The sequence below is a fragment of the Pontibaca methylaminivorans genome, from assembly GCF_900156525.1.
GTDB classification, from domain to species: Bacteria; Pseudomonadota; Alphaproteobacteria; order Rhodobacterales; family Rhodobacteraceae; genus Pontibaca; species Pontibaca methylaminivorans.
Window position 1 is genome coordinate 1782122 of sequence record NZ_FTPS01000001.1, and the last position, 55411, is coordinate 1837532.

General features: G+C 66.2%; 56 protein-coding genes, 1 tRNA gene and 1 pseudogene (2 of these 58 cut by a window edge). 23 read left to right on the forward strand and 35 right to left on the reverse strand.

Going from position 1 to position 55411, the window contains the following annotated elements:
* From B0B01_RS08700 to B0B01_RS13425, 7 genes are all read right to left on the reverse strand, one after another.
* Positions 1–555 carry the 5' portion of an urease accessory protein UreD gene (locus tag B0B01_RS08700; RefSeq protein ID WP_076649504.1) on the reverse strand. 312 nt of this gene lie to the left of the window's left edge, so only the first 555 of its 867 coding nucleotides appear in the window; its start codon is at positions 553–555; its stop codon lies off the left edge, out of view.
* Positions 555–1169: an urease accessory protein UreG gene (gene ureG, locus B0B01_RS08705; protein WP_076650134.1), complete on the reverse strand. Its 615-nt coding sequence runs from the start codon at positions 1167–1169 to the stop codon at positions 555–557. Before ureG ends, B0B01_RS08700 begins: the two co-directional genes overlap by 1 nt.
* Positions 1170–1186: 17 nt before the next feature.
* Positions 1187–1906 carry an urease accessory protein UreF gene (locus B0B01_RS08710; RefSeq protein ID WP_076649505.1) on the reverse strand — a complete coding sequence of 240 codons (720 nt, stop codon included), beginning with the start codon at positions 1904–1906 and terminating at the stop codon, positions 1187–1189.
* The gene (locus B0B01_RS08715) at positions 1903–2484 is read right to left on the reverse strand and encodes an urease accessory protein UreE (RefSeq protein WP_076649506.1); all 582 of its coding nucleotides are present in this window, start codon (positions 2482–2484) and stop codon (positions 1903–1905) included. The genes B0B01_RS08710 and B0B01_RS08715 overlap by 4 nt, the downstream gene beginning before the upstream one ends.
* 4 nt (positions 2485–2488) lie before the next feature.
* Positions 2489–4201: an urease subunit alpha gene (gene ureC / locus B0B01_RS08720; RefSeq protein WP_076649507.1), complete on the reverse strand. Its 1713-nt coding sequence runs from the start codon at positions 4199–4201 to the stop codon at positions 2489–2491.
* A gap of 51 nt (positions 4202–4252) precedes the next feature.
* A complete protein-coding gene (gene ureB, locus B0B01_RS13420; protein WP_076649508.1) occupies positions 4253–4675 on the reverse strand; it encodes an urease subunit beta in 423 nt (140 codons plus the stop codon).
* A 105-nt stretch (positions 4676–4780) separates the two neighbouring features.
* Positions 4781–5092, reverse strand: a complete 312-nt coding sequence (locus tag B0B01_RS13425) for an urease subunit gamma (RefSeq protein ID WP_076649509.1) — start codon at positions 5090–5092, stop codon at positions 4781–4783.
* 364 nt (positions 5093–5456) lie between these two features.
* Between B0B01_RS13425 and B0B01_RS08735 the strand changes: the two genes are divergently transcribed.
* From B0B01_RS08735 to B0B01_RS08755, 5 genes are read left to right on the forward strand one after another with little or no spacing between them, the layout of a single operon-like run.
* A complete protein-coding gene (locus tag B0B01_RS08735; RefSeq protein ID WP_076649510.1) occupies positions 5457–6725 on the forward strand; it encodes an urea ABC transporter substrate-binding protein in 1269 nt (422 codons plus the stop codon).
* Between the two features lie 52 nt (positions 6726–6777).
* Positions 6778–7668 carry an ABC transporter permease subunit gene (locus B0B01_RS08740; protein WP_076649511.1) on the forward strand — a complete coding sequence of 297 codons (891 nt, stop codon included), beginning with the start codon at positions 6778–6780 and terminating at the stop codon, positions 7666–7668.
* A gap of 4 nt (positions 7669–7672) precedes the next feature.
* Positions 7673–8788 (forward strand): branched-chain amino acid ABC transporter permease, encoded by a 1116-nt coding sequence (locus B0B01_RS08745; protein WP_076649512.1) that lies wholly within the window; start codon positions 7673–7675, stop codon positions 8786–8788.
* A complete protein-coding gene (locus B0B01_RS08750; RefSeq protein WP_200805440.1) occupies positions 8785–9513 on the forward strand; it encodes an ABC transporter ATP-binding protein in 729 nt (242 codons plus the stop codon). Before B0B01_RS08745 ends, B0B01_RS08750 begins: the two co-directional genes overlap by 4 nt.
* Complete coding sequence (locus tag B0B01_RS08755; protein ID WP_076649513.1) at positions 9513–10223, forward strand: ABC transporter ATP-binding protein; 711 nt, start codon at positions 9513–9515, stop codon at positions 10221–10223. The genes B0B01_RS08750 and B0B01_RS08755 overlap by 1 nt, the downstream gene beginning before the upstream one ends.
* On the opposite strand, the gene B0B01_RS08760 is transcribed toward B0B01_RS08755, so the two are convergent.
* The 5 genes from B0B01_RS08760 to B0B01_RS08780 are packed head-to-tail and all read right to left on the reverse strand — an operon-like array spanning position 10220 to position 15038.
* The gene (locus B0B01_RS08760) at positions 10220–10882 is read right to left on the reverse strand and encodes an ABC transporter ATP-binding protein (protein WP_076649514.1); all 663 of its coding nucleotides are present in this window, start codon (positions 10880–10882) and stop codon (positions 10220–10222) included. The two genes, B0B01_RS08755 and B0B01_RS08760, sit on opposite strands and share 4 nt — an antisense overlap.
* A complete protein-coding gene (locus B0B01_RS08765) occupies positions 10875–11660 on the reverse strand; it encodes an ATP-binding cassette domain-containing protein (protein ID WP_083946123.1) in 786 nt (261 codons plus the stop codon). Before B0B01_RS08765 ends, B0B01_RS08760 begins: the two co-directional genes overlap by 8 nt.
* The gene (locus tag B0B01_RS08770) at positions 11657–12484 is read right to left on the reverse strand and encodes an ABC transporter permease (protein WP_076649515.1); all 828 of its coding nucleotides are present in this window, start codon (positions 12482–12484) and stop codon (positions 11657–11659) included. The genes B0B01_RS08765 and B0B01_RS08770 overlap by 4 nt, the downstream gene beginning before the upstream one ends.
* The gene (locus tag B0B01_RS08775) at positions 12481–13494 is read right to left on the reverse strand and encodes an ABC transporter permease (protein ID WP_076649516.1); all 1014 of its coding nucleotides are present in this window, start codon (positions 13492–13494) and stop codon (positions 12481–12483) included. Before B0B01_RS08775 ends, B0B01_RS08770 begins: the two co-directional genes overlap by 4 nt.
* The gene (locus B0B01_RS08780) at positions 13485–15038 is read right to left on the reverse strand and encodes an ABC transporter substrate-binding protein (RefSeq protein WP_076650137.1); all 1554 of its coding nucleotides are present in this window, start codon (positions 15036–15038) and stop codon (positions 13485–13487) included. The genes B0B01_RS08775 and B0B01_RS08780 overlap by 10 nt, the downstream gene beginning before the upstream one ends.
* 162 nt (positions 15039–15200) lie before the next feature.
* Between B0B01_RS08780 and nikR the strand changes: the two genes are divergently transcribed.
* Positions 15201–15623 carry a nickel-responsive transcriptional regulator NikR gene (gene nikR, locus B0B01_RS08785; protein WP_076649517.1) on the forward strand — a complete coding sequence of 141 codons (423 nt, stop codon included), beginning with the start codon at positions 15201–15203 and terminating at the stop codon, positions 15621–15623.
* Positions 15624–15713: 90 nt separating this feature from the next.
* Here the strand turns inward: nikR and B0B01_RS08790 are convergent.
* Positions 15714–15789: transfer RNA gene (locus tag B0B01_RS08790), tRNA-Val, on the reverse strand.
* A 172-nt stretch (positions 15790–15961) separates the two neighbouring features.
* On the opposite strand from B0B01_RS08790, the gene B0B01_RS08795 reads away from it, so the two are divergent.
* The 3 genes from B0B01_RS08795 (at position 15962) to B0B01_RS08805 (ending at position 19739) form a co-directional block, all read left to right on the forward strand.
* Complete coding sequence (locus tag B0B01_RS08795; protein WP_076649518.1) at positions 15962–18106, forward strand: acetate--CoA ligase family protein; 2145 nt, start codon at positions 15962–15964, stop codon at positions 18104–18106.
* Positions 18099–18926: an enoyl-CoA hydratase/isomerase family protein gene (locus tag B0B01_RS08800; protein WP_076649519.1), complete on the forward strand. Its 828-nt coding sequence runs from the start codon at positions 18099–18101 to the stop codon at positions 18924–18926. The genes B0B01_RS08795 and B0B01_RS08800 overlap by 8 nt, the downstream gene beginning before the upstream one ends.
* Positions 18927–19013: 87 nt before the next feature.
* Positions 19014–19739, forward strand: a complete 726-nt coding sequence (locus B0B01_RS08805; protein WP_076649520.1) for a BUD32 family EKC/KEOPS complex subunit — start codon at positions 19014–19016, stop codon at positions 19737–19739.
* Positions 19740–19966: 227 nt separating this feature from the next.
* Here B0B01_RS08805 and B0B01_RS08810 read toward each other — a convergent pair whose 3' ends face one another.
* Both B0B01_RS08810 and B0B01_RS08815 read right to left on the reverse strand, forming a co-directional pair.
* Entirely contained in the window at positions 19967–20335 is a 369-nt protein-coding gene (locus tag B0B01_RS08810) for an H-NS histone family protein (RefSeq protein WP_327082986.1), read from the reverse strand.
* Positions 20336–20402: 67 nt separating this feature from the next.
* A complete protein-coding gene (locus B0B01_RS08815) occupies positions 20403–22364 on the reverse strand; it encodes a protein meaA (RefSeq protein ID WP_076649522.1) in 1962 nt (653 codons plus the stop codon).
* Between the two features lie 418 nt (positions 22365–22782).
* Here B0B01_RS08815 and ccrA point away from each other — a divergent pair, with 418 nt between their 5' ends.
* From ccrA to B0B01_RS08840, 4 genes are all read left to right on the forward strand, one after another.
* Positions 22783–24069, forward strand: a complete 1287-nt coding sequence (gene ccrA, locus B0B01_RS08820) for a crotonyl-CoA carboxylase/reductase (protein WP_076649523.1) — start codon at positions 22783–22785, stop codon at positions 24067–24069.
* A 345-nt stretch (positions 24070–24414) separates the two neighbouring features.
* On the forward strand, positions 24415–25143 hold the full coding sequence (locus B0B01_RS08830; protein ID WP_234967735.1) for a helix-turn-helix transcriptional regulator: 729 nt from the start codon (positions 24415–24417) through the stop codon (positions 25141–25143).
* Positions 25144–25270: 127 nt separating this feature from the next.
* Entirely contained in the window at positions 25271–25909 is a 639-nt protein-coding gene (locus B0B01_RS08835) for an acyl-homoserine-lactone synthase (RefSeq protein ID WP_076649526.1), read from the forward strand.
* A gap of 54 nt (positions 25910–25963) precedes the next feature.
* On the forward strand, positions 25964–27499 hold the full coding sequence (locus B0B01_RS08840; protein WP_076649527.1) for an AAA family ATPase: 1536 nt from the start codon (positions 25964–25966) through the stop codon (positions 27497–27499).
* Between the two features lie 2 nt (positions 27500–27501).
* Here the strand turns inward: B0B01_RS08840 and B0B01_RS08845 are convergent, their stop codons facing one another.
* The 8 genes from B0B01_RS08845 to trpS all read right to left on the reverse strand — a co-directional run bounded on the left by B0B01_RS08845 (position 27502) and on the right by trpS (position 33657).
* Positions 27502–28266 (reverse strand): TIGR02186 family protein, encoded by a 765-nt coding sequence (locus tag B0B01_RS08845; protein WP_076650138.1) that lies wholly within the window; start codon positions 28264–28266, stop codon positions 27502–27504.
* Positions 28267–28270: 4 nt separating this feature from the next.
* Positions 28271–29194, reverse strand: a complete 924-nt coding sequence (locus tag B0B01_RS08850; protein WP_076649528.1) for a sulfite exporter TauE/SafE family protein — start codon at positions 29192–29194, stop codon at positions 28271–28273.
* A gap of 88 nt (positions 29195–29282) precedes the next feature.
* On the reverse strand, positions 29283–29708 hold the full coding sequence (locus B0B01_RS08855) for a GNAT family N-acetyltransferase (protein ID WP_076649529.1): 426 nt from the start codon (positions 29706–29708) through the stop codon (positions 29283–29285).
* Positions 29705–30283 (reverse strand): tRNA (adenosine(37)-N6)-threonylcarbamoyltransferase complex dimerization subunit type 1 TsaB, encoded by a 579-nt coding sequence (gene tsaB / locus B0B01_RS08860; protein ID WP_076650139.1) that lies wholly within the window; start codon positions 30281–30283, stop codon positions 29705–29707. The genes B0B01_RS08855 and tsaB overlap by 4 nt, the downstream gene beginning before the upstream one ends.
* 43 nt (positions 30284–30326) lie before the next feature.
* On the reverse strand, positions 30327–30890 hold the full coding sequence (locus B0B01_RS08865) for a NifU family protein (protein ID WP_076650140.1): 564 nt from the start codon (positions 30888–30890) through the stop codon (positions 30327–30329).
* A gap of 107 nt (positions 30891–30997) precedes the next feature.
* Positions 30998–31453: a universal stress protein gene (locus tag B0B01_RS08870; RefSeq protein ID WP_076649530.1), complete on the reverse strand. Its 456-nt coding sequence runs from the start codon at positions 31451–31453 to the stop codon at positions 30998–31000.
* A 103-nt stretch (positions 31454–31556) separates the two neighbouring features.
* Complete coding sequence (locus tag B0B01_RS08875) at positions 31557–32510, reverse strand: calcium/sodium antiporter (protein WP_076649531.1); 954 nt, start codon at positions 32508–32510, stop codon at positions 31557–31559.
* A 127-nt stretch (positions 32511–32637) separates the two neighbouring features.
* Positions 32638–33657: a tryptophan--tRNA ligase gene (gene trpS, locus B0B01_RS08880; RefSeq protein ID WP_076649532.1), complete on the reverse strand. Its 1020-nt coding sequence runs from the start codon at positions 33655–33657 to the stop codon at positions 32638–32640.
* 103 nt (positions 33658–33760) lie between these two features.
* Between trpS and B0B01_RS08885 the strand changes: the two genes are divergently transcribed.
* Entirely contained in the window at positions 33761–34453 is a 693-nt protein-coding gene (locus B0B01_RS08885) for a rhomboid family intramembrane serine protease (protein ID WP_076649533.1), read from the forward strand.
* A gap of 5 nt (positions 34454–34458) precedes the next feature.
* On the opposite strand, the gene murJ is transcribed toward B0B01_RS08885, so the two are convergent.
* Both murJ and B0B01_RS08895 read right to left on the reverse strand, forming a co-directional pair.
* Positions 34459–36009, reverse strand: coding sequence for a murein biosynthesis integral membrane protein MurJ (murJ, locus tag B0B01_RS08890; protein WP_076649534.1), 1551 nt, complete (start codon positions 36007–36009; stop codon positions 34459–34461).
* Between the two features lie 319 nt (positions 36010–36328).
* Positions 36329–37504 (reverse strand): penicillin-binding protein activator, encoded by a 1176-nt coding sequence (locus B0B01_RS08895; RefSeq protein ID WP_076649535.1) that lies wholly within the window; start codon positions 37502–37504, stop codon positions 36329–36331.
* Between the two features lie 96 nt (positions 37505–37600).
* Between B0B01_RS08895 and rsmI the strand changes: the two genes are divergently transcribed.
* The 4 genes from rsmI (at position 37601) to B0B01_RS08915 (ending at position 40828) form a co-directional block, all read left to right on the forward strand.
* Positions 37601–38473 carry a 16S rRNA (cytidine(1402)-2'-O)-methyltransferase gene (rsmI, locus tag B0B01_RS08900; RefSeq protein WP_076649536.1) on the forward strand — a complete coding sequence of 291 codons (873 nt, stop codon included), beginning with the start codon at positions 37601–37603 and terminating at the stop codon, positions 38471–38473.
* A gap of 19 nt (positions 38474–38492) precedes the next feature.
* The gene (locus B0B01_RS08905) at positions 38493–38849 is read left to right on the forward strand and encodes a YraN family protein (RefSeq protein ID WP_076650141.1); all 357 of its coding nucleotides are present in this window, start codon (positions 38493–38495) and stop codon (positions 38847–38849) included.
* Between the two features lie 129 nt (positions 38850–38978).
* The gene (gene gshB / locus B0B01_RS08910) at positions 38979–39920 is read left to right on the forward strand and encodes a glutathione synthase (RefSeq protein ID WP_076649537.1); all 942 of its coding nucleotides are present in this window, start codon (positions 38979–38981) and stop codon (positions 39918–39920) included.
* Positions 39917–40828, forward strand: coding sequence for an alpha/beta hydrolase (locus B0B01_RS08915; RefSeq protein ID WP_076649538.1), 912 nt, complete (start codon positions 39917–39919; stop codon positions 40826–40828). Before gshB ends, B0B01_RS08915 begins: the two co-directional genes overlap by 4 nt.
* Here B0B01_RS08915 and B0B01_RS08920 read toward each other — a convergent pair.
* From B0B01_RS08920 to cobU, 3 genes and pseudogenes are all read right to left on the reverse strand, one after another.
* Positions 40794–42308: pseudogene (locus B0B01_RS08920) on the reverse strand (YifB family Mg chelatase-like AAA ATPase). The gene B0B01_RS08915 and the pseudogene B0B01_RS08920 overlap by 35 nt on opposite strands.
* A 72-nt stretch (positions 42309–42380) precedes the next feature.
* Positions 42381–42959: a histidine phosphatase family protein gene (locus tag B0B01_RS08925; protein WP_076649539.1), complete on the reverse strand. Its 579-nt coding sequence runs from the start codon at positions 42957–42959 to the stop codon at positions 42381–42383.
* A complete protein-coding gene (gene cobU, locus B0B01_RS08930) occupies positions 42956–43474 on the reverse strand; it encodes a bifunctional adenosylcobinamide kinase/adenosylcobinamide-phosphate guanylyltransferase (RefSeq protein WP_327082987.1) in 519 nt (172 codons plus the stop codon). The genes B0B01_RS08925 and cobU overlap by 4 nt, the downstream gene beginning before the upstream one ends.
* Before the next feature lie 107 nt (positions 43475–43581).
* Between cobU and B0B01_RS08935 the strand changes: the two genes are divergently transcribed.
* The 5 genes from B0B01_RS08935 (at position 43582) to B0B01_RS08955 (ending at position 48170) form a co-directional block, all read left to right on the forward strand.
* Positions 43582–44460, forward strand: a complete 879-nt coding sequence (locus B0B01_RS08935; RefSeq protein ID WP_076649541.1) for an RNA polymerase factor sigma-32 — start codon at positions 43582–43584, stop codon at positions 44458–44460.
* Complete coding sequence (locus B0B01_RS08940) at positions 44457–45338, forward strand: ChaN family lipoprotein (protein WP_076649542.1); 882 nt, start codon at positions 44457–44459, stop codon at positions 45336–45338. Before B0B01_RS08935 ends, B0B01_RS08940 begins: the two co-directional genes overlap by 4 nt.
* Before the next feature lie 63 nt (positions 45339–45401).
* Positions 45402–46595 (forward strand): bifunctional phosphopantothenoylcysteine decarboxylase/phosphopantothenate--cysteine ligase CoaBC, encoded by a 1194-nt coding sequence (gene coaBC, locus B0B01_RS08945; protein ID WP_076649543.1) that lies wholly within the window; start codon positions 45402–45404, stop codon positions 46593–46595.
* A 70-nt stretch (positions 46596–46665) separates the two neighbouring features.
* Positions 46666–47103: a dUTP diphosphatase gene (gene dut, locus B0B01_RS08950; protein ID WP_143733030.1), complete on the forward strand. Its 438-nt coding sequence runs from the start codon at positions 46666–46668 to the stop codon at positions 47101–47103.
* Positions 47103–48170 (forward strand): HesA/MoeB/ThiF family protein, encoded by a 1068-nt coding sequence (locus B0B01_RS08955; RefSeq protein ID WP_076649545.1) that lies wholly within the window; start codon positions 47103–47105, stop codon positions 48168–48170. The genes dut and B0B01_RS08955 overlap by 1 nt, the downstream gene beginning before the upstream one ends.
* Before the next feature lie 15 nt (positions 48171–48185).
* On the opposite strand, the gene B0B01_RS08960 is transcribed toward B0B01_RS08955, so the two are convergent.
* The 7 genes from B0B01_RS08960 to B0B01_RS08990 form a co-directional block, all read right to left on the reverse strand.
* The gene (locus tag B0B01_RS08960) at positions 48186–49124 is read right to left on the reverse strand and encodes a 2-hydroxyacid dehydrogenase (protein ID WP_076649546.1); all 939 of its coding nucleotides are present in this window, start codon (positions 49122–49124) and stop codon (positions 48186–48188) included.
* Positions 49124–50275 carry a rod shape-determining protein RodA gene (gene rodA, locus B0B01_RS08965; RefSeq protein WP_076649547.1) on the reverse strand — a complete coding sequence of 384 codons (1152 nt, stop codon included), beginning with the start codon at positions 50273–50275 and terminating at the stop codon, positions 49124–49126. Before rodA ends, B0B01_RS08960 begins: the two co-directional genes overlap by 1 nt.
* The gene (gene mrdA / locus B0B01_RS08970; protein WP_076649548.1) at positions 50272–52215 is read right to left on the reverse strand and encodes a penicillin-binding protein 2; all 1944 of its coding nucleotides are present in this window, start codon (positions 52213–52215) and stop codon (positions 50272–50274) included. Before mrdA ends, rodA begins: the two co-directional genes overlap by 4 nt.
* Positions 52212–52742 (reverse strand): hypothetical protein, encoded by a 531-nt coding sequence (locus tag B0B01_RS08975; RefSeq protein WP_076649549.1) that lies wholly within the window; start codon positions 52740–52742, stop codon positions 52212–52214. The genes mrdA and B0B01_RS08975 overlap by 4 nt, the downstream gene beginning before the upstream one ends.
* Entirely contained in the window at positions 52735–53697 is a 963-nt protein-coding gene (mreC, locus tag B0B01_RS08980) for a rod shape-determining protein MreC (protein WP_076649550.1), read from the reverse strand. The genes B0B01_RS08975 and mreC overlap by 8 nt, the downstream gene beginning before the upstream one ends.
* A gap of 58 nt (positions 53698–53755) precedes the next feature.
* The gene (locus tag B0B01_RS08985; protein WP_076649551.1) at positions 53756–54802 is read right to left on the reverse strand and encodes a rod shape-determining protein; all 1047 of its coding nucleotides are present in this window, start codon (positions 54800–54802) and stop codon (positions 53756–53758) included.
* A 225-nt stretch (positions 54803–55027) separates the two neighbouring features.
* Positions 55028–55411, reverse strand: partial view of a 2-isopropylmalate synthase gene (locus B0B01_RS08990; protein WP_143733031.1) — the 3' end only. It continues 1236 nt past the right edge of the window; 384 of the gene's 1620 nt are visible here — the last part of the coding sequence; its start codon lies off the right edge, out of view — the gene reads right to left on this strand; it ends in the stop codon at positions 55028–55030.

Genomic DNA, 55411 nt, shown 5'->3' on the forward strand with positions numbered 1-55411 from the left:
GACCGTTTCGCCGTCCACATCAACGCGGAATTCGGAGGCAAGCCTGTCAAATTCAAAAGCCTCTCCTTCGGAGCCATAATGAATGCGGCCGGCCGAGATCATGTCGCTGCCGAAAAACCTTGAATCATGGGACAGGCTGATCAGCGTGTTCCGCTCGACATTCGATGAGGCAAATGGAATTGCCTCGTCGGGCATGTATTCAAGAAGCGCACCGCTCCCGACCCGGATATTCACATTTTCACGGGAGGGAAGTCCTTTCAGGCATTTGTAGTATTTGCTTGCGGCCGTTGTCGTGATCAGTGCCCGCGTTTCGGGATCGAGCGTGGCGTGGAAATTGGCGCTGTCTCCTTCGACGAATCCGCCGCCGGAGTTGATCAACAGAAGGAACGGCTGGTCGTCATTGTCCTGATAATGCGCCCCTTGCCACTGATAGGGAATGCGCCAGGACAGTGGCTGCATCCTGGAGCATCCGTCGTCCAGGCTGACATGAAGGTTCATCAGGGCGTGTTTGCCGATTTCCCATTTCGGATCGGGCAGGATACGGTCAAAGGCCATTATGCGGTTTCCTCCATCATGACATCCCTTTTGATCCAGGATACTATGTCATCCACACCCGCGCCGCTTTTCATGTTGCCAAGCACAATCGGGAGCGTGCCGCGGAGCTTTTTTGCGTCGCGCTGCATCACTTCGATATCGGCATCGACGTATCGGGCTATATCGACCTTGTTGATCAGAAGCAGCGGAGACCGAGAAATGCCCGGACCGCCCTTTCTGGGAATCTTTTCTCCCTGACCAACATCTATGACGAAAATGAAGCTATCGGCAAGTTCGGGGCTGAAGGTAACAGTCAGGTTATCGCCACCGCTTTCTATGAGGATGATATCGAGATCCGGAAAGCGCCGGGTCAGCTCATCGACAGCAACCAGATTCATCGAAACGTCATCGCGGATGGCGGTATGGGGGCAGCCACCGGTTTCGACAGCAGTAATCCGGTCGGCGTCGATCACACCGCTGCGGGTGATGAATTCCGCATCTTCTTTCGTGTAGATATCATTGGTGATGACGGCAATGGAGTGGGTTTTTCCCAAGTGACGGATAAGCTGGACCAAAAGGTGCGATTTTCCGGAACCGACCGGGCCGCAAATTCCAATTCTGACAGGTTTCCGCATTTTGGCCTCGTTGAAAGTCAGGATATGCAAAGACGGGTCGTCTGCACCTCGTGGCGCATGGCCGCGGCGTCGAGAGCGGAATAACTTGCGCTCATCCGCTCCGGCGGCGTGGTGCGTGCGATTTCGGTGCACTCGCGCACCTGCGGGAGGGCGTCGGCGATCATGCGCTGCAATTCCACCTGGCCGATCGGCAGCAAACGGGCGATGACCGCCGCGAGGTTGGAAAACGATGTCCAGAGATAGGTTTCCACCGCCTGGTCTTCGGAAAAGCCGAGCGCCGCGCAGCCGGTGCCGTAGACCACCGCCTGATGGGGAAGTTGACCATCGGCCGAAAGACTTTCGCGCAGCCGGATGACCGGGGCGAGATCAAAGATGTTCTGAAAGGCCGCCAGCCAGGCCTGCCCGGATTTTTCCGAAGCCTCCCGGCCCTCGCGGGTGAATTTTACCGCGCCGACCAGGCGGTTCAGCGCCACCAGATGCTGTTCCTCGCCATAAAGCGTGTGGCGGAAGGCCTGGGTGACGGCAACCGCATCACCCTTTGCCAGGTTATGGCGCAACCAGAGGCGGAGACGCTCCGCGGCCTCGGTCGCCGTGCGGATCCGGTGTTCGTCCAGCCAGTTTTCGAATCCGTAAGACTGCGTGAAGGATCCGGTCGGGAAGGCCGCATTCGTCACCTGCATCAGGAGGAGCATCGGATCCTGCCCGTTTGCCGGCGGGGGCAGAGCTTTCCCGATCATGTCGCGTCCTCCCCGTGGTCATGGGGGTGATGCTCATGATGTCCGGCATGGGCATGGGTGTGGTCATGGCTGTGACCGGGGGCATGAACGTGATCATGGCCATGACCGTGACCGTGACGATACCCCTGATCGCCCGTCACCCGGTAGCCTGCAAAGGGGCAGACCACCGGTTCATAGGGCTGGCCAATCGAATCCAGAAAGCCGGCCACCATCGGATCGCGCGGCGTCAGAAGGCCGTCATCGGTGAAACGCACCGGGCGGTGCAGATTGCCAAGCTGCCAGCAGGCCGCGGCCCAGCACAGGGCATCTTTTCCCGGGGCATCCTTTCCCGGGCGTAGCCGGAACAGCTCTTCTTCCGCCGCAAGGACCACGATTGCCACACCTTCGGCACGGGCAAGGACGTCGCCGTCCTGTAACTCGGTGCCGCGGGGCAGCGAGATGCGCACGCGCCGCCCGCCTTCGCTCACGGCCACCAGATGACCGCTGGCCCGCTGGTCCGCGGTCAGGTGCAGCGGATCAATGGCTGCTCCTACCTCCAGATCCGTGCGATGGCCGATGGTTGCGGTGACGATATCCATCGGATCAGCGGAAATAGAAGAGTTGCGTCAGGGGCAGTGTCCGCGCCGGCTTGACCGTCGCCCGGCGGCCATCGACGTAGACGTTATATGTCTCCGGGTCGATCTCGACATCCGGCATCGAATTGTTGAGATACATGTCGCGCTTCGAGATGGTCCGGGTGTTCTTGACCGGCATCAGCGTCTGGTGGCTGCGCAGACGGTTGTGCAGTCCGGCATCCAGCGCCGCCTGGGTGACGAAGGAATAGCTGAGGCGGCCCGGGTTCGCGCCAAGCGCGCCATATTGCGGGCGGTATTTCAACGGCTGCCCGGTCATCAGCGAACCGGCCGGGTCGCCCATGGCGCCATGGGTGATGAAGCCGCCCTTCACGGTCAGCTCGGGCTTGGCGATGAAGAACTTGGGCAGCCAGAACACGAGATCGGCCAGCTTCCCGGGCGTGATGGAGCCGACATAGCTGTCGACGCCGAAGGTGATCGCCGGATTGATCGTCACTTTCGAAAGATAGCGGCGGACGCGGAAATTGTCGTTGCCCGGGGCATCCTCGGGCAGTTTGCCGAACCGCTGCTTGCTGACGGCCGCCAGTTGGAACGCGCGTTGTGCCGATTCCGCGGCCCGCCCCACGCCCTGGCTGTCGGAGCCGATCATCGAGATCGCACCCAGATCATGCAGCACGTCCTCGGCGCGCATCGTCTCGGCCCGGGCGCGGCCCTGGATAAACGCCATGTCGGTCGGCACCGCCTTGTTCAGGTTGTGACATGTGATCAGCATGTCGATTTCTTCGTCATAGGTGTTGATCGAGAACGGGTTGGTCGGATTGGTCGAGGACGGCAGGCAGTTGGGCTCCATCACGCAGCGCATGATATCCGGGGCATTGCCGCCCCCCGCGCCTTCAGCATGATAGATGTGCATGACGCGGCCATTGATCGCGGCCATCGTATCTTCGTAATAGCCGGTCTCGTTCAGGGTATCGGCATGGATCTGCACCTGGAAATCGTATTCGTCGGCCAGTTCCATGCAGGCCTCGATCGCGGCGGGCGACGAGGACCAGTCTTCGTGGATCTTGAGCCCGGTCGCACCGCCGAGCACGATCTGTTCCTCGATCGCCCCCTTGGTCGAGGCATTGCCCTTCCCGAAATTTCCGAAGTTCAGCGGAATGTCCGCCATCGCCTCGAGCATACGATGCAGGTTGAAGGCGCCGGGACATTCGATGCCCACCGTCTTGGGCCCCGAACCGCCGCCGATCACCGTCGTGAAACCCGCGTTCTGGTATTCGTAAAGCTGCTGAACGCTGTCGAAATGAGGGTGGATATCGAGGAAACCGGGGGTGACGATCATGCCTTCGACCGAAAGGATGTCGGTTGCCGGCGCCACGATCAGCCCCGGCGTGATGTCCATGGTGTCGGGGTTGCCCGCCTTGCCGACGCCGACGATCTTGCCGTCCTTGATGCCGATGTCGCCCTTCACGACGCCGAGGACCGGGTCGATGATCACGGCATTGGTCACCACCAGGTCCAGCGCTCCGTCGCGGGATTTCCATTTCGATGCCTGGCCCATGCCGTCGCGAATGGTCTTGCCGCCGCCAAAGACCATTTCATCGCCATAGGTGGTGAAATCATGTTCGATCTCGACGACAAGGCCGGTATCCGCAAGGTGGATCTTGTCGCCCTTGGTCGGCCCGTATTGCACCGCATATTCCGGGCGCGAGAGTTTCATGCTCATGGCACTGTTCCACTGTAAGAAGAGAAGGAAAAGAGGCCGCCTGCCGGGCCGTCACGTCTTGCTTTCGGCCTTTTTGCCGAAGGCCTCGTCGGGCCGCTGGCGCGTCTTGTAACGCTCGCCCTCGAAACAATAGCCGTTCTCGCGCAGGCGCCGCACTGCTGCTTCGCGGATCTGTTCCGAACGCACCGACCCGTTGGTCATGTTGTTCATGCCATAGGCAACCTGACGTCCGACATAGGTGGTAAGCTGCACCTTGCGGGACTGGCCGGGTTCGAAACGCACCGCAGATCCAGATGGAATATCCAGCCGGTAGCCGACTGCCGCCGCGCGATCAAAAGCCATGGCGCGGTTGCATTCGGCGATATGGTAATGCGCCCCGATCTGCACCGGGCGGTCCCCGGTATTGATCATCACCAGCTCCAGCGTGGGGCGGCCGGCGTTGATCTCTATCTCGCCATCGGCGAACTCGATCATTCCGCATGTTTTCGGGAAACCGACGTCAAAGGCCTCGTCGGGAGTAATTGATTCCGGCAGCGGGGGCGGAGCCCATTTCCTGGACATTATGGATACCTTTCACGCTCAGTTGCGAATGGGGTTCATGATGGTCACGAGCTTGGTGCCGTCGGGAAACAGCGCCTCGACCTGCAGAATGGTCATCATCTCGGCCACGCCTTCCATGACGTGCTCGCGCTGCAGGATGGTGGCGCCATACTCCATCATATCGGTCAGCATGGGGATCGAGCCCTCGCGCGCCCGCTCCAGGATTTCGTCGGAGATGAGGGCGATCGCCTCGGGATAATTCAGCTTCAACCCCTTTTCGAGCCGGCGCCGAGACATCTCTGCCGCAACCCAGATCTGCATTCGCTCTTCTTCGCGCAACGTCAGATGCATAAGACCAACCTTTCGTCCTGTATGATCTTTCACCGGCGCGAATCTTTGCGGCCCCTAACGCCCGGGCCGCTGAATCCGTCCCTGTCGCCGATGATTTCGGTTCATCAAAACATTCCGGCGGATTCACGGCATCTACCATTCCGGGTAGGTCGATGCCGGTTGACGCTTCCAGGCGCAAATGTATGCATAATATGGAAAAAATGCTTACGATGCCGTATCCCGTGGAAAGTCAGGCACTTATGCGGATCAATACGGAACCATACCCGAAAAGGTAGTTTCAGCGACGCAATCCGGCTGCGTAGCATTCCGGTATGAGCGAGCCCTTCAAGAGGCGCGCCACTCAGAACAGACAGCAGGGAAAATCATGAAACGCACGATGCTTTGCGGAGCGGCGGCTTTACTTATTGCGGGCGGCTCCCTTTCACTGACCGTCACCGGGGCAAAGGCCGCCGGTGACGAGATCGTCCTTTGTACGATTGATGATCTTTCGGGCGACTTCTCGATCATGTCGACGCCGAAGGTCTATGGCTATCAGCTTGCCGTGAAAGAGATCAACGATGCCGGCGGCATCATGGTGGACGGCGAACAGAAGCTGATCCGCCATGTCTCGTATGACGGGCAGTCCGATGTGGCGCGCTACCAGCAACTCGCACAGCGGTGCATCTTCGATAACGAGGCGGATGTGGTCATGGCCGGCTATACCGGCGCCGAGCGCGAGGCGGCACGCCAGGAGGTGATCCGCAACAAGGTCATCTACTGGCACAACAACCAGGGTGAGGGCGGCATCGCCGATCACTATTCCTTCTTCTCCGGGCCCACGCCCGAGCAGCAGGTGATGCCGGCCATCAGATACATGATCGAGAACGTCGGTCCGCGCATGACCTTCATCGGCGCGGATTACAACTTCTGCCGCGCGGTCGGAGACTGGGTGCGGGCGGCGGCCAATCTCAACGGCGGCCAGATCGAGATGGAGGAATATTTCCCCTTCGGGGTCTCGCAATGGCAGGCGACGATCGACAGGATCAAGGGCATAGCGCCCGATTTCCAGGTGCACTGCCTTGTCGGCGCCGAACATGCCCAGTTCTATCCTCAGGCCTCGGCGGCCGGCCTGAAAACCCCGGTCTGGTCGAACGTGACCATCGCCGACGGTTATGAACACCTGCGCTTCTCGCCGCCGTCGCTGGCGAACATGTATGTGTCGCCGGGGTATATCGAGGATATTCCAAGCGAGGAAAGCCGGGCCTTCGCCGAAAAGATCCGCGCCGCGCGCCCGAATATCGCATATGTCAATGAACACGCCGCTTTCGGCTATGTCGCGACCAAAGCCATGGCGATCGCCTGGGAACGTGCGGGCACGACCGAAACCGAGGCGGTGATCGCCGCACTGGAACAGGGAGTCTCGATTCCCGACGCGCCCGGCGGCCCGTGGGAGCTTGACGGCAAGCAACACCATGCGGCCATGCACAGTTGGCTGTTCCGGGTCGCCGATGATCATTCGCTCGAATTCGTGTCCGATCTCGGGCTCACGGCGCCCTCTTTCCTCAGCGATCTTGGCATTGACCTCACGGCCGACAACCCTTCGCGCGCCTATCTGCCGCGGGATTTTGCCGACTGGGCCGATTTCTACAAGTAAACTCCCCCTCCCGGCCGTATTGGCCGGGAGGCCCTTTTTGCGGAGGACGCGCATGGATATCCTGGGCCAGATCACGAGCTACGGTTATCAGTATTTCGACAACGCCGCTTTCCTGGCACTGGCAACGCTGGGTCTCGTGCTGATCTACGGCATGATGGGCGTCATCAACATGGCGCATGGCGAACTGATGATGATCGGCGCCTATGTGGCGACCTATTCCTTTCACGCCGGGGTGCCGGTGCCGATTGCGGTGCTGATGGCCGGAATTGTCGCGGGCGGGGCCGGCGCACTGATCGAGATCCTGATCGTCCGGCATTTCTACAACCAGTTGCTGTCGTCGCTCGTGGTGACATGGGGGCTCAGCCTGATGGCCAGTCAGGGGATGCTGCTGCTGATGGGCCCGTCCACGCTCAACATGCCGACCCCGCTCGGTTCCTTCACCATCGGCGGTTTCACCTTCGGCACCTACCGCATGGTGATGGTGGCGGTCGCCATCGCCCTGATCCTGGGGATCTGGCTTCTGTTCCGCTATACGGGGTTCGGCAAGCGCGCCCAGGCCACGATGGAGAACGATCGCATGGCGGCGGCGCTCGGCATCAACACGAGGCGCATCTACACATCGACCTTCGCGTTCGGTTCGGCGCTCGGCGGCATCGCGGGGGGCATGTTCGCCATGACCGCGGCCGTCTCTCCCTTCTTCGGGCAGGGCTATACCGCGGTTGCCTTCATCACCGTGGTCCTGGGCGGCAGCGCCAACGCGCTCGGCGGACTTCTGGCCAGTGTCGGCTACCTGTCGACGGCCCAGACGCTGCTGTCCAACATGTTCAACCAGTATATCGGCTATGTCGCCCTGTTCGGCGCCGCATTCATCGCCCTTCTCCTGATGCCTGCCGGCTTCTCCGCCGCCATCGAGCGGCGTCGCCAGCGCAAGATGCAAAGGTAACCCAATGGCGTCCATCCGGTCTCTTCTTCGCCGCCTGAACGGCCCGCAGACGCTGGGAAACAGCGCCTGGTTCTGGGGGTTCACCCTGGTACTGATCATCATCGCGGTAATGTTGCCGAATTTCGTCTCCCGGTATCAGGTCATCACCGCCAGCAGCTTCTTCATATCGGCGATTCTCGCGCTCAGCCTGTGCCTGATCTGGGGCTATTGCGGGATCCTCAGCCTGGGCCAGGCGTCGTTCTACTGCATCGGCGGTTACGCGTTCGGCATCATCGGGATCAATACCATTGACGCCCACGGCAATACCTGGCTGGCGATCCTCGGCGGAATCGCGGTGCCGGCCGGGGCCGCAATGATCCTTGGCCTGATGATGTTCTACCGCCGGCTGCACGGGGTCTATGTGGCGATCCTGACGCTGGTCGTCTCGCTGCTGCTTGGCCTGTTCATGCGGCAGACCGCCGATCCGGCCTGGCATATCGGCAAGGCCGCGCTCGGCGGAATGAACGGGCTGAAACCGCTCGCGCCGGGTGATCCGCAGATTCCGACCATCACGCTGGGCGCCGGGTCCCTCGTCGCTGAATTCGACGGCCGCCAGACCTCGTTCTACTGGCTGTGCCTGGCGGTGCTGGTGCTGGTTTTCCTCGGCCTGCGCCTTCTGGTGAATTCCAGCTTCGGCTACGTGATGCAGGCCTGCCGCGAGGATCTCGAACGGGCCGAGACCTTCGGCTACGACGTGCGCCGCGTGCAACTCGTGGTGTTCTGTCTCTCGGGCGGAATCGCGGGCCTCGCAGGCACGCTCTATACCGCCTGGGGCACTTATATCCACCCCGACGGTTTCAGCGTGGCCCCGAACATCCTCGTGGTGATCTGGGTCGCGGTCGGCGGGCGCAAGGATATGATGTCGGTCATCATCTCGACCATCGCGCTTTGCTGGCTGTCGCTGCAACTGGCCAGCTACGGCGAGATTTCCCTGTTCGTCCTCGGCCTCATCCTCGTGGTCGCCATGCTGGTGGCGCGCGAAGGCGTGGTCATGACCATTGGCGGGTGGCTCGGCCGCTGGCTGGCCGTGCCGCGCCGGCGGGGCATCACCACGGATATCAGGAAGGTAACCGGCGAATGAACATGCCAAGCTCTCCCCCCCTCCTTGAAGTGCGCGACGTGGTCAAGGCCTATGGCGGTGTCCGGGCCCTGAATGGCCTTAACCTTTCGGTCCGGCAGGGCGAGATTCACTGCATTCTCGGCCCGAACGGCGCCGGCAAGAGCACCTTTTTCAAGACCATCATGGGAACGGAACGCCCCACCACCGGCAGGGTGTTCTACAAGGGGCAGGACGTGACCCGCCTGCCGGCCTATGCCCGGGCGCGGCGCGGGCTGTCGGTCAAGTTCCAGAACCTGCGGACATTCGGCGACCTGTCCGTCCTGCAGAATCTCTATCCGGCCCTGCGCCGCCGCTTCAGCCCGCCCGAAATACCCGGCAAGGCCGAGGAACTGCTGGCCCGGGTCCGGCTGGACGTGTCGCCGGACCGCCTTGTGAAGCATATCTCGCACGGGCAGCAGCAATGGCTGGCCATCGCCACCGCCATGGCCTCGGAGCCGGACCTCCTGCTGCTTGACGAGCCGACCGCGGGGCTCGGGCCCGAGGAAACCCACCTGACAGCAGAAATCATCCGCGACCTGAATGCCGCGAAGGTCACCGTGGTGGTGATCGAGCACGACATGGGCTTCATCCGCTCGCTGTGCGGCCGCACCAGCGTCCTGCATTATGGCGCGCTCTTCGCTCAGGGCACCTTCGAGGAGATGGCGGCGGATCCGCGCGTGCAGAAGATCTATCTGGGGACCGAGTGATGACTGACGAAGCTCTCTTGCGCCTGACCAATCTTCATTCCGGCTATGGCAAGGTGAAGATCGTCGAGGACATCAGCTTTGCCGTGAAGCGGGGCGAGATACTGGCGATCATCGGGCGCAACGGCGTCGGAAAGACCACGCTGATGCGCAGCCTGATCGGGCAGATCCCGGTGCATTCGGGCACGATAGAACTGGCGGGACGACCCATCACCAACCTGTCCGTGCCCCGTCGGGCGGCCCTTGGAATGGGCTATGTGCCGCAGGGGCGCGAAATCTTCGGCAAGCTGTCCGTCGCGGCGAACCTGGAGCTGGGTCAGGGGGTCGGGGCCGCGAAAGAGCTGAACCTCAAGGCCGCGTTCGATTATTTCCCGATCCTGGAAAAACGGCTCCAGCAGCCGGCCGGCTCGATGAGCGGGGGCGAACAGCAGCAACTCGCCATCGCGCGGATCATCGTCGGACAGCCGCAGATCATGCTGCTGGACGAGCCGTCCGAGGGGGTTCAGCCCTCGATCGTCCAGGACATCGGCCGCGCCATCATGCGCCTGAGTGCGGAACGCGGGCTGACCATCGTGATCGTGGAGCAGAATCTCAGTCTCATACAGATGGTGGCAGACCGTTGCCTTGTCATGGACAAGGGACAGATCATCGCCGAAATCCCGCCCGCCGCGCTCGCCGACCCCGAGACGGCCAGAACCTATCTGGCGATCTAGGCCGAGGAGCGGTGAGCCGGACATCCCATATGGGACTCGATGAAACCCCACCCCGGTTCCCGCTCCAGCGTCGCAAGATTCAGGATGTCACCGGCGATCCGGCCAAGCAGCGCCCGGTCATGCGAGATTGCCAGGATGCCGATGCCGAATTCCTCGGCAAGGCTGCACAGCAGACGCCAGATTCTGGCCTGTGACAGGGGATCCATGGCGGAACTGATTTCATCGGCAACCAGATAACGGGGCGCCGCGCCAAGACTGCGCAGGATGGCGACCCGCTGCAACTGACCGCCCGAAAGCTCGTGCGGGAACCGGTCATGAAGCTCTTCGGTCACGCCGACGCGGCGGGCGAGCTCGGGCGAGGGCGGGGCTGCCTCGGCGATCACCCGGGCGACGCGCCAGCGCGGGTTCATCGCCATCAGCGGCGCCTGGTGCAGATATTGCACCGGCCGATTGCCCGGCGCTGCAACCGGGCGGCCATCCACCCGGACCGCGCCGCGGAACGGACGGTGCAACCCCGCCAGCACCCGGCCAAGCGTGGTCTTGCCACAGCCCGAAGGCCCGGCCAGTCCCAGAACCTGCCCCGGTGCGATCGTGAGGTCCAGATCCCGGAACAGGACCAGCCCGCCATGACCGGCGCTGACCGCCCGTGCCTCAAGCATGGCCGGCAAATCCGTTCTGCGGCAGCGCCCGCCAGAGCGCCGAGGCGTAATCCGATAACGCCCGTGCCCCCGCGGTCGAGAAACGGGCCGCAGGTTCCTCGCCGCGCATGACCCCGTCCTCCAGAAGCAGCACGCGGTCGGCGAACGGCAGAACCGAGACAAGGTCGTGGCTGATCAGCAGCACCGCGCTCCCGCGGTCGGCCCGGGCGCGCAATCGGGACAGGACGATATCGCGGTTCGCCGGGTCAAGGCCGGCGGTCGGTTCATCCGCGACCAGGATGGAGGCGCTGCCAAGCTCGGCCGCGCAGATCATCACTCGCCGCGCCATCCCGCCGGAAAGCTGATGCGGATACAGGCGCGCGGCCGATTCCTGCAGCCCGACCGCGACAAGCCGTTCCGAAATCCGCGGCACGACCGAGGCCCGGGCTGCAGCCCGGCCGATCTGGGCACCGGTGCGCGCCAGCGGATCGAGATGGCTGACCTGCTGCGGCACCAATCCGATTTCGCGCACGCGCAGACGCGCAAGCCCCGCCGCATCCATGTCGCGGCCACGGAACCGGATTGTCCCGGTCTGCCCCGCATTCGGGGGCAGAAGTCCGAGAAGCGCCAGCGCAAGCAGGCTTTTGCCCGCGCCGGAACTGCCGATCACGGCCATCACCTCTCCGGGTTCCAGCGTAAAGGACAACCCGTCCAGCCGGGTGATCTCGTCCCGTTTGAAAAAAGCGCGATAGCGATAGAAGGCGACCGACAGATCGCGCACCTCGAGCAGTTTCGTCACAGTCTTGCCTCCCTCGGATCGGTCAGGCGGCGCAAGCCGCCGCCCAGCATTTCGAAACAGAGAACCAGCGCCAGCAGCGCGGCGCCGGGAAAGAGCGCAAGCCACCAGCGCCCGGCCACCAGATGCCGCATCGAATCCGACAGCATCACGCCGATCGCCGGGCGCGAGGGCTCCAGCCCGAACCCGAGGAAGGTCAGGCCCGCTTCGTGCAGGATCGCGTGCGGGAACATCAGCAGGAACCCGACCATGACCTGCGGCATCAGATGCGGCAGGACATGGTGCCGCAGGATGAACAGGCGTGAGCGGCCAAGACCCGCCGAGACCTCGATCCAGGGGGCGGCCATGATCTGCATGAGTTCGGCCCGCAGGATCCGCGCAAGCCGCGGCCAATGCGACAGCGCCACCGCGATGATGACCGCCTGGGTTCCGCCGCCAAGCGCGAAACAGATCATGAGCAGCAGGAGCAGATGCGGCATGGCCAGCATCACATCCGTCAGCCCGCCGATCAGCGCATCGCACCAGCGCCCCCATCCGGCAATCACCGCGGCCAGGAGCGCGATCAGCGTCGAGATCGTGGCGGCCAGGAACCCGATCTGCAGGCTGAGGGTCAGGCCATGGAGCGTGCGCGCCAGGTTGTCGCGCCCCATGTGATCGGTGCCGAAGGGATGCGCAGCCTGCGGCGGCAGCAGCCGTGCCGGGAAATCGGCGCGCATCCCGGCGTCTCCGATCAGCCATGCCGCTGTCACGACCCCGAGGACCGCAAGTGCCGCCAGCCCGCCCGCCCCCGCGGTTCTGATCCGGCCGTTGGCGAGGGCGGCCGTCATGGCGCGCTCCGCATCCGGGGATCGACAAAACGGCTCATGAGATCGGCCAGGATATTCGCCGAGGTGACGACCAGCGCGGTCAGGAGCGATATCGCCAGCAACAGCGGCACGTCACCCTGCCGGGCGGCCTCGATGCTGGCGCGCCCCAAGCCGGGCCAGGCAAAGACCTGTTCGGCAAGGATCGAGCCGCCGAAGATTTCCCCGGTCGTGGCGCAAAGCAGGGTCAGCGCCGGCAGCGCCGCGTTGCGGGCGGCGTGGCGCAGGGCGATATCGGCGCGGCCCGCTCCCTGCGCGCGGGCAAAGATGACATGGTCGGATCCGAGCACCTCGATCACCTTGACCCGCGTATGCAGCGCGATCTGGGCCACGCCGAACAGGGTCAGCGCCAGCAGCGGCAACAGCAGATGATGCAGTCTCTGTCCGAGGCCGATGTCTTGCGGGTCGACTCCGACCGGTCCGGCGCAGCAGATCGGGGTCCATCCCAGGTGGACCGAGAACAGCATCAGCATCAGCATCGCCAGCCAGAAGGTCGGTGTCGAAGCCAGCAGGTAACACCAGAGGCGGATGATCCGGTCGGTCCATCCCCCCTGCAGGATCGCCGCGACCAGGCCAAGCGCGAAGCCGAGAACTCCCGACAGCAGCCAGGCAAGACCGCTCAGTGCGAACGATGCGCCGATCCGGTCGGCGAGAACCGTCCCGACCGGCGCATTGTATGTGGTGCTCCAGCCCAGTTCCCCGCGCAGCAGATGGCCGGCCCAGAGCAGGAACTGCTCGGCCAGGGGGCGGTTCAGTCCCCAGGCTTCTGCAATCCGCTCCTTGTGTTCGGGGCCGAGCCGGGCCATCGCCGGGCCGAGATAGGCATCAACCGGGTCGATGGGCGACAGCTTCATCAGCAGGAACACCGCGACCGCGACGCAGAACAGCACCAGACACAACCGCAACACCCCGGAGACGAGCGCAGCACCGGCCGGCACGGACTCGTTCCCGGGGGTCCGCTTCGTCAGGGGCATGTCCATGTCCAGTTGGCCAGCGTCGCGGTGATCGGCCAGCCGTGCCCGTGCGGCTCGATCCGGGCCGGGCCGAGGTCGAGACAGTCGTTCACCAGATAGACGTGGTCGAGGTTCACCAGCCAGAGCCAGGCATTGTCCCCGGCAATGCCGTAATGCTCTGCCGCCGCGGACCAGAAGGGTATCGAGGCATCATAGCTTTCCGCGGACTGGGCCTGTTCGAACAGGGCCTCGACCCGGGGGTTGGCGTAATATGTCGGGTTCATATAGTCGACGCCGCCCAGCCGCTCGGCGTAGATGCTGTAAAGCTGCCACGGTGAATGACTGCCGAACCCGAAGACGACCGGTTCGGAATTCATCACCCGCCGGATCGCATCCCAGCTGCTGCCGCGGGGCGTGGCCTGAATGCCAAGCGGGCGCAGGAGCTCCGCCGTGGTTTCCGCCAGCGCCTGGCGGGTGGCGTCACCGGCCGGGTAGTGGATCGGAAATTCCGCCCTGATCCCGTCCCTTGCCCGCACGCCGTCCGCCCCTTCGTGCCAGCCGGCCTCTTCCAGCAGGGCGATTGCGGCCTCGGGGTCATGGATCCCCTGGTCATGCTCACCGGCCCAGGCCAGGCCATCGGCCGGGCCGAAGGCCGGCGTTCCATGGCCGAGCAGGGCGACCTCGACCACGGCATCGCGGTCGATCCCGAGATTGACCGCCCGCCGGATCGCCGGATCCGATGTGACCGCATGGCCGATTCTCCGCCCGTCCTCTTCGCGCGGTTCGGGGAACGGCAGGCTCAGCCCCCGGTTGTCGACGGTCGGCACCGCCAGGGCGTGAAAGCCCTCCGGCACGGTGTCGGCAAGCGGCGCCGGGACGGCGACCATGTCCACCTTGCCGGAGAACGCCGCCGCCAGTCCCGCATCCGCACCGGTGAACAGGAAGGTGATGCGCCGGAACGCAGCCTGCGGACCGTGATAATATTCGTTCCGTTCGACGATCAACTGTTCGCCCTCGGTCCAGGACAGAAAGCGGTAAGGGCCCGACCCAAGCGGTGCGCGCGCGTAATCCGGCCCGTAGCTGTCTCTGGGGACAATGCCGAGGGTCACGAAGTTCTCGGTAAAGGTGATCCACGGCCGCGACAGGGTGATACGAACGGTCCGGTCATCCAGCGCCTCGGCCCGTTGCATCACGTCGAGGTCCACTTCGCCGGCGGCCTCTTTCGCGGTGTTGAACGTAAAAGCCACGTCATGGGCGGTCAGCGGGGTGCCGTCGGAGAACCGGACATCCTCGCGCAACGTGATGGTCCAGGTTCGGCGGTCTTCGGAAAGCTGCCAGTCGGTGGCCAGGTCGGGCTGGATCTCCAGTTCGCTGTCGCGCTGCAGCAGCGTGGACTGGAACAGCGGATTGCCGTAGCTGCCCCATCCCATGACCGGATCGAAGCCGGTGTCAGGTTCGCCGCCGATGGCAAGCACCAGCGTATCGCGCTCTGCGGCCTCCACGGGCGAGTGAAACGCCGCGAGGGCTAAGGCACCCGCAAGCACAAGCCCCCGGATGCGGCGCACCGACTCCCCTGGATGGTCCACAGCAGTCCCCCCCCTCTCTGTATGCAACCTTCACGGGTTTTGCATATCGCGGCGGGAGAGACGCCGGAATTACCAGAACGGGTAGTTCCCGCCCGGCAGCAGGATGGCCAGAATGGCAAACAGGGAAGGAGGGCATGCGTCATGCAGCGCGTGACCGTGACACTGGACGACGAGCTGATGACGGTCCTCGACGCGGTGATGCGCGAGCGGGGATACCGCACCCGCTCCGAGGCGCTTCGCGATCTGACGCGGATGGGCCTTGCACGGACCCGCGCCGCCGATGCCCCGGATGCGGATTGCGTTGCGGTGGTGATCTACACCTATAACCATCATGCGCGCGAGTTGACGCAGAAAGTCACCTCGGCGCATCACTCGCATCATGCGCTCCAGGTTTCGAGCCTGCATGTGCATCTTGACCCGGCAATGTGCATGGAGGTCTCGATCCTGCGCGGCCCGGTCGGCGAGGTGCGGCATTTCTCCGACCATCTGCTTTCCGAGCGGCATATCCGCAACGGGGACGTCGTGATCGTCCCGCTGCCCGATATCGCGGCGGCAGACGATTAGGTTCTGAACCTGACCGCTGCAGCCCGCGACCGGGCGCAAGCCTGCATCCATGATGCGCGCCGGGTGTTTTCGTTGCTACGGGGGATGGAATGGTGGGTGATGAGAGACTCGAACTCCCGACATCTTCGGTGTAAACGAAGCGCTCTACCAACTGAGCTAATCACCCCATATCGGGCCTGATCTAGCCTGCGGCAGCGCCTGCCGCAAGGGTTCTGCGCCATGGCGCGGCGCAGATTGTCGCTGACAGGACATTGCGGGGCGGATTCGTGTCGTTTCCGGACGGCTTGGCGGTGAGTTGGCGATGTTATGACTGGCATGTCTTTGGTGGAGGGCGTGCCATGCTGGATCGGGAAGCGGGGATTTCCGGCGCGGAGGCGCAGCGCGGGCGGCTTGACGCATTGCTGCGGCCCCGGTCGATCGCGCTGGTCGGCGCCTCGAAGAAGCGCAACAGCGTCGGCAGCAGCATGGTCCGCAACGTCCTGCAGGGCGGTTTTGACGGGGAGATCCATGCGGTCAACCCCTCCTATCGGACGCTTTACGGCTATCCGTGCCATCCCGACCTGGCAAGCCTGCCCGGCCCCGTCGATCTGGCGGTGCTTTCGGTCCCGAACCGGGTTCTGGAACAGGTGGTCGAAGAGGCCATTGCCCATGGGGTGAAGGCGCTCGTGATCTTTGCCAGTGCCGAGGTCGAGGGCGACGAGGGGCTGCGGCAGCGGATCGCGGATCGCGCGCGGGCGGCGGGGGTCGTCATATGCGGTGCGAACTGCATGGGTTTTTTCAATCTCGACCATGGGTTGCACGCGTTTTCGGCCCTTCAGCCCGAGACCATGGAAAAGGGCGGGCTGACCTGCATCGCGCAGTCCGGTTCGCTGCTGCAGGCGCTGGTGTTCAATGACGAGCGCCTGCGCTTCAACCTTGCCGTATCGACGGGACAGGAACTCGGCGCGACCGCGGCCGATTTCATGCATCACGCGCTGGATCAGCCCTCGACCCGCGCGATCGCGCTGGTGCTGGAGGCGATCCGCGACCCGGACCGCTTCGTGAACGCGCTGGAGCGGGCGCGGGAGCGCGACATTCCGGTCATCGTGCTCAAGCTCGGGAAGTCGGCGGCGGGGGCGGCCTTTGCGCTCAGCCACACCGGCGCCATTGCCGGGGATACGGCGGTTTACGAGGCGCTGTTCCGCCGCCACGGGGTGATTTCGGTGCGCGACCTCGATGAACTTGCCGCGACGGCGATGCTTTTGACCGCGGGGCGCCGGGCGGCGCCCGGGGGGCTGTCGGCGATCCTCGACTCGGGGGGCGAGCGCCAGTTGATCGTTGACCGCGCCGAGGACCTTGGCGTTCCGCTGGCCGAGATCGGGGCGCAGACACGCGACACCCTCGCCGCAACGCTCGATTACGGGCTGACGCCGGTCAATCCGGTCGATGCCTGGGGCACCGGGCGCGATTTCGAGGCCGTGTTCGAAACCTGCCTGTCAGCGCTCATGCGCGACCCGGCGACCGGGATCGGCATGTTCGTGGCCGATCTTTGCGACAATCTCGACCTGCATGATGCCTATGCGGGGGTCTGTCTTTCGGTTGCGCGCGACAGCGACAAGCCGCTGGTCCTGATGACCAATTTCGGCGCATGGAGCCATCGCAAGCTGGCCCTGCGGCTGGCACGGGCGGGGGTCGCGGTGTTGGACGGCACGACGCCGTCGCTGCGGGCGGTGCGGCACGCGATGGATTATCGCGACTTCCGCGCCCGCGCCGCCGGGAGCGGACAGCCCCGGCCGGAAAACCCCCGTGCCAGCCACTGGCGGGAGTTGCTGGCCGGGCGCGATGCGCCGCTGACCGAGGACGAAGGCTATGCGCTGCTTGCCGATTACGGGATCGGAACGCCCGCGCATCGCGTCGCCGTGACGCGCGAGGAGGCGATTGCCGCCGCCCGCGACCTCGGCTTTCCGCTCGTGATGAAGACGGCGCAGCCCGGCATCCTGCACAAGAGCGACGTCGGCGGCGTCGTGCTCGGACTGGATTCGGAGGATGCGGTGGCGCGGGCCCATGACGCGCTGGCCGCGCGCCTTGGTCCGCGGGTGCTGCTGAGCGCCATGGTCGACGGGCAGGCCGAGATGGCTTTCGGGCTGCTGCGCGACGCGCAGTTCGGCAGTTTCGTCATGGTGGCCTTCGGCGGCATCTGGATCGAACTGTTGCGCGACAGCCAGCTGGCCATGGCGCCGCTCGGGATCGACGAGGCCCGGGACATGATCGGCCGGCTGCAGCTTGCGCCGGTGCTTGACGGGATCCGCGGCGCCCCGCCCTGTGACAAGGCGGCGGTTGCCGATGCGCTGGTGCGGCTTGGCGACCTGGCAAGCGACCTTGGCGACGTGATTGCCGAACTCGATATCAATCCGGTTCTGGCGGGGGAGGGGGGCATCACCGCGCTCGACTGTCTTGTCGTTCCGGTGGCGGCGGGCGGCGACGGAGGGACGGGCCATGACTGATCTCGTGATCCTGACGCGTTCGGGACCGGTGGCCGAGATCGTGCTGAACCGCGCCGACAAGCTGAACGCGATCACCGCGCCCATGGTGGGCGCGATCGAATCCGCCATGGATGCGGCCGAGCGCGACCCCGCGGTGCGGGTCATCCTGCTGCGGGGCGAGGGACGGGCGTTTTCCGCCGGTTTCGACCTTGGCGAGCTTGACCCCGAGGCGGACCCCCGGGCGATGAAAGCCATGCTCGAGGCCGATTTCCACATGATCATGCGGTTCTGGAACAGCCCGAAACCGACGATTTCCGCGGTGCAGGGATATGTTCTGGGCGGCGGTTTCGAGCTTGCCATGGCCTGCGACGTGACCCTGGCGAGCGAGGACGCCCTGTTCGGCGAGCCGGAGCCGAAGTTCGGCTCGGGCATCGTTGCGCTGCTGCTGCCCTGGCTTGGCGGATCGAAACTCGCGCGCGAGATGCTGCTGTTCGGCAACGACCGGGTGGAGGCCCGGCGGGCCGAGGCGCTTGGGCTCGTGAACGGGGTGGTGGCCCCCGAGCGGCTGCGCGAGGCGGCGCTCGACATGGCGCGGCGCGCGGCATTGCTCGACGGCAACGCGGTGCGGCTGACCAAACAGGCGATCAACCGCAGCTATTCCGCCATGGGCTTCGAGGCGGCGTTGCGACAGGCGCTGGACCTCGATGTGGAGATCGAGACCACCGAGACCGATGAATCGCGCGTTTTCAAGGAAATCCTGAACCGCGATGGTGTTAAGGCGGCGATCGCCTGGCGCGAGGCGCGCTTTCTGACATCGACCGCGGAGGATCACCCCGGCTGAAACCGGGGGGCGAAATCCGCCGGAATGCTTGCACTTTCGCCCGTTCCCGTGCCTATGCGGGGGCGGATTGCGGAATGGACTGGCGCCATGGCGGAGAACGATCTGAAACAGGCGGTAGAGGCGGCGCTGGCGAAGCCGCCGCAGCGGATCATGGCGATTACGCTGGATGACGGCCGCCGGGCCTGGCTCAAGCGCATCGAGCGGCTTTCGCTGCGGCTGCGGATCCAGAAAGGCGACCCCGCGCGCGCTTTCGAGCGTGAGCGCGCGGGGCTTGCGGCCTTTGCCGCAAGCGGGCTGCCGGTGCCGGAAATCCTGCTGGAGGGTGCGGATTTCCTTGTGCTTGCGGATGCCGGGCCGTCGCTCATGGGCCTTTTGCGGGACCGGGGCGGGCCGGATGGCGAGGTGCTGCGCGCTTTCGCTGCCGCAGGCGCCGGGCTCGGGCAGGTGCATCGGGCCGGGTTCTCGCACGGGCGCCCGACGCCGCGCGATGTCTGCTGGGACGGCCGCGTTGCACGGTTCATTGATCTTGAGCGGTTTTCACCGGCGCGCCACAGCCCCTACTGGCAGGCATGGGATGTGGTGATCTTTGTCCAGAGCTGCTTCAGCCACTGGCCCAATGACAGCCGCTGTGCCGACGCCATGCTGGCGGCCTATGCGCAGGCCGCACCGGAAGGCGCCCGCACCCGGATTGCCGCACTTTCCCGCAGGCTCGGCTGGTTGGGCCGGCTGTCCCGGTTATTGTCGCGCCTGCGCCCGAAAAGCCGCGAGTTGCGTGCGGTCAGCCTGACGATTTCCCGGCTCACGCAGTTGTGATGATTTGCGTTATCGGCATATATGCCGAATGGCGTTTCCATTACATGAAAACGTAAACGGGCCCGTTCCGAACAAGCGTGAACAGGCCCTGTCATTTGTCCGGCACAAAGCGGCCGATGGAAGGAAGCCGGGTGTCATCTGGCGGAAACGCCGCAAAACGCAATGCGGGATCATGACGCAATCGCGGCACCCGGCCCGCCCTTTCCCTAAGGGAAATGTCCGATCCGTCAGATCTTGAATTCAGAGAGCGGCCGCCCCTGCTGCTGGGCTTCCACAAGCCAGCGGGGCCGGCGTCCGCGCCCGGACCAGGTCTGATCGGGGTTGCCGGGGTTGCGATACTTGGGCGGGAGTTTTCCACCCGCGACACCTGCCGGGGCGGCGCCGAGCAATTCATCGAGCGGATAACCGAATTCGGCGGCGGCCTGCTCGGCGGCGCGAAGGGCCTCGCGACGGTCGCGCTTCTCGGCCTTCTTCAGGGCCTTTTCGACTTCGGCCTGCAAATGCTGCAGATCGCTGCGCGACATTTCATCAAGTTTGAATTCCATGATTGCCTCATTCCCTTGGAGATCGGAATATTGAATCTCTACTTGCGCCACTCTTGGCCCGAGTCAAGAGCGGTCCGGCAGGGAAGTGGAAACCAAATGGAAAATGGCTTTATTCTGCTTATTGCGCCGCGACCGGCTTCTGATCGACCAGCGCAACCATATCCATCATGATGACGTTCAGTTCGAAATCCTTGGGCGTATAAATCTTTGCCACGCCCATTTCCGTCAAACGCCTTGCATCGTCCCGGGGAATGATCCCGCCTACAATAACCGGGACATGTCCCATTCCGGCCTCGCGAAGGCGCTCCATGACCTCGCGCACAAGGGGGATATGGCTGCCCGAAAGGACCGAAATGCCCAGCACATGGGCCTGTTCGTCGATCGCGGCATTGACGATTTCCTCGGGTGTCATGCGGATGCCGTCATAGACGATGTCCATGCCCACGTCGCGGGCGCGCACGGCGATCTGCTCGGCCCCGTTCGAATGCCCGTCGAGGCCCGGCTTGCCCATCAGCAGCTTCATCCGCCGGCCCAGGCGGCGGCTCACCGCATCCACGGCCTCGCGCAGATCGTCCAGCCCCTCGGTGCGATTCGAGACCGACCCGGAAACGCCGGTCGGGCCGCGATAGGTGCCGTGAACCGCGCGCATCTGGTCGGCCCATTCGCCCGTGGTCGCCCCGGCCTTGGCGGCGGCGATCGACGGTTCCATGATGTTGCGCCCCTCGCTCGCGGCGGCGCGCAGCTCCGACAGGGCGGCCTGCACCTTCGCCTCGTCACGATCGCGGCGCCAGGCGTTCAGCCGGTCGATCTGGGCCTGTTCCGCGGCCGGATCGACCACCATGATGCCGCCGTCCTCGCCGACCAGCGGCGAGGGTTCGCTGGTGGTGAACTTGTTGACGCCGACCACCACGGTTTCGCCCGATTCGACGCGCGCCATGCGTTCGGAATTCGACTCCACCAGCCGCGATTTCATGTAGTCGATGGCCGAGATCGCCCCGCCCATGCTTTCGAGGTTGGCCAGTTCGGCGCGCGCGCCTTCCTTGAGCGCCTCGACCTTCGCATCCACCGCCGGGTTGCCGTCAAATAGATCGTCATATTCCAGAAGGTCGGTCTCATAGGCCAGGATCTGCTGCATCCGCATGGACCATTGCTGATCCCAGGGGCGCGGCAGGCCGAGCGCCTCGTTCCACGCCGGAAGCTGCACCGCGCGCGCGCGTGCCTTCTTCGACAGCGTGACCGCGAGCATCTCGAGCAGGATGCGATAGACGTTGTTTTCCGGCTGCGGCTCCGTCAGGCCGAGGCTGTTCACCTGCACGCCATAGCGGAAGCGGCGGTATTTCGCGTCCTCGACGCCATAGCGTTCCCGGCAGATCTCGTCCCAGAGATCGACGAAGGCGCGCATCTTGCACATTTCGGTGACGAAACGGATTCCGGCATTCACAAAGAAGGAAATCCGCCCGACCAGCGCCGGGAAATCCTCGGCGGCGACGCGGGGGCGCAGCTCGTCCAGGACCGCGATCGCGGTGGCCAGCGCAAAGGCAAGCTCCTGCTCGGGCGTCGCCCCGGCCTCCTGCAGGTGGTAGGAGCACACATTCATCGGGTTCCACTTGGGAACGTGGCGATAGCAGTATTCGGCCACATCCGCGATCATCCGCAGCGACGGTTTCGGCGGGCAGACATAGGTGCCGCGCGACAGGTATTCCTTGATCAGGTCGTTCTGAACGGTGCCCTGCAGCTTGCCGATGTCGGCGCCCTGTTCTTCGGCCACGGCAATATAGAGCGACAGCAGCCAGGGCGCGGTGGCGTTGATCGTCATCGACGTGTTCATCTGTTCGAGCGGGATCTGATCGAACAGCATGCGCATGTCGCCAAGGTGGCAGACCGGCACCCCGACCTTTCCCACCTCGCCCCGTGCGAGCACGTGATCGCTGTCATAACCCGTCTGCGTCGGCAGATCGAACGCCACCGAAAGGCCGGTCTGGCCCTTGGACAGGTTGCTGCGATAAAGGGCGTTGCTTTCCTTGGCCGTGGAATGTCCCGCATAGGTGCGGATGAGCCAGGGGCGGTCTTTCTGGGCCATGGTGCGGTCTCGAAACAATATTACGGTCGGGTCAGAACTAGCGTAACAATGCTGCACCGTCAATTCGCCGCAATGCAGAATTGCCGCGAATGGCGCCGGGCGGCCCGGAAAAACCGCGACTGAGAGGGCCGGTGCGATGCAAGGCCCGGACTGCAAAGCCGCCGGCCGGTTTCCGTGACCGGGCGCGGGCGCCCGGGAGGCTCTCGTTCTTGGCGCGGGCCCGCTCCACCGGTATGATGCCCGAAGATGCGCCGCCTGAACGCGAATCCGTGGCCACGCAATTGCGGATCGAGGGTCCGCTACGAGACCTCGTGGTCATATTGTTTCAAATGTCCCAGTTCATCGGTTGCATTGTTTCGCGCCGAAACGTAAAGGTGCTGCATCTGCCAGTTCTGCGCCGCAGCAAAGGAGTTTCATCATGGGTCTTGATGCCCGCGACACCATCGCGCCCTATGAGGCGCCCGAAAAGGATCTGTATGACGTCGGCGAGATTCCTCCGCTCGGATACGTGCCGAAGAAGATGCACGCCTGGGCCATTCGCAAGGAACGTCACGGAGAGCCCAACACCGCCATGCTGGAAGAGGTCGTGGATATTCCCGAACTCGGCAGCCACGACGTGCTGGTCCTGGTGATGGCCGCCGGCGTCAATTACAACGGCATCTGGGCCGCGCTGGGCAAGCCGGTGAGCCCGTTTGACGGGCACAAGCAGCCGTTCCACATCGCCGGGTCGGATGCGTCGGGCATTGTCTGGGCGGTCGGCGACAGCGTGACCCGCTGGAAGGTCGGCGACGAGGTCGTGATCCACTGCAACCAGGACGACGGCGACGACGAGGAATGCAACGGCGGCGATCCGCTTTATTCCCCGACGCAGCGGATCTGGGGTTACGAGACCCCCGACGGCTCCTTTGCACAGTTCACGCGCGTGCAGGCGCAGCAGCTGATGCCGCGGCCCAGGCACCTGACCTGGGAAGAATCGGCCTGCTACACGCTGACGCTCGCCACCGCCTACCGGATGCTGTTCGGTCACCCCCCGCATGAGCTCAAGCCCGGCTATAACGTGCTGGTCTGGGGCGCCTCGGGCGGGCTCGGTTCCTTCGCGATCCAGCTGGTCACCGCCGCGGGTGCCAATGCGATCGGCGTGATCTCGGACGAGAGCAAGCGCGACTTCGTGATGGGGCTCGGGGCCAAGGGCGTGATCAACCGCCGCGATTTCGACTGCTGGGGGCAGCTGCCCACGGTGAACACGCCGGAATACAACGAATGGCTCAAGGAATCGCGCAAGTTCGGCAAGGCGATCTGGGACATCACCGGCAAGGGCGTGAACGTCGATATCGTCTTTGAACATCCGGGCGAGTCTACCTTCCCGGTCTCGACGCTGGTGGTCAAGCGCGGCGGCATGGTGGTGATCTGCGCCGGCACCACCGGGTTCAACCTGACCTTCGACGTGCGTTACATGTGGATGCACCAGAAGCGCCTTCAGGGCAGCCATTTCGCCCATCTCAAGCAGGCGAGCGCCGCGAACCGGCTGATGCTGGAAAAGCGGCTCGATCCCTGCCTGTCGGAAACCTTTGCCTGGGATGAACTGCCGACCGCGCACATGAAAATGCTGCACAACGAGCACAAGCCGGGGAACATGGCGGTGCTGATCCAGTCGCCGAAGACCGGACTGCGCACCATGGAAGAGGTGCTCGCCGCGCGCGGCTGATTCGCCCGGCCGGTTCACATTGGTGCCCGTGATGCCCGTTCGCATCGCGGGCATTTTCTTTTTCCGGCCCGGTTCCATACGAATCAATTACTTCGCAGGGTCATGCCTCACCATTTTTGATGGAGCGAAAGCCGTGAATATCGGCGGAGTTCCGCTGGCACTAGATTTTTAACCTGACGTTAAGACATGGGGAGGAAACTGAGATGCGGCACGATTGGATACTGGACGTCCTTCAGGATCTTTGCACATATACCTCTGCGAACGGGATGGCGGACTTGGCAGAACATCTGGCCGATGCCAAACTGATCGCGGCGATGGAAATCGCGACCACGAAGCATGAGGTGGATGTCACCGTCCATGGACAAGGTGGATCTGGATCAGATACTGCGGGATTTGGACGCCACCAGCACGCTTGACGGCCTGCAGGACATCATCGCCGCGCTGCGCGATGGCTTTGGTGTCGATCACATGGTCTATCACTGGGTCGACAGTGCCGGCGATCAATACGGGTGCGGCACCTATAGCGACGAATGGGTAAACCTGTACCTGGAGCGCAATTACCTCAGGATCGACCCTGTCATTCTCGGATGCTACCAGCGTTTCCATCCCGTGGACTGGAAGCGGCTGGACTGGACCAGCAAGTCATCGCGCGAATTCTTTTCCCAGGCGGTGAAATACGGCATCGGCAATCAGGGGTTTTCGATCCCGATCCGGGGGCCGAACGGCCAGTTCGCGCTGTTCACGACAAGCCACAATTGCGACGACGATACCTGGGCGGATTTCATCGAGAACCACAGCCGCGATCTGATCCTGATCGGTCATTACTTTCACCGCAAGGCGCTCGAATTCGAGCCGGAGCGCCAGTCGGACCAGCCCCGCGCCCTGTCGCCGCGCGAAGTCGATGCCATGACCCTGATCGCGCTCGGCTACAGCCGGGCGCAGGTGGCCGAAACGCTGGCGATTTCCGAGAACACGCTGCGGGTCTATATCGAAAGCGCCCGTTTCAAGCTGGGCGCGCTCAACACCACCCATGCCGTGGCCCGGGCGCTGAGCCGGGGGCTCATCGTCGTCTGATCCGGCGCAATCGGCTGCTTTCTGCCCATGTTTCCCCGTTGCCGGCGCGCTCTTGTGCCGCTGACAAAGTGTTAACTTTTTGGACCGTAGCATTGCGGTTGCGAATACCGCTTGGGGAGACACTGCTATGCTGCACTATCTATATGGTCACGACCTTCACCAACATCCCGAACTCGCGGCGGCCATGTTCCGCGATCGGACCGACCAGTTTCACACCCGGCTCGGCTGGGATGTGACCATCGACGAACAGGGGTTCGAGCGCGATCAGTATGACGATCTCGATCCGCTCTATGTCATCTGGGAAAACGCGGACGGAAGCCATGGGGGCTCCATGCGCTTTCTGCCGACCACCGGGCCGGTCATGGTCAACGACGTGTTCGGCCATCTGCTGGGCGGCGGGCCCGTGGTCAGCCCCCTGATCTGGGAATGCACGCGATTCTGCCTTGCCCGAAACGCGCCCTCGTCCGTTGCCGCCGCCCTCATGCTCGGCGGCGGGGAAATCATGACGAACTTCGGCATACGCCACTTTGTCGGCGTTTTTGACGCCCGCATGGTGCGCATCTACCGCGCCATCGGCTCCTCGCCCGAGGTTCTGGGCGGCGAGGGAGAGGGGCGCGAGCGCATCAGCGTCGGCCTGTGGGAATTCTCGCCCGAGGCGCGCGCGCGTGTGGCGGCCCGGGCCGGCATCCCGGCCGAACTTTCGCGCCTGTGGTTCGACCGCTCATTCGGCACGCCGCCACCACGGGAAATGGCGCTGACCGCCTGATTCTGGCGTCGCCGGCTCTGGTCGGGGCGCGGGCCGGGCTGTAGGGTCGCGCGCATGAGCAGCGACCCGAACCTCGCCTTTTCACCCGACCAGGCCGCGGCCCTGAGCGCCGTGGGCGACGGGTTGCACGCGGCCGGAATCGACCTTGCCAGCGGCACGCTGATCCCGCCCGAGGGGGACGCGCCAGATGTGCTTGCGATGATCGGCAAGGCGGGATCGGGCAAGACCCTGCTCTTGGTCGAGCTGTTCAAGGCGCTGCGCGAGGCCGGCGTTTCGGTGATCTCGGCGGATTACGAAAGCCGCCGGCTGACCGGCGAACGCACGCTTGCCATTCTCGCGCCGACCAACAAGGCGGCAAGCGTGCTGCGCCTGCGGGGCGTGCCGGCGACGACGATCCACAGGATCATCTATACGCCGGTCTATGACCCGGAATACGAGCGCATCGCCGAATGGCTGGAGGGCAAGGGCGAGCGCCCCGCGATCGAGGGGCTGACCGATGCGGCGCTCGACCGGGCGGCGGCCTTTTATGGTCAGCACGCGTCGATTCCCGGTGCCCTTGCCGCGGCGGGGCTGCGCGGATCGGATTTCATCACGGGCTGGAAACGGCGGGACGAGCCGCTCGATATCGGTTTCGTCGACGAGGCGTCGATGCTCGATGACCGGCAATTCGAGGATCTCAAGCAGATCTTCTCGCATCTGGTGCTGTTCGGCGATCCGGCGCAGCTCGCGCCGGTTCAGCAATCGGGCAGCATGGTCTTCGACGCGCTGCCCGACACCCGCAAGCTCCTGCTTCACCGCGTGCATCGGCAGCAGGCCGACAGCCCGATTCTCGACCTCGCCCATGCGCTCGCCGATCCCGACCTCGATTTCGCCGGGTTCGAGCAGATGATTCGCGAGCGCGCGGCGCATGATCCGCGCGTGGTCTGGGCGGAACGGGTCGATGTCGATCTCATGGCCCGCAGCCCGGTGCTGGTCTGGCGCAACAACACGCGAATCCGGCTGATAAACGCATTTCGCGCCGTCCACGAGGCGCCCGAGGATGCGCTTCTTGCCGGAGAGCCGCTGATCTGCGACGGAATCGAACTGCCGCTCAAGCACCGCCGCAAGCGGCTCGACCTCGAGGCGCGGGGCCTCATCCGCGGCGCGCAGGTGATCTATCTCGGCGCCGGCCGCAAGCCCGGATTCTCGCGCCTGCATGTGGTCGGCGCCGAGGATCCGCAACTGAGCGCGGCCAGCATCATCCGCATCGAGAAGCCGGACGAGGAAGAGCCCTTCATTCCCTATGCGGCGCGGATGGGGGCGACCTTTCTGCATGGTGCGGCGGTCACGATCCACAAGGCGCAGGGGTCGCAATGGGAAAACGTTCAGGTGTTTGCCCCCGATCTTTTCGTCGCCGCCCGCATGGGCCGGGTCGAGGCCGGTCAGCCGCTGTGGAAGCGCCTGGCCTATGTCGCGATCACCCGCGCCCAGGAGCGGCTGATCTGGGTCGTGCGCAACCGCCTGTCGCGCCCGACCCATCCGCTGCGTCTTGACGATCTGCGCGCACAGCCGGCCCCGGCGCTTTCGCTCAATGAGGGCGCGGCGGACTGACGTTACCAGTTGCGCAGCTTGCGGAATGCCTCGGATGCGCCCCAGCCGGCAAGGATCGCCACCGCGAGCGACATCAGCCCGTAGAAAAAGGGCCGTGCATGGGCCAGCGCGAACAGCCAGCGTTCCAGCCCGACCTTGCGCACGTCGATGCTGGAGTCATGTTCCGATATGACCTCGCCCTTGCGGGTCAGAAAGATGCGCACGTCATAGACGCCCTCGACCAGTTCCGAGGGCATGGAAATGGCGGTGCTGAACAGCGTTTCCTGCCGCAGGTCGACCCGGCCTTCACGCTGCTGATAAAGGTTTGCCCGTTCGCGGATGCGGATGATCGCCTCGGTGAACCGCTCCGCGTCCCGGATCGTGTCGGGCGCGCCGACCGCGCGGATCGCCCGGTTGATCGAGATCTTGCGCCGCAGGTCTTCGGTGCTGGTCAGGATATCCTCGAGCGGCCCGGTGGTCGCGACGGCATAGAAGCTCGGCGCGGAATCGACCACCACCGCATCGGTGTTGATCCAGATGCCGAATTGCCGGGTCTTGCGCCGGACGGTCAGCCGCTGGTCGGGCCCCTCGACGGTGATGATGACGCCGAGCGGCGCGTCCTCGGGCGGCGCCTCGCGCTTCACGGCGCCGTAGATCAGGATTTGCGAGCCGGTAAAGCTCGTGTTGATCGAGATGCGGTCTTCCGACAGGCCAAGCACCACTTCCTCGCGGGCCGCCCCCTGTCCCGGCAGGAGCAGCAGAAGCGCGAGGACCAGCAGCCGCGCCACCACCTCAGCGCCCCGACCGCAGGGAGATGGAATAGGGCTCGGCCGGCGCGACCAGCAGGTCGAACGCCAGTTTGCTGCAGACCGCGATCACCAGCGCCGCCAGAAGCAGCCGCAGCAGCTCGGGCTTGATCTTGACCGCAAGCTGGGTGCCGAACTGCGCCCCGATCACCCCGCCCAGAAGCAGGAGCACCGCCAGCACCACATCGACGGTGTAATTGGTCACCGCGTGCAGAAGCGTCGTCAGCGCCGCGACAAAGATGATCTGGAACAGCGAGGTTCCGACCACCACCTTGGTCGGCATGCCGAGGATATAGATCATGGCCGGCACCATGATGAACCCGCCGCCCACACCCATGATCGCCGCCAGCACCCCGACCGCGGCACCGATCATGATCGGCGGAATGACCGAGATATAAAGCCCCGAGGTGCGGAACCGCATCTTGATCGGCCAGATATGCACCCAGTTGCGCTGCCGCCTGCGCCTCGGAAGCTCGGCACCGATGCGGCGGCTCCTGCGGAAGGCCCTGACGCTTTCGACGAACATCAGCAGGCCGATGATGCCAAGGAACACGACGTAAAGCAGCTGCACCAGCAGATCGACCTGACCAAGGCGGCGAAGATAGTTGAATATCACCATCCCCACCACGACCCCGACGAGCCCGCCGGCCAGCAGCATCCCGCCCATGCGCAGATCGACGGTGCGCTTGCGAAAATGGGTCAGCGCCCCGGAAAATGACGAAGCAACGATCTGGTTGGCGCCGGTCGCCACCGCCACGGCCGGCGGGATGCCGATGAAGAACAGCAGCGGCGTCATCAGGAATCCGCCGCCGACGCCGAACATGCCGGACAGCAGCCCGACGATTCCCCCGAGCCCGAGCGCGAGGAAGATGTTGACCGACACCTCGGCGATGGGCAGGTAGATCTGCATCAGATCCGTGTCCTGTATCCGCGTTCCCGTTCTGCACACTCCGTAACCGGAACCGGGCTCCGGGTCGAGTGGATGATGCGGGGCCGCCTCAGGGCAGGGTGCGCGTCATCAGGATCGCATCGACCGGCGTGCGGCCCTTGCGGCTGTAATACTCCCGGCGCCGCCCGGTGGCGGCATAGCCGCAGCCGGCATAGAGCGCGACGGCCGCGGAATTGTCAGCCGCAACCTCGAGGAACGCACGCTGTGCGCCCATGCGGGCGGCCTCGGTCTGCCATTGCTTCATCAGCGCGCGGGCCAGTCCCTTGCGGCGCTGTGCGGGATGGGTCGCGACGGTCAGCAGTTCGGCCTCGTCAAGGATCACGCGAAACAGGGCGAAGGCGCGGTCATCGCCCATCGCGCGGGTGCCTGCCCCGGCCAGGAGATCCGCGAACTCGGCGGCGCTCCAGCCGCGGTCGTCATGATTGGCGGCGCGGTGCAGGGCGGCAAGGTCTTCCAGGGTTGGGGCCTGCCTCATTCGTCCAGCAGAACGGGCGGCGCCTCGCGCATGGGGGCGGCGTCGGCCGGGCGCACATAAAGCGGGGCAGGGCGGGGCGGGTTCGCCTGCCAGCGGGTTGCGGCCACCTGGCAGATGGCGGCTGCGAGCCGGTCGGGCGCGAACCCGGTCGCCACATCGCCGGCCGCCTCGCGCGTCACCAGATGCGGGATCTCGGCGGGATCCGCCGGGTTGCAAAGATAAATCCGCTCGCGCGGCGCCTCGATCCCGGTTTTCTGCCCCGGCGCAAGACAGGCCCGCGCCTCGCAGCCGCTGACGCCGACCGCCGGAATGCCGAGCCCGAGCACGAGCCCCCGCGCCGCCGCGACGGCGATGCGGATGCCGGTGAAATTCCCGGGCCCGATGCCGATCCCGATCGCGGCAAGGTCGTGCCAGCCCGCACCCGCGTCCGCCAGGATTTCCTCCAGAAAGGGAACAAGCCGTTCCGCCTGGCCGCGCGCCATGGGCTCCGCCCGCTGCAAAAGCAGCTTGTCACCCCGCAGAAGCGCACCGGCGCAGGCGGGGCCCGAGGTGTCGAAACCAAGGATCAGGGGCATGCGGTCCATCCGCGCTCCGCTGCCGGGGCCGCGGCCCTCTGCATCAGGGCGCCACGGGGCGCACTTCGCTCACTTCGGGGATATAATGACGCAGCAGGTTCTCGATGCCCATCTTCAGGGTCAGCATGGACGAGGGGCAGCCCGCGCAGGCGCCCTGCATGTGCAGATACACGATGCCGTCGTCATAGCTTTGGAAGGTGATGTCGCCGCCGTCCTGCGCCACCGCCGGGCGCACCCGCGTGTCGAGAAGATCCTTGATCTGTTCGACGACGTCGCTGTCGGGGCCGCTGTGTTCGGCATGGGCCGGCCCCATGGTGTGATCGGGCATCACCACCGGATCGCCCGACTGGAAATGATCCATGATCGCGCCAAGGATGGCCGGGCGGATATGATCCCATTCGGCCTCTTCGGCCTTGGTCACGGTGATGAAGTCCTGTCCGAAGAAAACCCCCGCAACGCCGTCGAGCGAAAAAATCCGCGTGGCGAGGGGGGATTGTGCGGCGGCTTCCTCGGCCGGGAAGTCCATCGTCCCCGTTTCGAGCACCTGTTGACCGGGCAGGAACTTCAGCGTCGCCGGATTGGGAGTCGATTCGGTCTGGATGAACATATGCACCTCCATTGAATGCCGTTCCGATATGCGCCCGGCGGGCCGGCAAGTCAAGGTTTGGAACGGTTCTAAGATTTATGCAGGCGGATGCCGGCACCGTCCGGCTGTCAGGCGATCTCGGCAAGCTTTTCCTTGCTGAGATGTCCCGGCACGATCGTGAGCGGGATCGGAAGGGAGCCGAGGTTGCGGGTGACCTGGCCCAGCAGCGGCCCCGGGTTCTTGCTGTCCTCGCTTGCGCCCATCACCAGCATGCCGATGTCCGGGTCTTCCTCGATCAGCGCCAGAAGCTCCGGCAGGGGATCGCCCTCGCGGATGACAAGCTCGGGGTCGAGGTTCTGGCGGTCGCGCATCCATTTGGCGAACACCTCGAAATGGGCCTCGATCCGCTCGCGCAGCTCGTCGCGCATGACTTCGGCGACGCCGATCCAGTGATTGTATTCGTCGCGCGGAATGATCGACAGGATGGTGACGCCGCCGCCGCTGTTGGTCGCGCGCATGGCGGCAAAGCGCATGGCGTTCAGGCATTCGCGGCTGTCATCCAGCACCACCAGGAATTTGCGCATCGCTCCCCCTTTTGCGCGTTGCGCCATCGTTCACATGTCTTGCACGGCGGCGATGATGCCCCATGGCAGAGAGGCAGGCAACCGTTCCGCCTGGACCGCGACATCAGATCACGGCGCGCAGCAGCCATCCGATATAGGCCGCGTAACCGGCCATCAGCGCCGCCCCTTCGCGGCGTTCGATCCGCCAGCCGGTGCGCGCGAACAGAAGCAGCGCCGCGGTCGCGGCAATCATCACCCAGATGTCGAGCGAGATGATCTCGTCGGGAACGCGCAGCGGCTTGACCAGCGCCGTTACCCCGAGGATGCCCAGCATGTTGAAGATGTTGGAGCCGATGATATTGCCAAGCGCCACGGCGCTGTGCCCCTTGCGGGCGGCGATCACCGAGGTGACCAGTTCGGGCATCGAGGTGCCGAGCGCAACGATGGTCAGGCCGATCAGGGTTTCCGACATGCCGGCGGCGGCGGCGATCGAGATGGCGGCCGCGACCATGTATTTCGCGCCGAGAATCGTCAGCACGAGCCCCGCGACAAGCGCCAGCGCGGCATTCACCCACCCGCCCTGCACCGGAGAGGGCAAGTCGTCCGTCAAGCCCTCGCCCGCGCCGGCGGGGCGATGCAGTTCGCGCCAGAGCATGATCCCGAGATAGGTCGCCAGCACCGCAAGCAGCACGCCCCCCGACCAGCGCTCCAGGACCCCGACCAGCACGACGACAAGGCAAAGAACAGTGGCCAGCGACAGCGTCACCCCGTCGCGCAGGAACCCGGCGCGCGGCACCGCAAGCGGCGAGATCAGCGCGGCAAGGCCGAGAATCAGCAGGATATTGACGATGTTGCTGCCGACGACGTTGCCGACGGCGATCCCGGGCGAACCGGCGAGCGCGGCCTCGATGCTGGTCACGAGTTCGGGCAGCGAGGTGCCGAAGCCGACCAGGGTCAACCCGATGATGAGCGGGGGAACATTGAAGCGCTGCGCAAGCGCGACCGCCCCCCGCACGAGCAACTCGCCGCCGAAGATCAGGGCGGCGAAACCGCCGAGCAGAATGAGGATATCCGTCATGTTCCCTGTCTGCTTCCCTGTCTGCCGTTCGGCTGCGGGCCGGCGGCGCTGGTTCTGCCGCTCAAGATGTGTGTCCCCCGGTCGTCCGCAAGGGGGAAGGCGCGCTTTTCCGGCGGCTTCGTCTGCATCAGGAGCGGATCATGCCGATGATCTCGTAGGCGCGCCCGAGGATCGGCCCGGTGATGTCCCGCGCGCGGCGCGCGCCCGCCGCGAGGATCCGGTCGATCTCGGCCGGATCGGCGAGCAGGCGGCGCATCTCGTCCGAAATCGGTGCAAGCTGCGCCACGGCGAGCTCGGCAAGCTTTGGCTTGAACTCGGAAAACTGGAGCCCGCCGACCTCGCCGAGGGTCTCGTCCAGGGTCCGGTCGGACAGGGCGGCGTAGATATTCACCAGGTTGCGCGCCTCTGCCCGCCCCTCGAGCCCCGCGGCTTCGGAGGGCAGGGCATCGAAATCGGTGCGGGCCTTGCGGATTTTCTGGGCGATCGTGTCGGCATCGTCCATCAGGTTGATGCGGCTTGCGTCCGAAGGGTCGGATTTGCTCATCTTCTTGCTGCCGTCGCGCAGCGACATGACCCGCGTCGCCGTGCCCTCGATCACCGGGTCGGGCAGGGGGAAGAAATCGACGCCGTAGTCATGGTTGAACTTGGCCGCGATGTCCCGGGTCAGTTCGACGTGCTGTTTCTGGTCCTCGCCCACGGGCACGTGGGTTGCGTGATAGACCAGAATATCGGCCGCCATCAGCGCCGGATAGACGAACAGCCCGAGCGAGGCTTTCTCGGCGTTCTTGCCGGCCTTGTCCTTGAACTGCGTCATGCGCTTCATCCAGCCCATGCGGGCGACGCAGCTCATGACCCAGGCGAGCTCGGCGTGTTCGGGCACCTGGCTCTGGTTGATCAGGATGGATTTTTCCGGGTCGACCCCGGCGGCGATGTAGCCCGCGCAGAGCGTGCGCGTGCTTTGCGCCAGATCCGCCGGATCCTGCCAGACGGTGATCGCATGCAGATCCACCATGCAATAGATGGTTTCCATGCCCTTGTCCTGCATCGCGGCAAAGCGGCGGATGGCACCGAGGTAGTTGCCGAGATGGAGCGCGCCCGAGGGCTGAATGCCGGAAAAGACGCGCGGCGTGAATTTCGCCTCGGTCATCTGCAAACTCCTGTCTGGAAAATCGCCTGCGCCTCGCTTACCCATGGGCCGAGGCATCGTCAACCGACGCCGGGGCGGCGCGGGCAGGAAGGATAGCGGGCGAATGGATAACGACAGGTCTGCGGTCAACCCGCTGCCGCCGGTGGTCGCGGCGCTGTTTCTGGTCATCATCGGGATCGAGATCGTGCTCCAGCTTGGCGAGCGCGGGATCATCGGCGGTGCCGGTGCGGTCGGCTGGCGGCTCGCCGCGATCCAGTCGCATGCCTTTTCCGGCGCCGTGCTCGACTGGATGGTGGCGAACAACCACTGGCCGCCGGCGCAACTGGCGCGCTTCGTCACCTATCCCTTCGTGCATGCCTCGTTCACCCATGCGCTGTTCGCGGGCGTTATCCTGCTTGCCATGGGCAAGATGGTGGGAGAGGCTTTCGGCCAGATCGCGACGCTGGCGATCTTTGTCGTCTCGGGGATCGGCGGTGCGCTGGCCTATGCGCTGATCCTGGACGATCCGCAGCCGCTGATCGGTGGATTTCCCCCGGTTTACGGGCTGATCGGCGCCTTTACCTGGCTGCTTGCGCGGTCGCTCGCGCGGATCGGGGCGAACCAGTCCCGCGCTTTCACGCTGATCGCGGTGCTGATGGGCATCCAGCTCCTGTTCGGCGTGTTCTTCGAGACGCAGAACGACTGGGTGGCGGATCTCGGGGGCTTTGCCGCGGGATTCGGGCTTTGTTTCGTGGTCTCGCCGGCCGGCTGGGCCCGGCTGCGCGGGCGGGGCCGGGGTCGGGGCCGGGGCGAATAGCGGGCTCAGCCGCGCCGGCGCCGGCCCAGCATGAGGCCGAATTCGGAAAGACGGAACGCGCCGATCAACCGGCCGGTCACGAAATAGACCGCCATGCCAAGGGCGATCAGCCCCGCGAGCGCAACATAGCGCAGCCCCGCCGTTTCCAGCGGCACGCGCAGCAGATGCGCCGCCCCGAGCAGCGCCGCACCCATCACCAGCGCGGCCGCGCAGATCCGCCAGATCCGCCCGGCAAAGCGTGCGTCGAACCGCGCGACCTCGCCCATGGAGCGGCGCCCGCGCATCAGCAGCACCACCATCGCCCAGCCGGCCAGGGTGGTCGCGATGGCCGGGGCATACCAGCCGAGCAGCGGGGCAAGGCCGATCGCGACGGCGGCATTCAGGATCATGGCGACCAGCGCAAAATAGAACGGTGTGCGGGTGTTCTCGCGTGCGAAATAGAGCGGCTGGAGGATCTTCTGCAGCACGAAGGCCGGCAGGCCCAGCCCGTAAAGTGCGACCGCGAGCGCGATCGCCCGGCTGTCGGCGGCGGTGGTGGCGCCGCGCTCGAACATCACTGAAACCAGCGGCAGCGGGATCACCACCAGCGCCACCGCCGAGGGGATGGTGAGCATGAGCGCTGCCTCGCCCGCGCGACTGAAGGCATGGCGCCCGCCGGCGTGATCCTGTGCCGCAAGGCGGCGCGACAGATCCGGCAGCAGCACCACGCCGATGGCGATTCCGACCACGCCGAGCGGCAGCTGGTAAAGCCGGTCGGCCGCATAGAGCCAGCCCACCGCCTTGTCGAAATAGCTGGCGACCTGCTGGCCGACCAGCAGGTTCACCTGCACCACACCACCGGCGAGCGCGGCCGGGATGGCGATGCGCACGAGGCGGCGCATCTCGGGATCAAGGCGCGGCAGGCGTGGGCGCAACCGGAAGCCGGCGCGCTCGGCGGCGATCCAGACCAGCGCCAGTTGCCCGACCCCGGCGACCGGAATACCCCAGATCAGCGCCCGCGCGACGTCGCCCCCGAACCACACCGCTCCGCCCATGGCCGCGATCAGCATCACATTGAGCAGCACCGGCGCCGCCGCCGCGGCGGCAAAGCGCCCCATGGCGTTCAGCACCCCCGAAAGCAGCGCCGCAAGCGAGATGAACAGCACATAGGGAAAGGCGATGCGCCCGAATTCGACCGACAGCGTGAACCGCTCTTCGCCGGCAAAGCCGCTGGCCAGCGCGAAGATCAGCCAGGGCATCAGCACCTGCGCGGCGAGCGTGAGCAGGATCAGGATGCTGGCCAGCCCGGCAAAGGCGGTTTCGGCGAAATCCCGCGCGTCGGTGCCGGTCTCGAGCTTTTTCGAGAACATCGGCACGAAGGCCATGTTGAAGGCACCCTCGGCAAAGAAGCGCCGGAACATGTTGGGCAGGCGGAAGGCGACGACATAGGCCTCGTACAGCGGCCCGGTGCCCAGCAGCGCCAGGATCAGCGCATCGCGCAGAAAGCCGAGCACCCGCGACAGGAGCGTCCAGCCGCCAACGGTAAGAAAGCTCGAAAGCAGGCGGATCGGCTTCACGGCATGGCCCTTTGTCCCGGATGCTGCCGCGCAGACCTATCCGCCCGGCCCTGCCGCCGCAACGGGAATTGCCGGACAAGGGTGGCTGTGGCCGGCGGCAGCGCGAAGCCGGGCGCGCCCGCGGCAAGAGAACCTGGCCGTGCCCCAAGGCCGAATCGCGAGGGCGGGTGCGTCTGCCGGCGCCGCGCATCGCGCGCATCCGGTCCGGGGCTCACGAGGCCGCGCGCAAGTCAGGCCCTGCGCGCGGGTGCTTTCGACCAAGAAGCGGGCGACCGGGAAGCGGGGGGCGTTGGTCAGTCGTGCCCGCCTGCGTGGCGGATCAGGACCCCGCGCCGGAGAAGCTGCGCGGGGCGGGATCGACCACCACCACCTTCTGGTCGCGCACCGTGGCGATGGCCAGCGCACGTTCGTTGGAGCCGTCGCGCCGCAGGCGGATCGCGCCGCTCACGCCCTGGAAACCGGCCCCCTGCGTCAGCGCCGCGGTGCCGAGATCGGTGCGCCCGTTGCGCAGCAGCGCGCCGACGATGGCGATCCCGTCATAGGCAAGCCCGCCGATCGCATGGGGCTGGCCGCCATAGGCCGCTGCATAGCGCCCGTTGAAGGCGGCGGTGCGCACCGGGTCGGGCAGGGCGAACCAGCCGCCCTGCACCCCGGGAATCGCCAGCGTCTGCGGCGGGATGTCCCAACGGGTCAGGCCGATGAACTGGACGTCCTGCGGCGACACGCCGGCTTCGGGCAGCATCTGCGCAAAGAGCGGCAGCGCCCCGGCGGTGTTCGCCGTCAGAAAGACCGCATCGGCATCGGCGTTCTTCACCGCTTCGCTGACGCGCGGCACGGCGGCGACCACGCTCTGCTGCGAAATGTCGTAGGAGACGGCGCCGGACAGCCGGGCCGAACCGGCGGAGGCGGCCCTGCGGATCGCCGAATACCCCATCTCCCCCGCGAGGTCGTTGCCATAGACGGCGACGATGCTGCGCTTGCCCCGGGACGAGGCAAAGCGCATCAGCCGCTCGGCCGAGTTGTCGAAGGTCTGGCCGAGCACGAAGACATTGCCGCCCGCGATGCTCGGGTTGTTGGAGAACGAAAGCACGCTCACGCCGCTGTCGCGCACGGCGATGCCGGCGGCATTGGCGGATTCGGCATAGAGCGGGCCGAGAATGATGCTGGCGCCCTCGTCCACGGCCTTGCGCGCCTGCGCGGCGGCGGTGGTGGCATTGCCGGCCGTGTCATAGACCCGGAGGTTGATCTGCGGGCGGCCGTTCAGGTCGGCGATCGCGAGGCGCGCGGCGTTTTCAAGGCTTTTGGACAGAACCCCGTCCCCCGGCTGCCCCGAGCCCTGCGGCACGAGGAGCGCGACGGTGACCGGCTGCCCGCTTTCCACCGACGGGCCCGCGCCGGGCGCCGCGACCTCGTCACAGGCCGCAAGGGCCAGCATCGTGAGCAGCGCGAAGGCATACAGCGCGAGCTTGCGGGCGGAGTGGAAAGTGGCGACCATGGATGCGGCTCCGTTTCGGCAGGGGTAATTTTCGGCAGGGGTGATCGTTTCCGTGCCGGCTTTGGATAATAGACGTCAGGGAAGGCGGGTCCAGCATTGAATCTCAACACGCTCAGCCTGGAGCCGGGGCTCTACCTGGTCGGAACGCCGATCGGCTCGGCGCGGGACATCACGCTGCGGGCGCTCGACGTGCTCGCCTCGGCCGAGGTGATCGCGGCCGAGGATACCCGCAGCCTGCGCCACCTGCTGACGATCCACGGCATCGCCCTGAACGGGCGCCGGATCCTGTCCTATCACGACCACAGCGGCGCAAGGAGCCGCGATCAGCTGCTGGAGGCGCTGGCGGAGGGGCGCTCGGTCGCCTATGCCTCGGAAGCCGGGATGCCGCTGATCGCCGACCCGGGATATGATCTCGTGCGGGCGGTGATCGCCGCCGGCCACCCGGTCACCGCCGCGCCAGGCCCCACCGCCGCCGTGACCGCGCTGGCCCTGGCCGGGCTGCCGACCGATGCGTTCTTTTTCGCAGGCTTCCTCCCCCCGGCCCGGGCGGCCCGCCGCAGCCGGTTGAAACGGCTTGCCGAGGTGCCGGGGACGCTCGTCTTCTATGAATCTCCGCGCCGTCTGCGCGCCAGCATCGCCGATATGGCCGAGGTCCTCGGGGCCGGGCGGGACGCGGCGGTCTGCCGGGAGTTGACCAAGAAGTTCGAAGAAGTCCTGCGGGCGCGGCTGGCGGATCTGCCCGATCTGGTGGCCGGGACCACGCTGCGCGGCGAGATCGTGATCCTCGTCGATCGCGGACAGGAGGCCGAAATGGATACAATTGTCCTGAAACGGGAGTTGACGGAGGCGCGCCAAACGCTTTCCCTGAAAGATGCGGTGGATCTGGTGGCGGGGCGGCACGCGATTTCACGCCGCGATGTCTATCAACTGGCGCTCGCGCTGGAAAAAGGGTCCGAACATGGGGAATGAGATGCAGCAGACCAGGGCATTGCGGGGCGCCCGCGCCTATCATTCGGGGCTTGCCGCCGAGGACAGCGTCGCGCGCCTTTACGAGCGGCGCGGCTATCGGATGGTCGCGCGCCGCTGGCGCAGCCGGGCCGGCGAAATCGACCTGGTCGCCGACGATTCGGACGAGCTGGTCTTCGTCGAGGTCAAGAAGGCGCGCAGCTTCGCCGCCGCCGCCGAACGGATCGGCCGGCGCCAGATGCGGCGGATCGGCCTCGCGGCGCAGGACTACCTGGAAAACAGCGGCCGCGGCATCCTGACGAACATGCGCTTCGACGTCGCCCTCGTGGATGCCGGCGGCGGCGTGCAGCTTATCGAGAACGCCTTCGAAGCAGCCTGAACGGGCAAACCCGTTCCGCGCCCTTCCCTCCGCCTGCGCTGCGCGGATGCGCCCGAAGCTTCCGGGATCGCCGTTGCACCCCTGCGCGGACTGCGTCATCTATTGGCAACAGCGATGGAGTGTCCCGCCATGAAAGTTGCCTTTCAGATGGATTCGATCTGGTCCGTCAATATCAATGCTGACAGCACCTTCCGCCTTGCCGAGGAAGCGCAGGCGCGCGGGCATGACCTGTTCTATTACGAGCCCGACCACCTGGCCTATGAAGAGGGACGGATCACGGCACGGGCGCATCCGCTTCAGGTGCGCCGCGATGCGGAACGGCCGGCCAGTCTCGGCCCGGCGCAGCGGCTCGACCTGGCCGGGATGGATGTGATCTGGCTGCGCCAGGATCCGCCCTTCGACATGCATTACATCACCACCACCCATATCCTCGACCGGCTCGCCGGGAAGGTTCTGGTGGTGAACGATCCGTTCTGGGTGCGCAACTGCCCCGAAAAGCTCCTGGTGCTGGACTTTCCCGACCTGACGCCCCCGACCACCGTGGCGCGCGATCTGGAGACCATCCGCGCCTTCAAGGAACGCCACGGCGACATCATTCTCAAGCCGCTTTACGGCAACGGCGGCGCCGGGGTGTTCCGTCTTGACGAAGCCGACCGCAACCTGACCTCGCTGCATGAACTGTTCACCGGTTTCTCGCGCGAGCCGCTGATCGTGCAGAAGTTCCTCCCCGCGGTGGCGCAGGGCGACCGGCGGGTGATCCTCGTCGACGGAGAGCCGGTCGGGGCGATCAACCGCATCCCCGCCGCGGGCGAGACGCGTTCGAACATGCATGCGGGCGGGCGCCCCGAAAAGATCGCCCTTTCCGAACGGGATCGAGAGATCTGCGCCTGTATCGGGCCCCTCCTGCGGGAAAAAGGGCAGATTTTCGTCGGGATCGACGTGATCGGCGACTGGCTGACCGAGATCAACCTGACCTCTCCCACCGGCATTCAGGAACTGGAACGCTTTGACGGCATCAATGTCGCCGCCCGGATCTGGGAGACCGTCGAGGCGCGCGCCGCCCGTGCATGAGCTGGCAGCGGTTCGTTCTCAACCGATTGTTGCGCTGGATCGAAAAGCCGGCGCTGGCGCGGGCCGATGAGCCGCTCGAACTCCGGCGCCGCTTTGAAAACCGCATGCGTCGCTGGGCGCGCCCGCCGCCCGGAAGCCGGCTGTCGCGGGGCGACCTTGCCGGCCTCCCCGCGCTGCGAATCGATCCGGCGTGGCAGGCCGAGGGCGTCATCCTTTACCTGCACGGCGGGGCTTATATCCTCGGCAGTCCCGACACCCATGCCGCGCTGGCGGCAAATCTCGTGCGCCGCAGCGGGATGCGCGCCTGGCTCCCTGCCTATCGGCTGGCGCCCGAACATGCGTTTCCGGCGGCCTTCGATGATGCCCTGACCGCCTATCGGGCGCTGCTCGATGCGGGCACCACGCCCGAGCGGATCATCCTTGGCGGCGACAGTGCCGGCGGCGGGCTGGCCCTTGCGCTGATCGCGGCGCTGCCGGCCCGTTCGCTGCCGCTTCCCCGGGCGGTCTTTGCCTTTTCGCCCCTGGCCGACATGAGCTTTTCGGGCAAGTCGTTCCGCGGAAATGCCCGCGCCGAAGCCATGCTGCCGGCGGGACGGGCCGCCGACATGGCGCGGCTGTATCTGCAGGGGCATGACCCCTGCGATCCCCGCGCCTCGCCGCTTTTTGCCGATCTTGCCGCCGCCCCGCCGGTCTGGCTGAGCGTGGGCGACACCGAGATCCTGCTCGACGATGCCCGGCGGCTCGAATGCAGGCTGCGTGCGGCGGGGCGTGAGGTCGAATTGCACATCGGCCGCGATCTGCCTCATGCCTGGCCGCTGTTTCACGGCGTCCTGCCCGAGGCCGGGGCGACGCTCGCGCGGCTTGCGCGCTGGATCAGGCGGCAATACGCGTCGTCAGGCGATAGCTGAGCGCTTCGGCCAGATGGGGCCGGCGCACCTCGGGCGAGGCATCCAGGTCCGCGATGGTGCGCGCAAGGCGCAGCACGCGATGATAGCCCCGCGCCGAAAGGCCGAAATGCCCCGCCGCCCGCTGCAACAGCTCGCGCCCCTCGGCATCGGGGCGCGCGGTCTACTCCAGCACCTCTCCCCCGGCATCCGCGTTGAGGCGCAGCCCCGGGGCATCGCCATAGCGTTGCGCCTGAATGTCGCGCGCGGCAGCGACACGGGCGGCGATGGTTGCCGAATCGTCCCCCGAGGGCGGCAGGTCGAGGTCGGTGAAACCGACCGGCGGCACCTCGAGGCGCAGATCGAACCGATCCATGAGCGGCCCCGAGATGCGGCCCAGATAATCGTCGCCGCAGGCCGGAGCGCGGGAACAGGCGCGCGCCGGATCCGACAGATAGCCGCAGCGGCAGGGATTGGCGGCAGCGATCAGCATGAAGCGGCAGGGATATGTCACATGGGCATTGGCCCGCGCGATCATCACCTTGCCGGATTCGATGGGCTGGCGCAGGGTTTCCAGCACGGAGCGGGCGAATTCGGGGAATTCGTCCATGAACAGCACCCCGTTATGCGCAAGGCTGATCTCGCCCGGGCGGGCGCTGCGCCCGCCGCCGGTAATCGCCGCCATCGAGGCGGTGTGATGCGGTTCGCGAAACGGGCGGCTGCGGCTGATTCCGCCTTCGTCCAGCAGCCCGCAGAGCGAATGGATCATGGATGTCTCGAGCGCCTCGGCCGGTGACAGCGGCGGCAGGATGCCGGGAAGCCGCGCCGCCAGCATGGATTTTCCCGATCCCGGCGTGCCGACCATCAGCAGGTGATGGCGCCCGGCCGCGGCGATTTCGAGCGCACGCTTGGCCCGCTCCTGTCCGCGCACGTCGCGCATGTCGCGGCTCGCCGGGGCAGGGGCGACCTCGCCGGGTTCGGCCGGGGCGATCGGCCGCTGGCCGGTGAAGTGGCGCACGAGATCGCCGAGCGAATCCGCCGCGATCACCTGCGCCGCACCGACCCAGGCGGCCTCGGCCCCCGATGCGCGGGGACAGAGCAGGATGCGGCCATGCTCCGCCGCCGCCATGGCCGCCGGCAGCGCGCCGGGCACCGCAACGAGCGCCCCGTCGAGCGAAAGCTCGCCAAGCGACAGCGCGCCTTCGGCGGCGTCAGCGGGGATGATGTCCAGCGCCGCAAGCAGGGCCAGTGCGATCGGCAGGTCGAAATGGCTGCCCTCCTTGGGCAGATCGGCCGGGGAAAGGTTGATGGTGATGCGCCGCGAGGGCAGGGCGATCGCCATGGCGCCAAAAGCGCTGCGCACCCGTTCGCGCGCCTCGGAAACCGCCTTGTCGGGCAGGCCGACGATGGAAAACGACGGCAGGCCGGGGCTGACCGCGCATTGCACCTCGACCATGCGCGCCTCGACCCCCTGGAAGGCAACCGTGAATGTCCGCGCAACCATGGCCTCACCGAAACTGCCCCGTCTTGGAACAGCTAGCGCCGGAGCGGTTGACGAAAGGTTAACGGTGCCGGGTCAGGGCAGGTGATTGATCGCCTCTGCCCGCCAGCCGTCAGCGTCAAGCGCGATGCTCGTCACCGAAAGATTGTCGATTTCATGGGCGAAGGCGGCGACCGCGGGCACCGAAAGGCTGCGCTGGATCTGGGTCAGGATCACGCCGAAATGGGCGACAACGATCAGGTCGCGCCCCGGATGCGTATGGATCAGCCCATCAATCGTGCGATCGACGCGGCGGCGGACCTGATTCCAGCTTTCGCCGCCGGGAGGGGCGGATTCGCCCGGACGCTCCCAGAAGGCGCGGATAAGGTCCGGCGCGGTTGCGTCGATCTCGTCATAGCTTTTCAGTTCCCAGGCGCCGAAATTGATCTCCCGCAGGCTGCGCCGGTGCGGGAGCCGCTGGCGGCTGCCGGCGATGGCGTCGGCGGTGGCGCGGGCGCGCTGCAGGTCGGAGGAGACCACGAGCCCATCGCCCGGCAGCCAGGCATCGAGCCGCGCCAGCGCCGCCCGGTCGCGCAGGTCGGCCGGCAGATCGGCCCAGCCGACCATGGCGCGCATATGGGTCGGCCCGTGCCGCACCAGGAACAGCCGGCTCACGGCAGTTGTCCCTTGAGCACGAGCGGCAGTCCCGCGATCACCTGCACGACCAGGTCGGCCTGCGCCGCAAGCTGTGCATTGAGCCGGCCCTGCGCCTCGCGGAAGCGGCGCGACAGCGCATCCGCGGGAACGATTCCCTGCCCGACCTCGTTCGAGACCACGACCACCCTTGCGCGGCAGTCATCAAGCGCCGCCAGCAGGTCTTGTGCGGCGGCGGCCGGATCGCGCCCGGTGCCCATCAGATTGCCGAGCCAGAGCGTCGCGCAGTCGATCAGGCAGCAGTCGCCCCCGCCGAGCCCCGGCAGCGCGCCGGCGATATCGAGCGGCTCCTCGATCAGCCGCCAGCGTTCATCGCGCCGCGCCGCGTGGCGCGCGATCTTGGCGCTCATTTCGCCGTCGCCCGCCTCGGCCGTGGCCAGATAGACCGGCGAGAGGCCGGAACCGGTCACCAGATCCTCGGCCCAGGCCGACTTGCCCGACGCGGCGCCTCCTAGAACGAATGTAAGCTTTTTCAACAAGGCGCGCGAACCTTTTGCGATCTTGGGCGTTGGGGTCACGACTAGCCCTGAAGGTGCCGCCATACAAGCGGCGGGCACCGGCGACCACGCAGGAGAGGTTCTCAATGGCACTTGATATGACCACCGATGCGATACTTTCACGTCAGGCCCGCGAGGCGGAGTTGCTGGATGCCGAAACCGAGATCCGGCTTGCCCGCGCCTGGCGCGACCAGCACGACGAGGCCGCGCTGCACCGTCTGATCACCGCCTATATGCGGCTTGCGATCTCCATGGCCTCCCGGTTCCGCCGCTACGGTGCCCCGATGGGCGACCTTATCCAGGAGGCCGGGCTCGGCCTGATGAAGGCGGCCGAGAAATTCGATCCCGACCGCGGCGTGCGGTTCTCGACCTATGCGGTCTGGTGGATCAAGGCGAGCGTGCAGGATTATGTCATGCGCAACTGGTCCATGGTGCGCACCGGTTCGACCAGCAACCAGAAATCCCTGTTCTTCAACATGCGCCGGGTTCAGGCGCAGATCGAACGCGAAGCCGAACGCGAAGGGCGCGAATTGTCCCGGCCCGAACTTCATCGCATGATCGCGGCCGAGATCGGGGTGCCGCTGCGCGACGTGGAGATGATGGACGGGCGCCTTTCGGGTTCGGATTATTCGCTGAACGCGACGCAGGCGTCGGATGGCGAGGGGCGCGAATGGATCGACGCCATCGCCGACGAGGGAACGCCGCCCTCGGAACTGGTCGAGGACGAATATGACCGTGCCCTGCTGCGCGACTGGCTGGCGAAGGCGATGGAAAATCTGACGCCCCGCGAGCGGCTGATCCTGCGCGAGCGCAAGATGCGCGAGCGGCCGCGCACGCTGGAAAGCCTTGGTGACGAGTTGCGTCTTTCCAAGGAACGCGTGCGCCAGATCGAGGTCGCGGCGCTCGGCAAGATGCGGGGACTGCTTGAAAGCAGAACGAAAGAGTTGCATGACTTTCTCGTATGAGGATTCCATTTGTCGCCGCCCTTGCGTGTCTGCTGTTTGCCGGCTGTGCGCCCCGGTCCCTTCCCCTTGAGGTCGTGGACCGGGCGGCCGGGGCAGAGGTGGTGTTCCTTGGGGAAAGCCACGACAATCCGACCCATCACGCGCGCCAGGCGGACTTTGCCGGCGCGCTGAAACCCCGCGCCGTGGTCTGGGAAATGCTGACCGCGGAAAACGCGGCGCAGATCACGCCCGATTTGATCGCCGACCGGGCGGCGCTGGAATCGGCGCTGGACTGGGAACAGCGCGGCTGGCCTGATTTCGCGATGTATTACCCGATTTTCCAGGCCGCCTCGGCGGCGCGCCATTATGGCGCGGAACTTCCCCGCGAACAGGCGCGCCGGGCGCGCGAGGCCGGCATCGCCACCGCCTTCGGCGGGGAGGCGCGAGACTACGGGCTTGACCGGGCGCTTCCTGCATCCGAGCAGGGCGCGCGCGAGGCGTTGCAGCAGGAAGCGCATTGCAACGCGCTGCCTGAACGGATGCTTGCGCCGATGGTCGGAATCCAGCGCCTGCGCGATGCCATGCTGGCGCGGGCGGCGCTGCGGGCGCTGCGCGAGACCGGCGGGCCGGTCGTCGTGATCACCGGCAACGGTCATGCGCGCAAGGACTGGGGTGCCCCGGCCCATATCGCCCGCGTCGCGCCCGGTGTGCGGGTGTTTTCGCTGGGCCAGACCGAGGGAGGCCAGACCGAGGGAGGCCAGACCGAAGACGGGCAGGGTGCCGGCAGTTACGATGCCGTTCTGGATGCGGATGCGCCCGCGCGCGACGATCCTTGCGAAGCGTTCCGCGGCATGAACCCGGCCCCGGCTTCTGTCCCGTCCCCTGCCGCGGCGGAATGAGCGCTGGTGCCGCCCGCGCCCGCGCCCTATGTTCGGGGCGGTTTGCCACCCGGAACCCGTGACATGCTGGCAGAACGACGCATATTGCTGATCATCGGCGGCGGCATCGCGGCCTTCAAGGCGCTTGACCTGATCCGCCGCCTGCGCGAGCGCGGCGCCACGGTCACGCCGGTCCTGACCCGCGCGGCCGAGGAATTCGTCACTCCGCTGTCGGTCTCGGCGCTTGCCGCGCGGAAGGTCTATCGCGATCTCTTCGACCTGACCGACGAGGCCGAGATGGGACATATCGAACTGAGCCGCAGCGCCGATCTGGTGGTGGTTGCGCCGGCGACGGCGGATCTGATGGCGAAGATGGCGGTGGGGATTGCCGACGACCTGGCTTCGACCTTGCTTCTGGCAACCGACACGCCGGTGCTGATCGCGCCGGCCATGAATGTGCGCATGTGGGAACACCGTGCGACGCAGCGCAACCGCGCGCTGCTGGAAAGCGACGGCATCCGCATGGTCGGCCCCGAAGTGGGCGACATGGCCTGCGGCGAACGCGGCCCGGGGCGGATGGCCGAAAACCCCCGCATCATCGCCGCGATCGAATCGATGCTGGGGCAGGGGCCGCTGTCGGGGCGGCGGGTGCTGGTCACGTCGGGCCCGACGCACGAGCCGATTGACCCGGTGCGTTATATCGCGAACCGCTCGTCCGGGGCGCAGGGGGCGGCGCTTGCCGGAGCGCTTGCCGAGCTCGGGGCCGAGGTGATCTTTGTCACCGGCCCTGCAACGGTGCCGCCGCCCGCGGGCGTGCGGGTGGTCGCGGTCGAAAGTGCGCGCGATATGGAACAGGCGGTCGGAGCGGCGCTTCCGGTCGATGCGGCTGTTTTCGCTGCCGCCGTGGCGGACTGGCGCGTGAGCGGGGCCGCAACGCGCAAGATCAAGAAAAGCCGCGAGGGGCTTCCGACGCTGGAACTTGCCGAGAACCCCGATATTCTTGCCGGTGTCGCGCAGATGCAGACGGGGCGGCCGCGCCTTGTGGTCGGGTTCGCCGCCGAGACCGATGATATGGTGGCCCATGCGACTGCCAAGCGCGCGCGCAAGGGATGCGACTGGATCGTTGCGAATGACGTGAGCACCGAAACCGGGATCATGGGCGGGACCGAAAACGCGGTGACGCTGATCACGGGCGAGGGCGCGGAATCCTGGCCGCGCATGACCAAGACCGAGGTCGCCCGCCGCCTTGCCGAACGCATCGCCCGGGCGCTGGGGTGAACCGATGAACACGACCCGACGACCGCAAGGCAATGAACAGACGGGCGGCGCACGGGTGACGCTGTGCATCATGCGTGAGCCCGGCGCCGATGCGGATGTGCCGCTGCCCGATTATGCGACTGCCGGCGCCGCGGGGGCCGACCTGCGCGCCAATCTTCCCGACCGGGGCGCGATCCTGCTGCCCGCGGGCGGGCGGGTGCTGGTGCCGACGGGGTTGCGCCTTGCGATTCCCGACGGTTACGAGGTGCAGATCCGGCCACGCTCGGGGCTTGCGCTGAAACACGGGGTGGGCCTTGCCAATGCGCCGGGCACCATCGACAGCGATTACCGCGGGCCGCTCGGTGTCATCCTGATGAACATGGGGACGCAGGATTTCACCGTGACCCACGGCATGCGGATTGCGCAGATGGTGGTGGCGCCGGTCCTGCGCGCCGATTTCCGGCTGGTGCAGGCGCTTGACGATACGGCGCGGGGCGAGGGCGGCTTCGGCTCGACCGGGAGCGGCTGATGCTGCCGGTCCTTCTGCTTGCGGCGGCACTCTGGGGTTTCGGGGCGCTGTTCTCGGTCTCGCGGCGGGCGCGCGGGCTGGTCATTGCGGTGCTGTTCGGGTTCGTGCTCGGGGGGCAGGTGCTGCTGCCCGATGGCCATGTCCTGCGCGAGGCAACCGGAGGGTCGCCCCTGCCGTGGGCGCTGCTCGGCGGGGCGGTCGCCATTGTGGGTGCCTATGTCCTGGTGCTTCGTGCATTGCGCCGCGCCGCTGCCCGCCGCGTGCCGCCGGAACCTGCCGCGCCGGCGCCGGAGACCGGGGCCTTCACCGGGGCCGAGCTTGAGCGCTACGCCCGCCACATCATGTTGCGTGAGGTCGGCGGCCCGGGGCAGAAGCGGCTGAAATCGGCGCGGGTTCTGGTGATCGGGGCCGGGGGGCTCGGCGCGCCGGCGATGCTTTATCTTGCCGCCGGCGGTGTCGGCACCATCGGCGTGATCGACGATGACGAGGTCGATCGCTCGAACCTTCAGCGCCAGATCATCCATGGCGAGGCCGATATCGGCATGCCGAAGGTGTTTTCGGCGCAGGCCGCGATTCAGGCGCTCAATCCCCATGTCGCCCTGCGCCCCTACAACCGTCGCCTGACGCCCGGGATCGCGACCGATCTTTTTGCCGGCTATGACCTGATCCTTGACGGCTGCGACAATATCGAAACGCGTTATCTGGTGAACGAAACCGCCGTTGCGCTGGGCAAGCCGCTGGTGTCGGGGTCGCTTGCGCAATGGGAGGGGCAGCTCAGCCTGTTCGACCCGACGGTGTCGGGGCCCTGTTACCGCTGCATCTTTCCGCAGGCGCCTGCGCCCGGGCTCGTGCCGTCCTGCGCCGAGGCGGGGGTGATCGGGCCGCTTCCGGGGGTGATCGGCGCCATGATGGCGCTCGAGGCGATCAAGCTTCTGACCGGCGCGGGCACGGTGCTGCGCGGGCGAATGCTGATCCATGACGGGCTTTATGGCGAGACCCGGCAGATCACCCTGTCACCGCGCAACGATTGTCCCGTCTGCGGCCACCTGCGCCGCAAGCCCGCCTGAACCGCAGGCGGGGTGTCAGTATCCCTGCGCCGGATCGACAAGGTCGAGCAACGGCCGCCCCGCCTCGCTGCGGGCGATATTCCCGGCCAGAACCTCGCTCGCGGTCTCGGGCCGCGTGGTCGAGGCGATATGCGGCGTCACCGTCACCTGCGGGTGCTGCCAGTAGGGATGATCGGCGGGGAGCGGTTCGCTGCGGAACGTGTCGAGCGTCGCATGGGCGATATGGCCGCGGTCGAGCGCGGCAAGCAGCGCATCGTCGTCGATCAGCGTCCCGCGCCCGGGGTTGAGGATCACCGCCCCCTTGGGCAGCATGGCCAGCGTTTCGGCGTTCAGGATGTTTTCGGTCCGGGCCGTGGCCGGCAGCAGCAGCACGACGATCTGCGCCAGTTCGAGCGCCTGCACGAGGCCAAGCTGTCCATGGGTGCAGCTGATGCCGGGAATGGCCTTGGCGCTGCGGCTCCAGCCGGTGACCGGAAAGCCGAAATCCGAAAGTGCCCGCGCCGCGGCGCTGCCCAGTTCGCCAAGCCCGAGCATCGTGACCGGCCGGTCCGTGGCAAGTGGCGGCACATGCGGCGACCAGCGGTGATCCGGGTTGCGGATATGGGCGTCGATCCCGAGGTGATGGCGCAGCACATGGGTGCAGACCCATTCGACCATGCCGCGCTCCAGCCCCGGATCCACCATGCGCGCCAGCGGCACCCGGAGCGTCGGGTTCGTGATCACGTCCTCGACCCCGGCCCATAGGTTCAACACCGCCTTCAGCCGGGTGAAGGGAGCGAAATCCTGCAGGGAACTGTCCGGGGCATAAAGGATGTAATCGACTTCGTCCGGGGCAAGGTCGGGGAGCGGGCGCAGCGTGACATCGAGCCCGGCCTTGCGAAGCGCCGTGTCGAGGTGGGGGCGCCACACCTCCCATTCTCCCGGTCCGGCGGCGAAAAGGATGTTGAGCGCCATCAGCGGCTCCTGTCGCGGGGGCGGTGAACATGGGCACTCTGCACCAGTCCGAAGGCGATCATCAACATGATCATCGACGACCCGCCATAGCTGACCAGCGGCAGCGGAACGCCGACCACCGGCGCAAGCCCCATCACCATGGCCATGTTGACCGCGAAGAACAGGAAGAAGGTCATCGCCACCCCGAGCGCGAGCAGCGACGAGAACCGGTCACGCGCCGTCACCGCAATGCCGATGCAGAATAGCACGATCAGCGTATAGAGCGCGAGCAGCGACAGCCCTCCGACAAAGCCGAATTCCTCGGCGAGCGTGGTAAAGATGAAATCGGTGTGTTTCTCGGGCAGGAAGTTCAGCCGCGACTGGGTGCCCTGCATGAACCCCCGGCCCGCCCAGCCGCCCGAGCCGAGCGCGATCTTGGACTGGGTGATGTGATAGCCTGCCCCGAGCGGATCGGTCGAGGGATCGAGAAACGTGTCGATGCGGCGGAACTGGTAGTTCTTGAGCAGCTGCCAGTCGGTTCCGCGGCTTTGAAAAACCGCCGCCACGATCCCGAAGCCGGCGGCGATGACGACGGCGAAGTAGCTCCAGTGGACGCCGGCAAGGAACATCAGCGCTCCGCCGGCGGCGAAGAACAGGATCGCGGTGCCAAGGTCGGGCTGCTGCAGCACGAGCGCGGTCGGCACCATGATGATCGCGACCGGCAGCAAGACCCAGAACGGCCGCGAGGTGCGCTCGGTCGGCAACCAGTCGTAATAGGCGGCGAGCAGGAGCACCACGGCCACCTTGACCAGTTCCGACGGCTGCAGCCGCATGAAGCCGAGGTCGATCCAGCGTTGCGCCCCCATGCCGACCGTGCCGACGAATTCCACCGCCACGAGCAGGCCGGCCGAAACCAGATAGATCGGCAGCGCCATGGTGCGCCAGATCCACACCGGCACCATGGCGACCGCCAGCATGATGCCCATGCCGAGCGCAAAGCGGCGCATCTGCGGCTCGGCCCAGGGCCGGAGCGATCCGCCGGCCACCGAATACAGCATGAGAAAGCCGATACAGGCCACGGCCAGCAGCAGCACCACGAGCGGCCAGTTCAGATAGAGGATCTTGCGCGGACCGGTCGGCACGGATTTCAGGTTGTTTTCAAGATAGCTCATGCGCGGTTGCGTCCGTCGGTTCGGATGTCGGGGCGCTCGCGGTAAAGCCGTTCCTGCCGTGCCTGCACTTCGGCGCGGTCCTTGGCGGGATAGGCGCTGAGCGGCGGGGTGCCTTCATACAGCGCCTGCAGCGTGATGTCGCGCGCGATCGGGGCCGCCACGGCCGAACCGCCGCCGCCGTGTTCGACGACGACGCTCACCGCATAGCGGGGATTGTCGAACGGGGCGTAATTCACGAACAGGGCGTGGTCGCGCCGGTTCCACGGCAGATCGGCGTTGTTGATGATCCCGGCGGCGCGTTCGGCGGCGGTGATGTTGCGCACCTGGCTGGTGCCGGTCTTGCTCGCCATGCGGTGGTGGTCCTCGATGATGCGGCTGCCGTAGGCGGTGCCGCGCCGGTCGTTGCTGACCGCGAACATCGCCTGCCGGATATGATGCAGATTCCTCGGGTCGAGCCCCATGTCCTCGCCCGGATCACCGGACCGCTCAACGCCGTTCACCGATCGCACGAGGCGCGGCACCACCGCGCGCCCGCTCGCGATCCGTGCGGTCATGAGCGCAAGCTGCAGCGGCGAGGCCAGAACGTAACCCTGCCCGATCGAGGAGTTCGCGGTATCACCGATCAGCCATTTCTGCCCGTAGGTCGCGAATTTCCAGTCCCGTGTCGGCGCGAGCCCCTCGGCGATCGCGGACATGGGCAGGTCGTGGCGCAACCCGATGCCGAAGCGCCGCGCCATGGCCGAGATGCGGTCGATTCCGACCTTGATGGCGAGGTCGTAATAATAGACGTCGCAGCTTTGCTTGAGCGAATTCTGGAGGTTCACATGGCCATGCCCGCCGCGTTTCCAGCAGTGAAACCGCCGGCCCGCCACCTCCAGGTGGCCGGGGCACCAGACGGTATCTTCGGGGCCTATGATACCTTCCTCGAGCGCCGCGAGCGCGGTCATCATCTTGTAGGTCGAACCGGGCGGATAGATGCCCTGCACCGTCTTGTTGGCCAGCGGGCGGTGGTCATGTTCGGTCAGCGCGCGATAATCACCAACCGAGATCCCGCGCACGAACAGGTTCGGATCATAGGTCGGCGACGAGACGATGGCACGCAGGTCGCCGGTCCTGCAATCCATCACCACCGCGGCCGCGCTCTCGTTGCCGAGCCGCGCCTGGACATAGCCCTGCAGGTTCGCGTCGATGGTCAGTTGCAGGTCGGCGCCGGGTTCGCCTTCGCGGCGGCTGAGTTCGCGCATGACGCGGCCGGCGGCGTTCACCTCGACCCGCTTGGCCCCGGCCTGTCCGCGCAGGAGCTGCTCTTCCCGCGCCTCGACCCCGACCTTGCCGATCTGGAAACGCGGGATGCGCAGCACCGGTTCGGGATCCTGAAGCTGGCTCAGGTCGTAATCGCTGACCGGACCGACATAGCCGACCACATGGGCGAAGTCGCCGCCGCGCGGATAGAACCGCGTCAGGCCGACCTCGGGCGTGATGCCGGGCAGGGCCGGGGCGTTGACGGCGATGCGGCTGATGTCCTCCCAACTGACCTGATCGGCAAGCGTCACCGGCAGGAAGGGCGGACTGCGGCGCATCTCGGCGAGGGCGCGCTCGGTCTCCTTGGGGTCGAGCGTGATCAGCCGGCCGACGCGCCCGATCACCTGGTCCACGTCGCCGGCATCCTCGCGGACGATGATGATGCGGTAGCTCGGGCTGTTCTGGGCGATGACGCGGCCGAACCGGTCGTAGATCTCGCCCCGCTTGGGCGGGATGAGGCGCACGTTGATGCGGTTTTCCTCGGCCAGCAGGCGGAACTGGTCGGCCTGTTCGATCTGCATGTGCCGCATCCGGAAGGCGAGCGCGCCGACCATGGCAAGCTGGGCCCCGCCCAGAACCACGGCCCGGCGGGACAGCCGGCGGTGGGTGGCCTCGAAATCCTTTGGATTGCGCCTCATGCGCCTGCCCTCCGGCGGGGTCTTGGCGCGGCGCGGCGCACGCCGAGGATCCCCTGCACGAAGAGCACGACCAGCGGATAGGTCGCGATGGTCAGCCCCGCCTGAACCAGATGCGGCCGCAGCGGCGCCTGCTGCACGACGAGCAGCCCGAGCGCGAGGCGGTTGGCAAGCAGCATCCCGAGCACGGCAAGCGCGACCGCGCCCCATTCGCTGGCAAAGCCGCTTTCCCGCAGGATCGGGATGCGCCGCTTCAGCCACTCGCTGCCGATCACGACGAGCGCCGCGAACAGCCCCGGCGGGCGCAGGAACATGAGATCGGCCAGCAGCATAACCGCCGCGATGGCGAGCACCGGCACCTGTTCGGGACGCCGCAGCGCCCAGGCAAGCGTGAGCCCCAGCAGCAGGTCGGGCGGGGCGAAGCGGGGCGGGAACGTGGTCAGCGGCAGGAGGTGCAGGCAGATCAGAAGCAGCGCAAGCCCGATATAGACCAGCCGCATGAACCAGAGCCGCCCGGGAGTGTCAGCCATCCTGCTCTCCTTCCTGCGGCGCGGTGCCTGCCGCCTCGCGCCCGGTTCGGGGCTCGGCCCGGGAGGGCGGGGCCGGCGGGCCCTGGACCTCGGGCTCGGGCGGAATGACCAGCGTGCCGGATTCCTGCGGCGCCGCATTGCCGTGATAGCGCAGGACGCGCAGAAATTCGAGTCGCTCGAAATCGGCGGCAAGGCGCACCCGCAGGCGCCCGGCCGGATCGGCCGCCACCTGTCCGATCAGCAGGCCGGAAGGGAACACGCCGTCCTCTCCCGAACTGATCACCCGGTCGCCGGGACGGACCAGTTCGGGCGTTTCAAGGAAGGTGATCAGCGGCGCGGCGCTGTTGTCGCCCGAAATCAGCGCCGTCTGGCCCGAGGGCTGGATCATCGCCGGCACCGAACTGGCCATGTCGGTCAGCAAAAGCACCCGCGAGGTGGTGCGCCCGGTGCCCGATATGCGCCCGACAAGGCCGATGCCGTCCATCGCCGCCCAGCCGTCGCGCACGCCGTCGCGCGCCCCGAGATTGAGCAGGACCGACTGCCGGAACGGCGAGCCGCTGTCGGCCACCGCGACCCCGGTGATATAGGTGAGCCGCGGATCGAGCCGCACCTTGTTCAGATCGAGAAGCCGCGCGTTTTCCTGTTCAAGCTGAAGCGCGGCCTCTTTCCAGGCCTGCATCTGGCGCAATTCGCTGCGCAATTCGCGGTTCTGGTCGGAAAGCTGCTGATAGGACTGGAAATCGCGCGCAAGCCGGGTGAGCCCGGTCACAGGCTTCATGAACCATTCCATGCCCGGCACCACCTTGTCGGCCACATGGGCGCGGAACCGTTCCGCCCGCGGATTGTCGATGCGCCAGAACAGGAACAGGGCGATGAGGCAGGCGCAGATCACCCAGACCAGCAGCCGCCGCACCGGGCGGGTATAGGCGTCGCGCTGTGATCGGTCTTTCGCCAATGCTACCTCTTGCAGCGCCGGCGCCCGGATGCCCGGTCCTGAGCGCGATCAATGCGCCTCAACTGTCGTAGTCGATCGCGTGGCGCAGCTGCTTTTCGTATTCGAGCGCCTTGCCGGTGCCGATGGCCACGCAATTGAGGCTATCGTCGGCGATCGAGACCGCAAGCCCCGTCTGTTCGCGCAGCGCCAGATCCAGATCGCCAAGCAGCGCGCCGCCCCCGGTCAGCATCACGCCGCGATCGACGATGTCGGCGGCCAGATCGGGCGGCGTGGTTTCCAGCGCGGTCATCACCGCCTCGCAGATCTGCTGCATGGTCTCGGCCAGCGCCTCGGCCACCTGCGCCTGGGAGATCTCGATTTCCTTGGGGATGCCGTTCAGCAGGTCGCGCCCGCGAATCAGCATGGTCGCCCCGCGTCCGTCATCGGGCATCCGCGCGCTGCCGATGCTGGTCTTGATGCGCTCGGCGGTGGATTCGCCGATCAGCAGGTTCTGCTGGCGGCGCAGATAGCTGATGATCGATTCGTCCATGCGGTCGCCGCCGACGCGGATCGAGCGGGCATAGACGATGTCGCCAAGCGAGAGCACGGCCACCTCGGTGGTGCCGCCGCCGATGTCCACGACCATGTTGCCGGTCGGATCGGTGATCGGCATGCCGGCCCCGATGGCGGCGGCGATCGGCTCGGCGATGAGGCCGGCCCGGCGCGCACCGGCCGAAAGCACCGACTGGCGGATCGCGCGCTTTTCGACCGGGGTCGCGCCATGGGGCACGCAGACGATCACCTTGGGCTTGGAAAAGGCCGAACGCTTGTGCACCTTGCGGATGAAATGCTTGATCATTTCCTCGGCGGTGTCGAAATCCGCGATCACGCCTTCATGCATGGGGCGGATCGCCTCGATGCTGCCGGGGGTGCGGCCGAGCATCATCTTGGCGTCCTCGCCCACGGCCAGCACCTTTTTCTGGCCGTCCTTGACGTGATAGGCCACGACCGAGGGTTCCGAGAGGATGATCCCGCGCCCTTTCACATAGACCAGGGTATTGGCCGTGCCGAGGTCGATCGCCATGTCCGCAGAGAAGATTCCGCCGAAGTAATCCAGTAGCGACATGAAGACTGACCCCTGAGAATTGCCGGAAGGCCCGCGATTCTTGTGCCGGTCGCGGGCCTGTCGCCTTATAGGGAAGCGCCCCGCAGGGCGAAAGTGCGGAATCCGGCGGGGCAGCGCCTTTTTGCTGAATCCGCGCACCATTCATTGGCAGGCCCGGCAAGGGGCCTGCCTTTGCAGCGCCGTTCCCGGCGCTGCGGGCCCGTTTCGGGGCGCGTGCTGCCAGGGTCAGCTCACGTCCATGTAGCTGATGCCGGGCTCGTCGCCGTTGGGCGCGGAGCGCGTGCGACGCTCCAGCAGGTTGTTGAGGGCATTCACATAGGCCCGTGCGCTCGCCACCACGGTGTCCGTGTCGGCCGACTGGCCGGTCGCGATCAGCCCGTCGGCCTCGAGCCGCACCGAGACCGTCGCCTGCGCATCGGTGCCGTGGGTCACGGCCTCGACCTGGTAGAGCTGCAGGCGGGCATTATGCGGAAACAGCGTCTTGACCGCATTGAACGTGGCATCGACCGGGCCGTCGCCGGTCTGCGTGGTGGAGGTTTCGGCCCCGTCGATTACCATGGTCAGGTCGGCGGTCTGGGGGCCCTCGGTGCCGCAGACCACGCGCAGGGA

What these genes read in the sequence shown, in the direction of transcription:
- coaBC (WP_076649543.1), top strand. Translation starts at nt 45,402, where the DNA reads ATGCTGGCAGAACGACGCATATTGCTGATCATCGGCGGCGGCATCGCG.
- B0B01_RS08760 (WP_076649514.1), bottom strand. Translation starts at nt 10,882, where the DNA reads ATGCTTGAGGCACGGGCGGTCAGCGCCGGTCATGGCGGGCTGGTCCTG.
- mrdA (WP_076649548.1), bottom strand. Translation starts at nt 52,215, where the DNA reads ATGAGGCGCAATCCAAAGGATTTCGAGGCCACCCACCGCCGGCTGTCC.
- B0B01_RS08795 (WP_076649518.1), top strand. Translation starts at nt 15,962, where the DNA reads ATGCTGGATCGGGAAGCGGGGATTTCCGGCGCGGAGGCGCAGCGCGGG.
- ureC (WP_076649507.1), bottom strand. Translation starts at nt 4,201, where the DNA reads ATGAGCATGAAACTCTCGCGCCCGGAATATGCGGTGCAATACGGGCCG.
- trpS (WP_076649532.1), bottom strand. Translation starts at nt 33,657, where the DNA reads ATGACCGAGGCGAAATTCACGCCGCGCGTCTTTTCCGGCATTCAGCCC.
- B0B01_RS08770 (WP_076649515.1), bottom strand. Translation starts at nt 12,484, where the DNA reads ATGACGGCCGCCCTCGCCAACGGCCGGATCAGAACCGCGGGGGCGGGC.
- B0B01_RS08835 (WP_076649526.1), top strand. Translation starts at nt 25,271, where the DNA reads ATGCTGCACTATCTATATGGTCACGACCTTCACCAACATCCCGAACTC.
- B0B01_RS08710 (WP_076649505.1), bottom strand. Translation starts at nt 1,906, where the DNA reads ATGATCGGGAAAGCTCTGCCCCCGCCGGCAAACGGGCAGGATCCGATG.
- B0B01_RS08960 (WP_076649546.1), bottom strand. Translation starts at nt 49,124, where the DNA reads ATGGCGCTCAACATCCTTTTCGCCGCCGGACCGGGAGAATGGGAGGTG.
- gshB (WP_076649537.1), top strand. Translation starts at nt 38,979, where the DNA reads ATGAAAGTTGCCTTTCAGATGGATTCGATCTGGTCCGTCAATATCAAT.
- B0B01_RS08750 (WP_200805440.1), top strand. Translation starts at nt 8,785, where the DNA reads ATGAACATGCCAAGCTCTCCCCCCCTCCTTGAAGTGCGCGACGTGGTC.
- B0B01_RS08850 (WP_076649528.1), bottom strand. Translation starts at nt 29,194, where the DNA reads ATGCAGATCTACCTGCCCATCGCCGAGGTGTCGGTCAACATCTTCCTC.
- tsaB (WP_076650139.1), bottom strand. Translation starts at nt 30,283, where the DNA reads ATGCCCCTGATCCTTGGTTTCGACACCTCGGGCCCCGCCTGCGCCGGT.
- B0B01_RS08895 (WP_076649535.1), bottom strand. Translation starts at nt 37,504, where the DNA reads ATGGTCGCCACTTTCCACTCCGCCCGCAAGCTCGCGCTGTATGCCTTC.
- B0B01_RS08805 (WP_076649520.1), top strand. Translation starts at nt 19,014, where the DNA reads ATGGCGGAGAACGATCTGAAACAGGCGGTAGAGGCGGCGCTGGCGAAG.
- B0B01_RS08975 (WP_076649549.1), bottom strand. Translation starts at nt 52,742, where the DNA reads ATGGCTGACACTCCCGGGCGGCTCTGGTTCATGCGGCTGGTCTATATC.
- B0B01_RS08870 (WP_076649530.1), bottom strand. Translation starts at nt 31,453, where the DNA reads ATGCGCAAATTCCTGGTGGTGCTGGATGACAGCCGCGAATGCCTGAAC.
- B0B01_RS08865 (WP_076650140.1), bottom strand. Translation starts at nt 30,890, where the DNA reads ATGTTCATCCAGACCGAATCGACTCCCAATCCGGCGACGCTGAAGTTC.
- B0B01_RS08800 (WP_076649519.1), top strand. Translation starts at nt 18,099, where the DNA reads ATGACTGATCTCGTGATCCTGACGCGTTCGGGACCGGTGGCCGAGATC.
- B0B01_RS08875 (WP_076649531.1), bottom strand. Translation starts at nt 32,510, where the DNA reads ATGACGGATATCCTCATTCTGCTCGGCGGTTTCGCCGCCCTGATCTTC.
- B0B01_RS08955 (WP_076649545.1), top strand. Translation starts at nt 47,103, where the DNA reads ATGCTGCCGGTCCTTCTGCTTGCGGCGGCACTCTGGGGTTTCGGGGCG.
- B0B01_RS08840 (WP_076649527.1), top strand. Translation starts at nt 25,964, where the DNA reads ATGAGCAGCGACCCGAACCTCGCCTTTTCACCCGACCAGGCCGCGGCC.
- ureB (WP_076649508.1), bottom strand. Translation starts at nt 4,675, where the DNA reads ATGATCGAGTTCGCCGATGGCGAGATAGAGATCAACGCCGGCCGCCCC.
- rodA (WP_076649547.1), bottom strand. Translation starts at nt 50,275, where the DNA reads ATGAGCTATCTTGAAAACAACCTGAAATCCGTGCCGACCGGTCCGCGC.
- B0B01_RS08935 (WP_076649541.1), top strand. Translation starts at nt 43,582, where the DNA reads ATGGCACTTGATATGACCACCGATGCGATACTTTCACGTCAGGCCCGC.
- B0B01_RS08940 (WP_076649542.1), top strand. Translation starts at nt 44,457, where the DNA reads ATGAGGATTCCATTTGTCGCCGCCCTTGCGTGTCTGCTGTTTGCCGGC.
- B0B01_RS08885 (WP_076649533.1), top strand. Translation starts at nt 33,761, where the DNA reads ATGGATAACGACAGGTCTGCGGTCAACCCGCTGCCGCCGGTGGTCGCG.
- nikR (WP_076649517.1), top strand. Translation starts at nt 15,201, where the DNA reads ATGCAGCGCGTGACCGTGACACTGGACGACGAGCTGATGACGGTCCTC.
- dut (WP_143733030.1), top strand. Translation starts at nt 46,666, where the DNA reads ATGCGTGAGCCCGGCGCCGATGCGGATGTGCCGCTGCCCGATTATGCG.
- B0B01_RS08815 (WP_076649522.1), bottom strand. Translation starts at nt 22,364, where the DNA reads ATGGCCCAGAAAGACCGCCCCTGGCTCATCCGCACCTATGCGGGACAT.
- B0B01_RS08715 (WP_076649506.1), bottom strand. Translation starts at nt 2,484, where the DNA reads ATGGATATCGTCACCGCAACCATCGGCCATCGCACGGATCTGGAGGTA.
- ureG (WP_076650134.1), bottom strand. Translation starts at nt 1,169, where the DNA reads ATGCGGAAACCTGTCAGAATTGGAATTTGCGGCCCGGTCGGTTCCGGA.
- B0B01_RS13425 (WP_076649509.1), bottom strand. Translation starts at nt 5,092, where the DNA reads ATGCATCTGACGTTGCGCGAAGAAGAGCGAATGCAGATCTGGGTTGCG.
- B0B01_RS08985 (WP_076649551.1), bottom strand. Translation starts at nt 54,802, where the DNA reads ATGTCGCTACTGGATTACTTCGGCGGAATCTTCTCTGCGGACATGGCG.
- B0B01_RS08775 (WP_076649516.1), bottom strand. Translation starts at nt 13,494, where the DNA reads ATGCCCCTGACGAAGCGGACCCCCGGGAACGAGTCCGTGCCGGCCGGT.
- B0B01_RS08830 (WP_234967735.1), top strand. Translation starts at nt 24,415, where the DNA reads ATGTCACCGTCCATGGACAAGGTGGATCTGGATCAGATACTGCGGGAT.
- B0B01_RS08745 (WP_076649512.1), top strand. Translation starts at nt 7,673, where the DNA reads ATGGCGTCCATCCGGTCTCTTCTTCGCCGCCTGAACGGCCCGCAGACG.
- B0B01_RS08755 (WP_076649513.1), top strand. Translation starts at nt 9,513, where the DNA reads ATGACTGACGAAGCTCTCTTGCGCCTGACCAATCTTCATTCCGGCTAT.
- ccrA (WP_076649523.1), top strand. Translation starts at nt 22,783, where the DNA reads ATGGGTCTTGATGCCCGCGACACCATCGCGCCCTATGAGGCGCCCGAA.
- B0B01_RS08915 (WP_076649538.1), top strand. Translation starts at nt 39,917, where the DNA reads ATGAGCTGGCAGCGGTTCGTTCTCAACCGATTGTTGCGCTGGATCGAA.
- B0B01_RS08735 (WP_076649510.1), top strand. Translation starts at nt 5,457, where the DNA reads ATGAAACGCACGATGCTTTGCGGAGCGGCGGCTTTACTTATTGCGGGC.
- B0B01_RS08740 (WP_076649511.1), top strand. Translation starts at nt 6,778, where the DNA reads ATGGATATCCTGGGCCAGATCACGAGCTACGGTTATCAGTATTTCGAC.
- B0B01_RS08855 (WP_076649529.1), bottom strand. Translation starts at nt 29,708, where the DNA reads ATGAGGCAGGCCCCAACCCTGGAAGACCTTGCCGCCCTGCACCGCGCC.